Annotated in this window: 55 protein-coding genes and 1 tRNA gene (1 of these 56 running past the window's edge); 37 read left to right on the forward strand and 19 right to left on the reverse strand. The window is 40.5% G+C overall.

The genetic code is table 11. The features are described from left to right. Positions 1-495: transposase (locus AAEZ22_RS10955; protein ID WP_179807471.1), on the forward strand; the 495-nt coding region annotated here is incomplete at its 5' end. Positions 496-565: 70 nt separating this feature from the next. Here AAEZ22_RS10955 and rnk read toward each other — a convergent pair. From rnk to AAEZ22_RS10975, 4 genes are all read right to left on the reverse strand, one after another. Then, on the reverse strand, positions 566-979 hold the full coding sequence (gene rnk, locus AAEZ22_RS10960; protein ID WP_041454318.1) for a nucleoside diphosphate kinase regulator: 414 nt from the start codon (positions 977-979) through the stop codon (positions 566-568). Positions 980-1210: 231 nt separating this feature from the next. Further along, positions 1211-2854 (reverse strand): chaperonin GroEL, encoded by a 1644-nt coding sequence (gene groL / locus AAEZ22_RS10965; protein ID WP_011326972.1) that lies wholly within the window; start codon positions 2852-2854, stop codon positions 1211-1213. Positions 2855-2902: 48 nt separating this feature from the next. Continuing rightward, complete coding sequence (locus tag AAEZ22_RS10970; RefSeq protein WP_011326973.1) at positions 2903-3190, reverse strand: co-chaperone GroES; 288 nt, start codon at positions 3188-3190, stop codon at positions 2903-2905. A gap of 107 nt (positions 3191-3297) precedes the next feature. Further along, positions 3298-3774 (reverse strand): FxsA family protein, encoded by a 477-nt coding sequence (locus tag AAEZ22_RS10975; RefSeq protein WP_011326974.1) that lies wholly within the window; start codon positions 3772-3774, stop codon positions 3298-3300. 179 nt (positions 3775-3953) lie between these two features. On the opposite strand from AAEZ22_RS10975, the gene cutA reads away from it, so the two are divergent. From cutA to AAEZ22_RS11050, 15 genes are all read left to right on the forward strand, one after another. After that, positions 3954-4274 carry a divalent-cation tolerance protein CutA gene (cutA, locus tag AAEZ22_RS10980; RefSeq protein ID WP_011326975.1) on the forward strand — a complete coding sequence of 107 codons (321 nt, stop codon included), beginning with the start codon at positions 3954-3956 and terminating at the stop codon, positions 4272-4274. Continuing rightward, positions 4274-6085 (forward strand): protein-disulfide reductase DsbD, encoded by a 1812-nt coding sequence (locus AAEZ22_RS10985; protein WP_339685711.1) that lies wholly within the window; start codon positions 4274-4276, stop codon positions 6083-6085. The genes cutA and AAEZ22_RS10985 overlap by 1 nt, the downstream gene beginning before the upstream one ends. Before the next feature lie 226 nt (positions 6086-6311). After that, complete coding sequence (gene aroQ / locus AAEZ22_RS10990; RefSeq protein ID WP_011326977.1) at positions 6312-6764, forward strand: type II 3-dehydroquinate dehydratase; 453 nt, start codon at positions 6312-6314, stop codon at positions 6762-6764. Between the two features lie 33 nt (positions 6765-6797). Beyond that, positions 6798-7262, forward strand: a complete 465-nt coding sequence (accB, locus tag AAEZ22_RS10995; RefSeq protein ID WP_011326978.1) for an acetyl-CoA carboxylase biotin carboxyl carrier protein — start codon at positions 6798-6800, stop codon at positions 7260-7262. A 26-nt stretch (positions 7263-7288) separates the two neighbouring features. Then, on the forward strand, positions 7289-8629 hold the full coding sequence (gene accC / locus AAEZ22_RS11000) for an acetyl-CoA carboxylase biotin carboxylase subunit (RefSeq protein WP_011326979.1): 1341 nt from the start codon (positions 7289-7291) through the stop codon (positions 8627-8629). Between the two features lie 130 nt (positions 8630-8759). Beyond that, complete coding sequence (gene tsaE / locus AAEZ22_RS11005) at positions 8760-9236, forward strand: tRNA (adenosine(37)-N6)-threonylcarbamoyltransferase complex ATPase subunit type 1 TsaE (RefSeq protein ID WP_011326980.1); 477 nt, start codon at positions 8760-8762, stop codon at positions 9234-9236. A gap of 52 nt (positions 9237-9288) precedes the next feature. Further along, positions 9289-10632, forward strand: a complete 1344-nt coding sequence (locus AAEZ22_RS11010) for an N-acetylmuramoyl-L-alanine amidase (protein WP_352297238.1) — start codon at positions 9289-9291, stop codon at positions 10630-10632. Between the two features lie 37 nt (positions 10633-10669). Further along, positions 10670-12526, forward strand: a complete 1857-nt coding sequence (mutL, locus tag AAEZ22_RS11015) for a DNA mismatch repair endonuclease MutL (protein ID WP_339685703.1) — start codon at positions 10670-10672, stop codon at positions 12524-12526. 10 nt (positions 12527-12536) lie between these two features. Further along, complete coding sequence (gene miaA, locus AAEZ22_RS11020; protein ID WP_041454320.1) at positions 12537-13454, forward strand: tRNA (adenosine(37)-N6)-dimethylallyltransferase MiaA; 918 nt, start codon at positions 12537-12539, stop codon at positions 13452-13454. A gap of 81 nt (positions 13455-13535) precedes the next feature. After that, the gene (hfq, locus tag AAEZ22_RS11025) at positions 13536-13799 is read left to right on the forward strand and encodes an RNA chaperone Hfq (protein WP_011326984.1); all 264 of its coding nucleotides are present in this window, start codon (positions 13536-13538) and stop codon (positions 13797-13799) included. 16 nt (positions 13800-13815) lie between these two features. Continuing rightward, positions 13816-15105 carry a ribosome rescue GTPase HflX gene (gene hflX, locus AAEZ22_RS11030; protein WP_011326985.1) on the forward strand — a complete coding sequence of 430 codons (1290 nt, stop codon included), beginning with the start codon at positions 13816-13818 and terminating at the stop codon, positions 15103-15105. Positions 15106-15206: 101 nt separating this feature from the next. Further along, positions 15207-16376 carry an FtsH protease activity modulator HflK gene (gene hflK, locus AAEZ22_RS11035; RefSeq protein WP_179807603.1) on the forward strand — a complete coding sequence of 390 codons (1170 nt, stop codon included), beginning with the start codon at positions 15207-15209 and terminating at the stop codon, positions 16374-16376. Positions 16377-16381: 5 nt separating this feature from the next. Next, positions 16382-17260, forward strand: coding sequence for a protease modulator HflC (hflC, locus tag AAEZ22_RS11040; RefSeq protein ID WP_011326987.1), 879 nt, complete (start codon positions 16382-16384; stop codon positions 17258-17260). Between the two features lie 211 nt (positions 17261-17471). Next, the gene (locus AAEZ22_RS11045; protein ID WP_011326988.1) at positions 17472-18785 is read left to right on the forward strand and encodes an adenylosuccinate synthase; all 1314 of its coding nucleotides are present in this window, start codon (positions 17472-17474) and stop codon (positions 18783-18785) included. 331 nt (positions 18786-19116) lie between these two features. Beyond that, a complete protein-coding gene (locus tag AAEZ22_RS11050; protein ID WP_086994853.1) occupies positions 19117-19755 on the forward strand; it encodes a tetratricopeptide repeat protein in 639 nt (212 codons plus the stop codon). 80 nt (positions 19756-19835) lie between these two features. Here the strand turns inward: AAEZ22_RS11050 and AAEZ22_RS11055 are convergent, their stop codons facing one another. Then, positions 19836-21683 (reverse strand): cation:proton antiporter, encoded by a 1848-nt coding sequence (locus tag AAEZ22_RS11055; protein ID WP_058372400.1) that lies wholly within the window; start codon positions 21681-21683, stop codon positions 19836-19838. A gap of 863 nt (positions 21684-22546) precedes the next feature. Between AAEZ22_RS11055 and proB the strand changes: the two genes are divergently transcribed. After that, positions 22547-23653: a glutamate 5-kinase gene (gene proB, locus AAEZ22_RS11060; RefSeq protein WP_352297242.1), complete on the forward strand. Its 1107-nt coding sequence runs from the start codon at positions 22547-22549 to the stop codon at positions 23651-23653. After that, the gene (locus AAEZ22_RS11065) at positions 23650-24897 is read left to right on the forward strand and encodes a glutamate-5-semialdehyde dehydrogenase (protein WP_086994847.1); all 1248 of its coding nucleotides are present in this window, start codon (positions 23650-23652) and stop codon (positions 24895-24897) included. Before proB ends, AAEZ22_RS11065 begins: the two co-directional genes overlap by 4 nt. 236 nt (positions 24898-25133) lie before the next feature. Here AAEZ22_RS11065 and AAEZ22_RS11070 read toward each other — a convergent pair. Continuing rightward, a tRNA-Ala gene (locus AAEZ22_RS11070) sits at positions 25134-25209 on the reverse strand. A 167-nt stretch (positions 25210-25376) separates the two neighbouring features. Here AAEZ22_RS11070 and AAEZ22_RS11075 point away from each other — a divergent pair. Then, a complete protein-coding gene (locus AAEZ22_RS11075) occupies positions 25377-25763 on the forward strand; it encodes a hypothetical protein (RefSeq protein WP_352297245.1) in 387 nt (128 codons plus the stop codon). Position 25764: 1 nt separating this feature from the next. Next, positions 25765-26265, forward strand: coding sequence for a prolyl-tRNA synthetase associated domain-containing protein (locus AAEZ22_RS11080; protein ID WP_011326995.1), 501 nt, complete (start codon positions 25765-25767; stop codon positions 26263-26265). Here AAEZ22_RS11080 and AAEZ22_RS11085 read toward each other — a convergent pair. Further along, on the reverse strand, positions 26232-27380 hold the full coding sequence (locus tag AAEZ22_RS11085; protein ID WP_352297248.1) for an MFS transporter: 1149 nt from the start codon (positions 27378-27380) through the stop codon (positions 26232-26234). The two genes, AAEZ22_RS11080 and AAEZ22_RS11085, sit on opposite strands and share 34 nt — an antisense overlap. Before the next feature lie 265 nt (positions 27381-27645). Between AAEZ22_RS11085 and AAEZ22_RS11090 the strand changes: the two genes are divergently transcribed. The 4 genes from AAEZ22_RS11090 (at position 27646) to AAEZ22_RS11105 (ending at position 30796) form a co-directional block, all read left to right on the forward strand. After that, entirely contained in the window at positions 27646-28185 is a 540-nt protein-coding gene (locus AAEZ22_RS11090; protein WP_011326997.1) for a DUF2058 domain-containing protein, read from the forward strand. Positions 28186-28359: 174 nt separating this feature from the next. Continuing rightward, on the forward strand, positions 28360-28683 hold the full coding sequence (locus AAEZ22_RS11095; protein ID WP_011326998.1) for a c-type cytochrome: 324 nt from the start codon (positions 28360-28362) through the stop codon (positions 28681-28683). Between the two features lie 142 nt (positions 28684-28825). Continuing rightward, positions 28826-29593, forward strand: coding sequence for a class II aldolase/adducin family protein (locus AAEZ22_RS11100; RefSeq protein ID WP_011326999.1), 768 nt, complete (start codon positions 28826-28828; stop codon positions 29591-29593). Positions 29594-29620: 27 nt separating this feature from the next. Further along, positions 29621-30796: a mandelate racemase/muconate lactonizing enzyme family protein gene (locus AAEZ22_RS11105; RefSeq protein WP_011327000.1), complete on the forward strand. Its 1176-nt coding sequence runs from the start codon at positions 29621-29623 to the stop codon at positions 30794-30796. Positions 30797-30866: 70 nt separating this feature from the next. Here the strand turns inward: AAEZ22_RS11105 and AAEZ22_RS11110 are convergent, their stop codons facing one another. The 9 genes from AAEZ22_RS11110 to AAEZ22_RS11150 form a co-directional block, all read right to left on the reverse strand. After that, positions 30867-31250: a hypothetical protein gene (locus tag AAEZ22_RS11110; RefSeq protein WP_011327001.1), complete on the reverse strand. Its 384-nt coding sequence runs from the start codon at positions 31248-31250 to the stop codon at positions 30867-30869. 3 nt (positions 31251-31253) lie between these two features. Beyond that, positions 31254-32819, reverse strand: a complete 1566-nt coding sequence (locus tag AAEZ22_RS11115; protein ID WP_193038832.1) for a S41 family peptidase — start codon at positions 32817-32819, stop codon at positions 31254-31256. Positions 32820-32868: 49 nt separating this feature from the next. Continuing rightward, entirely contained in the window at positions 32869-33708 is an 840-nt protein-coding gene (locus AAEZ22_RS11120) for an amidohydrolase family protein (protein WP_179807607.1), read from the reverse strand. Then, positions 33705-34433 carry an SDR family NAD(P)-dependent oxidoreductase gene (locus AAEZ22_RS11125; protein ID WP_352297251.1) on the reverse strand — a complete coding sequence of 243 codons (729 nt, stop codon included), beginning with the start codon at positions 34431-34433 and terminating at the stop codon, positions 33705-33707. The genes AAEZ22_RS11120 and AAEZ22_RS11125 overlap by 4 nt, the downstream gene beginning before the upstream one ends. A gap of 31 nt (positions 34434-34464) precedes the next feature. Next, positions 34465-34959: an FKBP-type peptidyl-prolyl cis-trans isomerase gene (locus tag AAEZ22_RS11130; protein ID WP_011327005.1), complete on the reverse strand. Its 495-nt coding sequence runs from the start codon at positions 34957-34959 to the stop codon at positions 34465-34467. A gap of 70 nt (positions 34960-35029) precedes the next feature. Next, complete coding sequence (locus AAEZ22_RS11135) at positions 35030-36499, reverse strand: transglycosylase SLT domain-containing protein (RefSeq protein ID WP_179807609.1); 1470 nt, start codon at positions 36497-36499, stop codon at positions 35030-35032. Between the two features lie 56 nt (positions 36500-36555). Then, on the reverse strand, positions 36556-37572 hold the full coding sequence (locus AAEZ22_RS11140) for an MBL fold metallo-hydrolase (protein ID WP_011327007.1): 1017 nt from the start codon (positions 37570-37572) through the stop codon (positions 36556-36558). Between the two features lie 59 nt (positions 37573-37631). Beyond that, positions 37632-37937, reverse strand: a complete 306-nt coding sequence (locus tag AAEZ22_RS11145; protein WP_011327008.1) for a cell division protein ZapA — start codon at positions 37935-37937, stop codon at positions 37632-37634. Further along, complete coding sequence (locus AAEZ22_RS11150) at positions 37937-38167, reverse strand: cell division protein ZapB (RefSeq protein WP_352297254.1); 231 nt, start codon at positions 38165-38167, stop codon at positions 37937-37939. The genes AAEZ22_RS11145 and AAEZ22_RS11150 overlap by 1 nt, the downstream gene beginning before the upstream one ends. Before the next feature lie 238 nt (positions 38168-38405). On the opposite strand from AAEZ22_RS11150, the gene AAEZ22_RS11155 reads away from it, so the two are divergent. Next, the gene (locus AAEZ22_RS11155) at positions 38406-39245 is read left to right on the forward strand and encodes a 23S rRNA (adenine(2030)-N(6))-methyltransferase RlmJ (RefSeq protein WP_011327011.1); all 840 of its coding nucleotides are present in this window, start codon (positions 38406-38408) and stop codon (positions 39243-39245) included. A 56-nt stretch (positions 39246-39301) separates the two neighbouring features. Here the strand turns inward: AAEZ22_RS11155 and AAEZ22_RS11160 are convergent, their stop codons facing one another. Beyond that, complete coding sequence (locus AAEZ22_RS11160) at positions 39302-40111, reverse strand: META domain-containing protein (RefSeq protein WP_011327012.1); 810 nt, start codon at positions 40109-40111, stop codon at positions 39302-39304. Between the two features lie 147 nt (positions 40112-40258). After that, positions 40259-40825, reverse strand: a complete 567-nt coding sequence (locus AAEZ22_RS11165) for a PhnA domain-containing protein (RefSeq protein WP_011327013.1) — start codon at positions 40823-40825, stop codon at positions 40259-40261. Positions 40826-41066: 241 nt separating this feature from the next. Between AAEZ22_RS11165 and AAEZ22_RS11170 the strand changes: the two genes are divergently transcribed. The 6 genes from AAEZ22_RS11170 to AAEZ22_RS11195 all read left to right on the forward strand — a co-directional run bounded on the left by AAEZ22_RS11170 (position 41067) and on the right by AAEZ22_RS11195 (position 49054). Beyond that, positions 41067-41675, forward strand: coding sequence for a paraquat-inducible protein A (locus tag AAEZ22_RS11170; protein WP_341255265.1), 609 nt, complete (start codon positions 41067-41069; stop codon positions 41673-41675). A 130-nt stretch (positions 41676-41805) separates the two neighbouring features. Then, positions 41806-42177, forward strand: coding sequence for a hypothetical protein (locus AAEZ22_RS11175; RefSeq protein ID WP_352297258.1), 372 nt, complete (start codon positions 41806-41808; stop codon positions 42175-42177). A gap of 91 nt (positions 42178-42268) precedes the next feature. Beyond that, positions 42269-43594 carry a TolC family protein gene (locus AAEZ22_RS11180; RefSeq protein WP_011327016.1) on the forward strand — a complete coding sequence of 442 codons (1326 nt, stop codon included), beginning with the start codon at positions 42269-42271 and terminating at the stop codon, positions 43592-43594. Further along, positions 43584-45332 (forward strand): efflux RND transporter periplasmic adaptor subunit, encoded by a 1749-nt coding sequence (locus AAEZ22_RS11185; RefSeq protein WP_182677007.1) that lies wholly within the window; start codon positions 43584-43586, stop codon positions 45330-45332. The genes AAEZ22_RS11180 and AAEZ22_RS11185 overlap by 11 nt, the downstream gene beginning before the upstream one ends. Before the next feature lie 8 nt (positions 45333-45340). Continuing rightward, positions 45341-48457 (forward strand): efflux RND transporter permease subunit, encoded by a 3117-nt coding sequence (locus AAEZ22_RS11190; protein ID WP_339686152.1) that lies wholly within the window; start codon positions 45341-45343, stop codon positions 48455-48457. Between the two features lie 141 nt (positions 48458-48598). Continuing rightward, entirely contained in the window at positions 48599-49054 is a 456-nt protein-coding gene (locus AAEZ22_RS11195) for a hypothetical protein (protein ID WP_011327019.1), read from the forward strand. A 266-nt stretch (positions 49055-49320) separates the two neighbouring features. Here AAEZ22_RS11195 and AAEZ22_RS11200 read toward each other — a convergent pair whose 3' ends face one another. After that, on the reverse strand, positions 49321-49827 hold the full coding sequence (locus tag AAEZ22_RS11200) for a glycine cleavage system transcriptional repressor (RefSeq protein WP_011327021.1): 507 nt from the start codon (positions 49825-49827) through the stop codon (positions 49321-49323). A 357-nt stretch (positions 49828-50184) separates the two neighbouring features. Here AAEZ22_RS11200 and AAEZ22_RS11205 point away from each other — a divergent pair, with 357 nt between their 5' ends. The 6 genes from AAEZ22_RS11205 to AAEZ22_RS11230 form a co-directional block, all read left to right on the forward strand. Then, positions 50185-52419 carry an ABC transporter permease subunit gene (locus AAEZ22_RS11205; RefSeq protein WP_182684415.1) on the forward strand — a complete coding sequence of 745 codons (2235 nt, stop codon included), beginning with the start codon at positions 50185-50187 and terminating at the stop codon, positions 52417-52419. 14 nt (positions 52420-52433) lie between these two features. After that, positions 52434-54083 (forward strand): phosphate ABC transporter permease PstA, encoded by a 1650-nt coding sequence (pstA, locus tag AAEZ22_RS11210; protein ID WP_011327023.1) that lies wholly within the window; start codon positions 52434-52436, stop codon positions 54081-54083. A gap of 22 nt (positions 54084-54105) precedes the next feature. Further along, positions 54106-54933: a phosphate ABC transporter ATP-binding protein PstB gene (gene pstB, locus AAEZ22_RS11215; protein WP_339686147.1), complete on the forward strand. Its 828-nt coding sequence runs from the start codon at positions 54106-54108 to the stop codon at positions 54931-54933. A gap of 42 nt (positions 54934-54975) precedes the next feature. After that, the gene (gene phoU, locus AAEZ22_RS11220; protein ID WP_011327025.1) at positions 54976-55677 is read left to right on the forward strand and encodes a phosphate signaling complex protein PhoU; all 702 of its coding nucleotides are present in this window, start codon (positions 54976-54978) and stop codon (positions 55675-55677) included. 148 nt (positions 55678-55825) lie between these two features. Further along, positions 55826-56503, forward strand: coding sequence for a TIGR00153 family protein (locus AAEZ22_RS11225; RefSeq protein WP_011327026.1), 678 nt, complete (start codon positions 55826-55828; stop codon positions 56501-56503). Between the two features lie 39 nt (positions 56504-56542). Next, a protein-coding gene (locus AAEZ22_RS11230; RefSeq protein WP_197182591.1) for an inorganic phosphate transporter crosses the window boundary here: on the forward strand, positions 56543-57671 show its 5' portion. The gene runs 140 nt beyond the window's last position; only the first 1129 of its 1269 coding nucleotides appear in the window; it begins with the start codon at positions 56543-56545; the stop codon falls past the right edge of the window.

A 57671-nucleotide genomic window follows, 5' to 3' on the forward strand; every position in this document is an offset into this window, starting at 1 on the left:
ACTTACACGCATAATAATAAGCAGTATCAGATTCTTACATCAATGCTTGATGTAATGCGTTACCCATCAAAAGAAATCGCTGATTTGTACATGCATCGCTGGGAAATAGAAATAGGATATCGAGAAATAAAACAAACAATGTTGCACTCAAACTATATCCTACGCTCAAAAAGGCCGGATATGATAAGGCAAGAATTGTGGGGGTTACTAATTGCCTACAATATTATAAGAATAGCCATGCGTGAGGCAGCAGAGTTACTAGAAGTATGGCCAAATCAACTGAGTTTTTCTCATTGTTCAAGACATATCAATGTATTTCTGTTAACTATCCCACTGACAAGTCCGGGAAATTTACCAAAACACTATGAGCATTTATTAGAAACGCTGACGCTATTTCAGTTACCAACAAGGCGTCATGAGCGCAGCTTTCCACGATGTGTGAAAAAGAAACCATCTAAATATCCCTATAAAAAAAAGCCAGTCAGTGTTAACTGACTGGCATTAAACATGAGCTGGGTTTTTAATTAATTTAATGCGCTAGGAGCTACTTATTAGCTTCGTTAAATTATCTATGTAGTTCGCCGACTCTTTCAGGTTGGTAGGTTACTTCTTTTATTTTTACTTTTATTAAACCTCCACCAGGCTTAGGCCATTCAATTTCATCTCCTTGTGATAGCCCAAGTAAAGCGCCGCCTATAGGGGCTAAAATTGATATTTTTTGGCCGCTAGCGTCAAGATCTTTCGGGTAGACAAGAGTTAAATTAAATTCTTCTTTTGAAGATTCTACAACAAAATTTACCGTCGAATTCATAGTAACTATTGTTGCTGGTACGTCTTTAGGATCAACTATAGTTGCTCGTCCTAATTCTGCTTCAAGTTCTTTTTCACCCGCAAAACTGTTTGCTGGCAATGATTCGATTAAATCATATAGTCTATCTGCATCTAATGATGAGATGATTATTTCAGGTCTTTTATTCAACTCAATATCCTTAATAATGTTTATGTAAATAAAACTTACTCTGAGTATGATTCGGCATAAGCTTAATTGCACTAGAATACGTTGAAGTAATTTTTATTTGCAACTCAATAATCAACTATCTTAAGCAATAGTACTTAAGTGACTAAGAGTATAGTTAGTTTTTTATTTTTTCTATAACATTAAAAACCCAGCCGAGGCTGGGTTTTTTTAACCGGGAGGTTTAGGTGGGGTTTACATCATACCGCCCATTCCACCCATACCGCCCATGCCACCCATATCAGGAGCGCTATCATCTTTAGGGATTTCAGCTACCATAGCTTCGGTAGTGATCATTAGACCCGCAATAGACCCTGCAAATTGTAGTGCAGAGCGTGTTACTTTAGTTGGATCTAGGATACCCATTTCAATCATGTCATTGTATTCGCCAGTAGCAGCATTGTAACCAAAGTTACCTGAACCTGCTTTAACTGCGTTAATTACAACTGAAGCTTCGTCACCTGCGTTTGTTACGATTTGACGAAGTGGCGCTTCCATTGCACGAAGTGCAACTTTAATACCGTGGTTTTGATCTTCGTTGTCGCCAACTAAATCTACAAGCTTACTTGCTGCACGAACTAGTGCAACGCCGCCACCAGGTACTACGCCTTCTTCAACCGCTGCACGAGTTGCATTTAATGCATCTTCAACGCGGTCTTTTTTCTCTTTCATTTCCATTTCAGTCGCAGCACCAACTTTGATTACTGCAACACCGCCAGCTAGTTTAGCCATGCGCTCTTGTAGTTTTTCTTTATCGTAGTCTGATGTTGCTTCTTCGATTTGTGCTTTAATTTGTGAAACACGGCCGTTAATACCTGCTTCTTCGCCAGCACCATCAATGATAGTTGTATCATCTTTAGTGATAATTACGCGCTTAGCTGTACCTAGGTCTTCAACTGTTGCTTTTTCAAGCTCAAGGCCGATTTCTTCTGAAATCACAGTACCGCCAGTTAATACAGCGATATCTTGTAGCATTGCTTTACGACGGTCGCCAAAACCAGGAGCTTTCACTGCTGATACTTTAACAATACCGCGCATGTTATTAACTACTAATGTAGCTAATGCTTCGCCTTCAAGGTCTTCTGCGATGATTAGTAGTGGCTTGCTTGCTTTAGCAACTGCTTCTAATGTTGGTAATAATTCGCGAATGTTAGATATTTTTTTATCTACAAGTAGAATAAATGGGTTATCTAGTTCAACAGTACCTTTTTCTGGGCTGTTAATAAAGTAAGGAGATAGGTAACCACGGTCAAACTGCATGCCTTCAACAACATCGAGTTCATTTTCTAGTGATTGACCTTCTTCTACAGTAATAACACCACTGTTACGGCCTACTTTTTCCATTGCTTGTGCAATGATGTCGCCAATCTCTTTATCAGAGTTAGCTGAAATAGTACCTACTTGTGCAATTGCTTTAGTGTCAGAGCATGGAACAGATAACGCTTTAAGCTCTGCAACAGCAGCAATTACTGCTTTGTCGATGCCGCGCTTAAGGTCCATTGGGTTCATGCCTGCTGCAACAGCTTTAAGGCCTTCGTTTACAATAGACTGTGCAAGTACTGTAGCGGTAGTTGTACCATCGCCGGCTGCATCGTTAGCTTTAGATGCAACTTCTTTAACCATTTGTGCGCCCATGTTTTCAAACTTGTCTTCAAGTTCGATTTCTTTTGCTACAGATACACCATCTTTAGTGATAACTGGAGAGCCAAATGATTTATCTAGTACAACGTTACGGCCTTTAGGACCTAATGTAACTTTTACTGCGTTTGCCAGGATGTTTACGCCAGTTAGCATTTTAGCGCGTGCGTCACCTGCAAAAAGTACTTCTTTTGCTGCCATGTTTTAAATTCCTCTAAATTCTTAAATGTTTATAAACGAAAAGTAGGTTTAGCCTACAATGCCTAAAATATTATCTTCACGCATGATCAGGTACTCTTGACCTTCGATCTTTTCAACTTTCTCAACATATGAGCCAAATAACACAGTGTCACCGGCTTTAACTTCTAATGCTCTAACATCACCGCTTTCTAAAATGCGACCATTACCAACGGCAACAACTTCTCCGCGGGTTGATTTTTCAGCTGCAGAGCCAGTTAATACAATACCGCCAGCAGATTTTGTTTCTTCTTCTAGACGCTTAACGATCACGCGATCATGTAAAGGACGAATATTCATTTATTTAGTTCTCCTAACAGTTTCTGCGAAGGGCAGAAAAAAGCTTATATTGGTTGCATTCAATAATGGGGGTGTTACGCCAAAATCCAAGCGTAAAATTAAAAAAATTAATCTTTTCGTTCAAACTCACCATCTATGATGGTCGGTTTGTTCACTTGATGAGGATCTGCCTCAGTTTGACTGTGCTGGGTAAATGGTGAACCACCTTGTTGCATACCTGCACTCATACGTACAGTAGCTTGGCTAGCAAGGCCGGCTGCCAGTTTGTTGCGAATTACTGGCGTTAATAATAGTAGCCCAAAAACGTCGGTCATAATGCCAGGCGTTAACAATAATACGCCAGCTATAATAACGCATATACCAGTAAATAATTCTTTCGCAGGCATTTGCCCTTCGGCCATTTGAGTTTGTGCTTTTTGTAGCGCGCTCATACCTTGTTGTTTTACCATTTTTGCGCCTAAAATCGCGGTAATAATTACTAGCGCAATTGTCGAAAAACCACCTATTACCTCGCTTACTTGTATAAGTAAGGCGATTTCAATAATAGGAATAATGATAAACAACACAAATAAAAATCTAAACATAAAGCTCTCTAAATAATGAAACTCAAAAGAGTTGATGAAATATAAGTGAGGGTGGAGCGGTCTAATTTCAAGGATACAGTAAGCGCTATTACTATTTTTTTGCAGTTATAGCACCTACACATTACATACGCTATCAGATACTATGCTTACAGACATTATTAAACACATAAAGGTTCATTATGGCGGCGCAATTTAAACTTATTTTTACTACCTGCAAAGATGAAAATGAAGCAAGAGAGCTGGCAAAAGCATTAGTTGAGAGAAAACTGGCTGCATGTGTGAATATTCTACCAAAGGTAGCTTCTATTTATATATGGGAAGGTGAAGTAGTTGAGGCAACCGAAGCTAAACTATTGATCAAAACAAAGTTAGATAAAATGAACGATGTATTTTTAACTATTAAAGCATTACACAGCTACGAAGTGCCAGAGATCCAGGTTGTTGATGTGGCAACGGGTAACCTAGCTTATTTTAATTGGATGGATGAGGTACTTAATTAATGCGTTTTTTCTTTTTGTTACTGGTTGCATTATTAGCGGCTCCAGCTAAGGCTAATAATATACTTGGTGATTTACTTGCACCTCCACAACAAACCTTTTTACAAGTAGACCAAGCATTTGTATTTGATTTTGATCAGCAAGATAATACTTTATTTATAGGCTGGGATATTGCACCTGAATACTACTTATATAAAAATAAAATAGAGATTATTGCCAAAGGCGCGAATATAGAAGTAGGCGACTTAGGTAATGGAGAAGTTATCGAAGATGAGTTCTTTGGTAAAACAGAAGTTTTTTTTAATGCACTTAGTATTGTTAGTAAGCTCAGTAATGTAACTGAGGGAGCAGTAGTAAAAGTGCGTTACCAAGGTTGTGCTGAAGCTGGGTTATGTTACCCACCTGAAGTTATTAGTATTCCGCTAAACAAAATTGCCGGTGAACAGCTGCAAAATGCTGATGATGCTACGCACAGTGCAACCTCTGCAAACGCATTTACAGCATTAAGTCAGGCTAATACGCCGACAAGCAATGCGCCTAAAAAAGATCAGACCTTTACCGAGCAGTTAGCAAGCCAAGGGCTAATTACTAATTTACTGATATTTTTTGTTGTTGGTGTTGGCCTGGCTTTTACACCGTGTGTATTTCCAATGTTTCCAATTTTGTCGAGCTTAATTGCTGGGCAAAAAAATCTCTCAACTAAAAAAGCCTTCGCGTTATCATTTGTATATATTCAAGGTATGGCAGTGACCTACGCGGCATTAGGTTTGGTTGTGGCCGCACTTGGCGGGCAAGTTCAAGGTTATTTGCAGCATCCTTATGTACTTATTAGCTTTAGTTTATTGTTTGTATTATTAGCAATGTCGATGTTTGGTTGGTACGAAATAAAGCTACCAAGTGGCATGATGAACAAGTTAACCCAAGTAAGTAATAACCAAAAAGGTGGCAACTACGTTGGTGTGTTTTTAATGGGCGTATTATCGGGCTTGATTGCCTCGCCTTGCACCACCGCACCTTTGTCAGCGGCGCTATTGTTTGTAGCACAAAGTGGCGACTATTTAGTGGGGGGGCTAACGCTTTATGTACTGAGTTTAGGGATGGGACTGCCATTATTGCTACTCGGTACATCGGGCGGAAAACTATTGCCTAAAGCCGGTGGCTGGATGGAACAAGTTAAAACCCTATTTGGCTTTATTATGCTAGTTGTGCCACTTATATTACTTGAGCGCCTTTTAGATGCCGATGTTATTTTATTAATGGCGGGAGTATTGGCCTTGGCAACCGCGCTTTACTTGCATCACTGGCAAAGTAGCCAAACACAAGGAAAATTAAAAACAGCACTGTGGTTTGCTGCAACGTTACTCGTTGTTAGTGGCTTTAACTTAACTAAAAATTATTTTTGGCCAGTACACATGCAAACAATGCAAGTAAGTGCGCAAAGTAATGAGTTTAAGCAAGTAGCCAATTTAACTGAGTTAAAAGCAGCCGTTGCTCACGCTAATGAGCAAGGCCGACTGGTTATGGTCGACTTATATGCTGATTGGTGTATTGCGTGTAAAGAATTTGAGCATTACACCTTTCCCGATGCAAAAGTGCAAAATGAGTTTAGTCACTTTGAGCTTATTCAAGTCGATTTAACCGACAGCGATAACAAAACAATCGAACTAATGGAAGAATATACGGTGTTTGGTTTACCGAGTATTTTGTTTTTTAATACCCAAGGAGAGGAGCTAAGTGCACAACGTGTTACCGGCTTTTTGAATGCTGAAGATTTTGCTCAGCACCTATCTACAGTACGCGCCAGCGTAAAGTAGCAATATAATAGCCCCCCATAATTTAAAGGTGGGGCTATTACTACTGCCTCAACATTTGTACCCAATACAGAGATAAGACCAGTATTTTGCTGTTATTTACGTCGAAATCACTATAATAGTTGGTTAACGTGAGAAATTGTTGTTATCTTATTTTTTATACTCACATTTTTGTAAAAAATTAGCTAACGACTGCTTAACTCATTACTTATAGGATATATCGCGTATTATGGCTGCAAAATTCAAGCTTTTAGTTATAAATGGCCCAAATTTAAATATGCTAGGTAAACGTGAGCCAGATAAATACGGTTCACGTACGCTAAGCGAAATTATGAGCGAACTAACATGTGCCGCTGATAGTTTAAATGTTGAGTTAACGCACTTCCAAAGTAATAGTGAGCAAGCACTGATAGAGCGTATTCACGATACTTGGCAAGCGATTGATTACATAATTATTAATCCTGCTGCATTTACGCATACGAGCGTCGCATTACGTGATGCATTGTTAAGTGTTGATATTCCGTTTTTTGAAGTGCATTTAAGCAACGTGCACGCACGTGAAGCGTTTCGCCATCATTCGTATTTTTCTGATGTGGCGCAAGGCGTAATATGTGGATTAGGTGCAATGGGTTATCACGCAGCGCTTGAAGCTGCAGTAAACCAATTGCAAAACTCAAATTAATTTTAAACACACAAACTAATAGGCGGGCCGTTTATGGATATTCGCAAGATCAAAAAACTTATTGAATTAGTAGAAGAGTCAGGTATTGCTGAGCTAGAAATCACTGAAGGTGAAGAGTCAGTACGTATAAATCGTAATAACATGAGTGCAGGCCCAGGCTATGCTCAGTTTGCGCCACAGCAATATGCACCAGCACCAGTTGCCGCTCCAGTTGCTGCAGCTCCTGCAGCAGCAGTTGAAGCCGCTGCTCCAGCAGCCTCTACAGGTCATCAAGTTAAATCACCTATGGTTGGCTCATTCTACGCTGCAGCTTCACCAGAAGCGCCAGCATACGTAGAAGTTGGTTCTCAAGTTAAAGTTGGCGATACATTATGTATCATCGAAGCAATGAAAATGATGAACCAAATTGAGTCAGACAAAGCTGGTACAGTAAAAGCTATTTTAGCTGAAAATGGCGAGCCAATAGAATTTGATCAACCTTTATTCATCATTGAATAATAGCGCAACCTAAAAGGCCAACTCTAATGTTAGATAAAGTAGTCATTGCAAACCGAGGTGAAATTGCACTTCGTATATTGCGCGCCTGCAAAGAGCTTGGGATCAAAACGGTTGCTGTGCATTCAACGGCGGATCGCGATCTTAAGCATGTATTGCTTGCAGATGAAACCATCTGTATTGGTAAACCAGCAGCAACAGAAAGTTATTTAGATATTCCGCGTATTATTGCCGCGGCTGAAATAACTGACGCTGTAGCGATTCATCCTGGTTATGGTTTTCTTGCAGAAAATGCTGATTTTGCCGATCAAGTTGAGCAAAGTGGTTTTGTATTTATTGGTCCTACTGGCGATACAATTCGTCTTATGGGCGATAAAGTATCTGCAATCGCAGCAATGCGTAAAGCAGGTGTTCCGTGTGTACCAGGCTCAGATGGTCCAGTATCAGATGACAAAGAGCGCAATATGCAAATTGCTAAGCGCATTGGTTACCCGGTAATCATTAAAGCCGCTGGTGGCGGTGGTGGTCGTGGTATGCGTGTTGTGCGCAGCGAAGCTGAACTGATTGATTCAATTGCATTAACCCAGCAAGAAGCGAAGCAGTTCTTTGGTAATGGCATGGTTTACATGGAGAAATACCTTGAAAACCCACGTCATATCGAAGTACAAATTTTAGCTGATGGCCAAGGTAATGCTGTGCATTTAGGTGAACGTGATTGTTCTATGCAGCGTCGTCACCAAAAAGTAGTTGAAGAAGCACCCGCTCCAGGAATTACAGCAGAAACACGTAAATTTATTGGTGAGCGCTGTACGCGTGCCTGTATTGAAATTGGTTATCGTGGAGCTGGTACGTTTGAGTTTTTATACGAAAACGGCGAGTTTTATTTTATCGAAATGAATACCCGTATTCAGGTTGAGCATACAATCACTGAAATGGTTACAGGTATTGATTTAGTTAAAGAACAGCTAAAAATTGCGGCTGGTCAGCCATTGTCGTTCACTCAAGATGATGTTGTTATTCGCGGCCATGCAATTGAATGTCGTATTAACGCAGAAGACCCAGAAACCTTTATTCCGTCACCGGGTAAAATTACACGTTTTCATCCTGCGGGTGGTTTAGGTATTCGTTGGGACAGCCATATTTATGCTGACTACACGGTTCCACCACATTACGATTCAATGATTGGTAAGCTAATTACTTACGGTGAAAACCGTGACGTAGCAATTGCTCGTGCACGTAACGCACTAAATGAATTAGTAATCGACGGTATTAAAACCAATACTCCGCTGCATAAAAGAATTCTTGCAGACGAAAACTTCCAAAATGGTGGGACTAATATCCACTATCTTGAGAAAAAATTGGGACTATAATTCCTCGTTAATAGAAACCGGCGCTTAGCCGGTTTTTTTATCTTTAAAAATTGGCTGTATCACCTTAAATAAATAATCTGGTATGATTAACAAATATGCGCTTTAATAAATTTTTGAGGTAAAGGTAATAATGTCACGTAGTTTTAAGTCTCACTTGAGTGATGATATTGCCACGGTAACAATGGGCAATCGAATTGCGGCTATTATAGAGCAAGGTGCGGTAATTTATTTACATGGCGATTTAGGCGCGGGTAAAACCACCTTTACACGTGGCATAGTGCAAGGTTTTGGCCATACAGGTAAGGTTAAAAGTCCAACGTATACCTTAGTAGAGCCATATGAGCTGGAGCGCGCTAATGTTTACCACTTTGATTTGTATCGTTTAGGCGATCCAGAAGAACTTGAATATATGGGAATACGCGATTACTTTTCAGCGCAAGCAATTTGTGTGGTTGAATGGCCAGAAAAAGGCGGAGAGTTTATTCCTGTGCCAGATTTAAATATTACCTTAAGCTATGTAGGCGATGAGCGAAATATCGTTATTAATAGTGCCAGTGAGCGTGGTAGCGTAATTATTGAAAAACTAAATAACTTAACCTCAGAGTAATAATATTGGTTATATAACAAATAATAAAATAGTTAAGGCAGTCACTATCAACATGAGTCGCGGTGTAATTAAACTCTTTATTTATCTTGTAGCTATCACTACGAGTTCGTCGCTATGGGCACAAAATACCATTAATAGTGTGCGCGTTTGGCCATCTCCCGATAGCACTCGGGTGGTATTTGATTTAACTGAAAAGCCTGACTTTAGTTATTTTATGCTTAAAAATCCTAGCCGTTTAGTGGTTGATTTAGAGCAAACACGGGAGCTTAAAGTGTTACCCGGTATTCCGCCTGAGCATCAAATTGTTAGTAAGCTTCGTTATTCTAAACCAAAAAATAAACACAGCGTGCGCTTTGTCTTTGAATTGAGTGCCCCGGTAAAGCCTGTGGTTTTTGCATTAGCACCAACGGGCCCCTATAAAAACAGGTTGGTTGTTGATCTATATGATAAAAGTGAATCATCCACAGCAGTATCACCAGCGCAGACAGCGGCTAAAAACCGTCAATTAAGCCAAGAGCGCGATATTGTTATTGCGATTGACGCTGGTCACGGTGGCGAAGACCCTGGCTCAATTGGCCCATCGGGTACCTATGAAAAAACGATTACATTACAAATAGCTAAACGCTTAGAGAGGATGATTGACTCTGAGCGCGGGATGATTTCGCGTATGGTGCGCAGCGGCGATTACTTTGTAAAGCTCAATACCCGCACCAATCGTGCTCGTGAGAAAAAAGCTGATTTTTTTGTCTCTATTCATGCTGATGCATTTACGATCCCAGGTCCAAATGGTGCCTCAGTGTGGGTGTTATCACTGCGCCGTGCTAACTCAGAAATAGGTAAATGGATTGAAGATAAAGAAAAACACTCTGAGCTTTTAGGTGGCGCGGCAGATGTAATAAAAGATGCCGCCAATGAAAAGTACTTAGCGCAAGCACTGCTTGATATGTCGATGGATCATTCGATGAAAACCGGTTTGAGCGTTGCTGATGAAGTAGTAAAAGAGCTGCGTAAGGTGGCAAAGTTACATAAAAAAGATCCTCAACATGCGAGTCTTGCAGTATTAAAGTCACCAGACATTCCTTCTATTTTAATCGAAACAGGGTTTATTTCTAATCCCCGTGAAGAAAAATTGCTAAAAAGTGCTAATCACCAAGAGCGTTTAGCCAAAGCTATATTTACCTCAATTAAAAATTATTACTTAAAAAATCCACCTGACGATTCTTTATTTGCCAAGTTAAAGTCGCAATATCCAACCAAGCATAAAGTTCGCCCGGGGGAGTCGTTAAGCATGTTAGCGAGTCGCTACGGCATAACTATAAACAAGTTAAAGCAGGCGAATAAATTAAGCTCTAATACCTTATTTATTGGCCAAGAACTCGATATACCGCAAAGTTAATTGCTTATCATTAGAGCCATGTTTGTTAGGAAGTTGAATGAGTATTGAAATACTACCCGCACGTTTAGCGAACCAAATTGCTGCAGGTGAAGTGGTCGAGCGCCCCGCGTCGGTGGTAAAAGAATTAGTAGAAAACAGCCTAGATGCTGGTGCTACACGCATTCAAATAGATATTGAGCGAGGTGGGCACAAACTAATTCGTATTCGTGACAATGGTGCGGGTATTGCTCAAGACGAGCTTACATTGGCGCTTTCTCGCCATGCAACCAGTAAATTGAAATCCCTCGATGATTTAGAAAATATTTGCTCACTAGGATTTAGAGGTGAAGCACTGGCGTCAATTAGTTCCGTTTCGCGCTTAACGCTAAGCTCAAAAACTAAACATCAAGAAGCCGCTTGGCAAGCATTTGCACAAGGCCGCGATATGGCTGTGCAAGTAAAACCAGTAGCGCACCCAGATGGCACCACCATAGAAGTAAAAGATTTATTTTTTAATACGCCAGCACGGCGCAAATTTTTACGTACCGAAAAAACAGAGTTTAGCCATATTGATGAGCTTATAAAGCGCATTGCGCTGAGTCGATTTGATGTATCTATTACCCTTACTCATAATGAAAAAGTAGTCAGGCAGTACCGTGCTAAAACTGATCCTAGCCAAGCAATTGCCCGTGTAGCGCAAGTGGCGGGTAAAGCATTTGCTGAGCAAGGCTTGCATATTCAATCGGGCGAGGGGGGCTTGCAGCTCCATGGCTGGGTATTGCCGGTTGGTTCTGCTAACACCGTGCAGTATACCTATGTAAATAATCGTATGATGCGCGACAAGCTTATACTGCACGCTATTCGCCAAGCATTTGAAGAAGTAAGTGGTGCCCAAGAGTTACCCGGTTTTGTTATTTATATTGATATTGACCCTCGTCAAGTTGATGTAAATGTTCATCCGGCAAAACACGAAGTACGTTTTCATCAAGGGCGTTTAGTACACGACTTTATACTACAAGCAATTAAACAAGTTGTTGTGCCACTGCAAGGTGAGTTTACTAATGAGCCTTTAAATAACCTAGCCGATACGGCATTTAGTCAGACAGACACTGCGCGTTCTCCCACTGGGAATTTTGAGTCGGGTGAGGTATTTGATTATCCTAAATCGCAATTGCAACCATCTCATAGTGTCAGTTCTGGCGGCGCATCGCTAAGTTCGCGTGGTGCGGGAGGGAGTGGCGGCGCCTACAGAGCTGCACCTAGTACTAATCATCATGATATTAATGCTTTTTATCAGGGCGTGAGTGAGCAGCATGCCGCGCATTTTGACCAAGTTGCTCACGTATCTGTTGGGGTTAACCAGTCACACGCTGTGGAGCAGGCAGTTGCTTTAAAAACGGTTGCTATTATCAGCATCAACGAAGGCGTGTGTGTGTTTAGCAGCGAGCAGCAATTGTATTGCTCACATTTTAAATATGCATTAGTTGATGATTGGCATGAGCAAATAAAAGAGCAGGGCAGCTTAGAGGGCAAAGCGCTGTTGTTGCCAGTACGGGTTAATTTATCCAAGCAAGACTGTGAGCTAATAGCAGCGCAACAGTCTTGGTTTACGCTATTAGGTTTTGAGCTAATTATTGAAAAACAGTTTGTGATGGTTAAAAAACTTCCTGCGTGCTTATATTTATTAGACGTTACTAGCGCGGTTGAAAGCCTGCTGGAAGCGTGTAAAGCACCACTTGAAAACATAGAAAGCTGGTTGGCGTGGCAGATGCAGCACACACCAGCGCGTTTTTATTCCAGCAATATCTTTTTAGCGCAGCAAGCCCGCATGCAAAATAATCCGCAAACAATTGAACGTTTGCGTGTAAAAGCAGTTAAAATAGATATAGAGCACTATTTAACGCAATTAGATTAAGGTATTCGTGTTGAGTAATTTACCAGTCATATTTTTAATGGGTCCAACTGCAGCGGGTAAAACGGCGTTGGCAATTTCATTGTGTGAGCATTTAAATACCGAAATAATTAGTGTTGATTCAGCGTTAGTATATAAGGGTATGGATATTGGCACGGCTAAACCCGATGCATCAGAGTTAGCACGTGCTCCGCATCACTTAATTGATTTACTTGACCCAAGTGAAACTTATTCAGTTGCTGATTTTAGACGTGATGCGATAATAAAAATAGATGAATTTCATCAGCAAGGTAAGGTGCCGGTATTAGTTGGCGGCACCATGTTGTACTTCAAGGCTCTGATTGATGGTTTATCACCACTGCCAGAAGCTAACGTGGAAATAAGAGCCGAACTTGAAGCGCAAGCAGCGCAATATGGCTGGCCACATTTGTATCAAGAACTGGTAAAAATAGACCCGCAAGCAGCGCAAAAAATGAGTGAAAACGATTCACAAAGAATTAATCGTGCTTTAGAGGTATATAAATTAACAGGTAAAACCATGACCGAGCTGCAAAAGCAAAAACAGCCGGTTTTACCTTATACTTTTCATCAATTTGCTATTGCGCCAACGCAGCGCAGTGAATTACATCAGCGAATTGAAAAAAGGTTTAAAATAATGCTCGAACAGGGGTTTGAAAATGAAGTTTCGACCCTATATCTACGTAAGGATTTACACCCCAATATGCCTTCTATTCGTTGTGTAGGTTATAGACAAATGTGGGATTACCTTGCGGGTGAAATTGACCATGATGAAATGGTATTTCGCGGCATTGCGGCTACACGTCAATTGGCTAAACGCCAATTAACTTGGTTAAGAAGCTGGCCTGATGTTACATGGTTAACAACGGGTGATGAAGAAAACTTGCATCGTGTAGTAAGTTCGCTAAGCTAGTAGTAGTTGAATAAAATTTAGCTTTGTTAAATAAGTTCAGCCACTTAATTATAATAACACCTAGAACGAAGGAATAATAACATGGCAAAAGGCCAATCGTTACAAGACCCATTTTTGAATGCACTACGCCGTGAGCGCATCCCAGTATCAATCTTTTTGGTTAATGGCATAAAATTACAAGGTAAAATTCAGTCATTTGATCAATTTGTTATTTTACTAGAAAACACCGTAAATCAAATGGTGTATAAACATGCAATTTCAACAGTTGTTCCTGCTCGTGCAGTTAATTTCCAAGGTGTTCAAGAAAATGACGACACTGAAGAACCTGAAGCTGGAAACATTTAAATTAGGAGCGTGATGCTTGTTTGACCGCTATAAATCTGGCGAACAGGCAGTTTTAGTTCATATTGACTTTCCTAAAGAGGGGGATCGCGAAGATCTTCACGAATTAGAATTGTTGGTATCTTCTGCTGGTGTTAGTAGTTTGGCGGTTGTGCAAGGCAGCCGTCAAGCACCACATCCGAAACTATTTGTCGGAACTGGTAAAGCAGAAGAAATAGCTGAGACTGTTAAAATCCACAATGCCGATGTCGTTATTTTTAATCATCAACTCAGACCGTCCCAAGAGCGTAACTTAGAACGCATTTTGCAATGTCGTGTGCTTGATAGAACCACCCTTATTCTTGATATATTTGCGCAACGTGCACGTACCCACGAAGGTAAGTTGCAAGTTGAACTGGCGCAATTGCGTCATATGTCCACGCGACTAATTCGTGGTTGGACGCATTTAGAGCGTCAAAAAGGGGGCGTGGGTTTACGTGGGCCAGGTGAAACACAGCTCGAAACCGATAGACGCTTATTGCGCGCCCGCCTGCAAAATATTCGTGCACGCCTAGATAAAGTTGCTGTACAGCGCGAGCAAGGTAGACGAGCTCGTAGCCGTAACGAAATACCAACTGTATCGTTAGTAGGGTATACTAACGCGGGTAAATCAACATTATTTAATCGTATTACAAACTCAGATGTTTATGCTGCAGATCAATTGTTTGCGACGCTTGACCCAACGTTACGAAAACTTGAGTTAGGCGATGTTGGTCCGGTTATTTTAGCCGATACTGTTGGCTTTATTCGCCATTTGCCGCATGACTTAGTGGCGGCATTTAAAGCGACGCTAACAGAAACGCGAGAAGCCGACTTACAGCTGCATGTTATTGATGTGGCAGATGCACGACTAAAAGAAAATATTGAACAAGTACAATCAGTACTCAAAGAAATTGAAGCTGATGAAGTACCGCAATTATTGGTTTATAACAAAATTGATGCGCTGGATGATATTACTGCGCGTATTGATCGCGATGATGAAGGCCAACCTATAAGGGTATGGCTTTCTGCTCAAACCGGCGAAGGTTGCGAGTTACTTAGCGAAGCTATTAGTGAATTACTTGCTAAACAAATGCTTAGCGAAACATTATTGCTTGCACCACAATATGGACGGTTAAGATCGTCGTTATTTAGTTTAAGTGCGGTAAGCGACGAGCGCTTTGATGAACAAGGTAACTGGCTGTTAGATGTTAGGTTACCTGTAGTTGAGTGGAATCGTTTAATTAAAGAATTTGGTCCTGAAATTGCTGGTTTTATCGTCTGTGATTAAAAATTGATGTAATTAATGTCGGTTTTTGTATAAGAAACGCAGTAGATTTGTTAGATTTAACTCAATTTCCTTATTTATTTAGATAACAATGGAGTATAGCTATGGCCTGGAATGAACCGGGTAATAATGGCAATGATAAAGATCCGTGGAATAACAAAGGCGGACGAGATCAAGGCCCACCTGATTTAGACGAGGTGCTGCGTAAATTCAGTAACAAGTTTAGTGGCTTATTTGGCGGCAAAAAACCGGGCAATGGTAGCGGCGGTGGACTTGGTGGAGCCGGTATTTCATTTATACTTATAATTGCTGTAATTGTATGGGCACTCAGTGGTATTTATACCGTGAAAGAAGCTGAGCGTGGTGTGGTTCTTCAATTTGGTAAGTATGATCGTATTGCTGATCCTGGTCTGCGTTGGAAAATGACCTTTATTGAAACCATAATACCAGTAGATATTGAAGCTGTTCGTTCATTATCAACGTCTGGTTTTATGTTAACTGAAGACGAAAACGTAGTAAGCGTTGAGTTCCAAGTTCAATATCGTGTTATTGACCCATACTTGTATAAATTTAGTGTAACTAATGCTGATAGTAGCTTAGAAGAAGCACTAGAAAGTGCACTACGTTATGTAGTTGGCCATGCAAAAATGGACCAAGTACTAACAAACGGCCGTGAGGTTGTGCGCCAAAATACATGGGATGAGCTGAACAAGGTTATTGAACCTTATAACTTAGGTTTAATTGTGACTGACGTGAACTTTAAAGATTCTCGTCCACCGGCTGAAGTTAAAGATGCGTTTGATGATGCAATTGCTGCACAAGAAGATGAAGAGCGCTTTATCCGTGAAGCTGAAGCATATGCGCGTGAAATTGAACCTCGTGCTCGTGGTCAAGTTACACGTATGACTCAAGAAGCCGAAGGTTATCAAGAGCGTATTACACTTGAGGCACAAGGTGAAGTTGCTCGTTTTGAAAAGCTATTACCAGAATATCAAGCGGCTAAAACAGTAACTCGTGAACGTTTATACATTGATGCAATGCAAGAAGTATTAGGCAATAGCTCTAAAGTACTTGTTGATGTAAAAGGTGGCAACAACATGATGTACTTACCACTTGATAAAATTATGGAAAAGCAAGGCACAGCAACCCGTGTTGCACTTCCTAGCTCAAGTGATATTCAAGATTTACGTAACAAAGTAAATACGTCACGTAACAGCTCTGTTAATAGTGGTAATGACCGCTTTAACAACGATCGTTTTAATGATGGGAGATAACAATAATGAAAAACTTTAGTTTAGTCATACTATTAGCTGCCATTGTAATGTCTTTCTCGTCAGTTTTTGTTGTACCTGAAGGGCAAAAAGCAATTGTTTTGTTATTCAGTAAAGTACAAAAAGACAGTGATGATCAAGCCATAGTGTACAGCCCCGGCTTACAATTTAAAGTACCATTTTTTAGCCAAGTACGTCGTATTGATGCACGTATTCAAACGCTTGATGGTACACCAGACCGCTTTGTAACGAGCGAGAAAAAAGACTTAATTGTTGACTCGTTTGTAAAATGGCGTGTTAACGACTTTAGTGCTTTTTACTTGCGTGCTCGTGGCGATAAGCAATATGCTGAAACGCTGCTAGAACAAAAAGTAAATAACGGTCTACGTACTAACTTTGGTACGCGTACTATTCGTGAAATAGTGTCGGGTGAGCGTAGCGAGTTAATGGAAGAGGCGTTAGTACAAGCTTCTGAAAGTGCCCGCGAGCTAGGTATTGAAGTACTTGACGTGCGTGTTAAGCAAATAAACCTACCACAAGAAGTAAGTAGCTCGATTTATCAGCGTATGCGTGCAGAGCGTACTGCGGTTGCTAAAGAGCATCGTTCAGAGGGTCAAGAAAAAGCCGAAACTATTCGTGCTGGCGTTGATCGTCGTGTAACGGTAATGCTTGCCGATGCTGAGCGTAATTCACGTACAGTACGTGGTCAAGGTGATGCAGATGCAGCAGCTATTTATGCTAATGCGTACAATAAAGATCCTGAGTTTTTTAGTTTTGTTCGTTCGTTAGAGGCGTATAAACAAACCTTTAAAAACAAGCAAGACGTAATGGTTCTTTCACCAGATAGCGACTTCTTTAAATATATGAAAGGTGCTACTGCACAATAAAGCTAACCAATATATTTAAATCTTAAAAGCCTCGCGTTAGTGGGGCTTTTTATTGAAACAGATTTAATGCATTAAACCACTGTTATCTATGTGGTTATTAGTTAATATTTATACATATAAATATACGAGCGGAAAATATAAGCTAAACGGGGTGAACTTTGGCTTTGTTTTCTGGTAAAATCTTGTCCTAATTTTTTTAAGTGAAGTTACAATGGGTAAAAACGTTGTTGTATTAGGCACCCAATGGGGTGACGAAGGTAAGGGTAAGGTAGTTGACCTCCTTACAGATAAAGCATCTTTAGTAGTTCGTTATCAAGGTGGGCACAATGCTGGCCATACCTTAGTGATCGACGGTGAAAAGACAGTTCTGCACCTTATTCCATCGGGTGTATTACGTGACAATGTTAAATGTGTGATTGGTAATGGTGTTGTATTATCACCAGAAGCGCTAATGAGAGAGATTGGCATGTTAGAAGCACGTGGCGTACCTGTACGCGAGCGTCTTTTAATCAGTGCTGCATGTCCATTAATTTTGCCTTTCCATGTTGCATTAGATGTAGCCCGTGAAACTGCACGTGGTGATAAGCCAATTGGTACAACTGGCCGTGGTATCGGTCCTGCGTACGAAGATAAAGTGGCACGTCGTGGTTTGCGCGTAGGGGATTTATTTAATCCTGAACTATTCGCAGCAAAACTAGAAGAAGTTCTTGAATACCATAACTTTACTTTAGTTAATTACTATAAAGTAGATGCTGTTGATTTTCAGAAAACCTTTGATGACGCAATGGCCGTTGCTGATATTTTAAAAGCGATGATTGTTGATGTTACTGAGCTTTTAGATCAAACGCGTTTAGCTGGCGACAACATTTTGTTTGAAGGCGCACAAGGTACGTTACTTGATATCGATCATGGTACTTACCCTTATGTAACGTCTTCTAACACTACAGCTGGTGGCGTTGCTACTGGTGCTGGTTTTGGCCCACTACACCTTGATTATGTGCTTGGTATTATTAAAGCATATACTACACGTGTTGGTTCAGGCCCTTTTCCTACAGAGCTTTACGACGGCCTTGATAAGCAAGACCCAGTTGGTAAGCACTTAGGCGATAAAGGCCATGAGTTTGGCGCAACCACTGGTCGACTTCGTCGTACTGGTTGGTTAGATGCCGTAGCAATGCGTCGTGCAGTGCAAATCAATAGTATTTCTGGTTTTTGTTTAACTAAGCTTGATGTTTTAGATGGCTTAGAAACACTTAAAATCTGTACTGGTTATAAGCTTGAAGATGGCACAGTTACTAACGTAACGCCATTAGCAGCTGAAGGTTACGAAAAAGTAACGCCAATATACGAAGAAATGCCTGGTTGGTCAGAAAATACTGTTGGTGTAACTAGCCTTGATGGTTTACCAAAAGCAGCGATTGATTACGTTAAGCGTATTGAGGAGCTCACTGGTGTTCCTGTTGATATTATTTCTACTGGTCCTGATCGTGTAGAAACTATGATACTTCGCAATCCGTTTGCGTAATATCAACTAGACATAAAAAAAGCTGCTTAATGCAGCTTTTTTTATGTCTAAAAATAACAATAGAGTATAAATAACCTGAGATCCGGATAATAAACTTATCTCAAGCAGCTATTTTCAGCGCTAACTGCGTTGAATTTACTTGCAATAGGCCAGCTATTGACGCATAAATTCGCCTTGTTTTCACTGAAAACCTCTGGCTAGAGAAAATAAAATTAAATATAACTATGATTCAATACGTTAGTAAATCTCTTAACCAGAGTTCAGGTTAAATATTAATCTTGGAACGATCTTTGTATAGTATTTAATAGGTTTATTTTTATAAGTGATAAAGATGCAGTTACTTTTTAGTCATTCAGTTTTGTTATTACCATTAATGACACTCTCTTTATTGATGAGCAGCAATAGCTTAGCAGAAGAAACGGCAGCAGCAGTGCCACTGTATACTGAGACTGAGTTAATTTCGCTAATTAATAAAAACACCCATTTAGCCCGGGTTAAGGCAGATGATTGCCAGTTAGTACAAGATATAGAAGCGCGAGCCAATAAAATGGCATTACCATCGTATCAGTTTTTATATGGCGATATGCTAGCCTATAACGTATGTGTTGATCGCGATGTAGAGTTAGGTGTGTACTATATGCAAAAAGCGGCTGAGCAGGGCTTAGCAGCGGCTTTAGAGCAGTTAGGGCGTTACTACGACATTGGGCGTTTGGTACAACAAGATAAAGCAATGGCAATCACTTATTTGCGTGAAGCGTCATCGCAGGGAAATTTAAAAGCGCAGTTTCGCTTAGTTAAGTTATTTAACCAAGGCTACGGCAGTCCACGCGACTTTGAAGATATGTATCGTTGGTTATTTAATGCCAAGGTTGCAGATGCCAATACACATAAAAAAATTGCGCGTTTATTAGCTCAGTTAGCCGAAAAAATGCCAGCCAGCGTTGTGGCTCGTGCTCGCCTACCTATGTAAGCATATTGATATACCAAAAATACACTAAAAAGGCCTAACTCTTGCGAGTTAGGCCTTTTTATTAGTTTTTAATAAAAGTGTTAACTTTCTTCTTTAGCTTTTGCTTGTGAATCTTTTAGTAGTGATATTTTAGCCGGTTGCAAAGCAACAATGCGCTCACCTTCTTGCGGTGGTTTTTCCATATCACTGGTAAAGGGTCTAAGTTTAACTGGCGCATCGTCATCGCCATCTTTATCCCCTTTGAGAATAAACAGTGGAATTGCCTCTGGGTTCATTTCTTGATATTGCTCCCAGCTAAACTCATCAGAAATACGGGTAGCACTTACTTTACCGCCTTTCGCTATCACACTGCTTAAGCGTGCATAAGAGCCGTTTTCACCAAATAAAATTTGGCGCGATAAGAAAGTCGCGCTGTCTTTATTCGCTTTAGCATGCGATGAAGATGAGCGTAGCGAAAACACATTTTTATCATTAAGTAAGTGAGAAAAATACTGTACACCTAGCGCATTGTGATGGCGATTTGGTGACAGTGCCAACACACTACGAATAGTTGTTAAAGGCAAGTAACGCTCAGCATGTTCAGATTGCGGATTACCGTAGTAACAAGGCAAGCCATCCATACGGGCCATTTTACAGTTTTCCCATGCAGGGTCAGATAAATGCACAGGAATATTTTGATCTTTTAAGCCACGCGCAATAGCACGCGATACATGGTTTGCACCAATAATTAAAATGGTACTTGGTGATGGTTGACGTACACCAAGCAGTTTAGCTAAAGGGATGGCAGTTAGGCTTTGCAGCACTACGGTAATAATAATAACGGTAAATATGAGCGGTACCATTTTTTCTGCATCAGCAACACCAGCTTCCATCATGCTCAGCGCAAATACAGAACCAACAGCTGCGGCAACAATACCGCGTGGCGCAATCCAAGCGAGTACTAAGCGTGACTTCATTGGTAGGTCAGTACCAAAAGTCGATATTGCAATACACACAGGGCGAGCTATAAATAGCACGATAGCTAAAAATATAAAAACGTCACTATCTAGCATCATTAAATCAGAGAGTTCTAATCTTGCTGCAAGTAAAATAAACAGTGTTGAGATTAAAATCATCGATAGATCTTCTTTAAACTCAAGCACCGAATCAATTTCTAAATCATCTTGGTTTGCAAGCCAAATACCAAATACAGTCACCGCTAATAAACCTGATTCATGGCTTAAGTGATTAGACACTGAAAAACTTATAAGCACTAGGGCTAAAATGCCAAACTTATGCAACTCAAATGGTAGCCACTCTCGGCGCATAAGTTGTGTAGTAAGCCAGCCTGCAACAACACCAATTGTTAAGCCTACACCTAAGGTTTTAACTAGCGCGATAATGGTATGGCTAAATATTTGACCTTCGCCAACTAACATCACGGCTTCGAAAACTAATACGGCAAAAAGAGCACCAATAGGGTCTATAACAATGCCTTCCCAGCGTAGTATTCGGTCGATGTCTTGAGTTGGTCGCATAGAGTTTAGCAAAGGGGCAATAACAGTAGGACCCGTTACAACAAGTACAGCGCCGAGCACAGCAGCTACCCGCCAGTTAAGCTCTAATAGCCAATAGGCACTAAAGCTAATAATTATACACGTAGTGAGCATACCAATAGAGCACAGGTTTCTGACTACTTTACTGATGCCTTTTAATTCTCTGAAGTGCAGGGTGAGAGAGCCTTCAAATAAAATAATAGCAACGCTGAGTGACACAACAGGAAAGAGTAAATCGCCTAAAAGCGCGTCAGGATCTAGTACGCCAGTAAATGGCCCTAATAATAGTCCTGTAAGCAATAAAAACAGAATAGCAGGGACTCTAAACGCCCATGCGACCCACTGGGCAAGCACGGAGCAAAGTGCGATACCGGCTATATAAATTGCTGACATAGAATAAGAATTCCTTGTGAATATGATAGATAAAAGTATAACTTATGTTAATTATAATACAGGGGTATACACGGATAAGTTAAATTTTGCTAATAGAATTTTAGCTGTTTATCAGATATTACGGGTTTTAAAGTCTGTTATTTTATCAGTAATTTTAATAAATACCCTACAAAAAGGATTTAACTTTTTGATAATTAATATAAAAACAGTTCGAAAAACAAGCTGCATTTTACTTAGTTTGAATTTTAACCTTGATTTTACCTGCAGTTTTAGCGTATTATGCTTCGTGTTCAAACAATTAGTTGTCTAATTAAGTGGTTATTTTAAAATAATAACTTATTAATATTAGAGTCACATTAAAGCGGTATAATACTGTTTTGTAGTGATTTAAGGGTTTGAGCAGTATAAATATCATTTACCGAACTCTTTGGTATGATTTTGCTAAACAAGTTTATTTAACTATTTAAATAAATAAAGGTTTGAGTTGAATTATTACCTTTCAATATTTAGCCCCCATCGTGGCGGTTAAATCTCGGTCCTTAAGTCATCACCCTATCTGTTGGTGTATCTGACTTAAGAGGCTCTATGTATGTTGTTAATAAAAAAGCCACACACAGCTTTTACAGCGATACATAAACAACACTTTTTAAATTTTTTGTTAGTACTATTCAACACCGTTGAGTTGTTGCTATTTAGTACTTGCGCTTAAATCTATAACAACAGTTTTAGATAGAGTCGCTTTGCGTGTGTAAAAAAGTGTTTTTAAATGATAAACCAAATTCGAAGCTATGTTTTAAACCTAGCTAACTAGTTTTAGCTCATCACATTGCATGAGCGCAAATAAAATGGAAAGTTGAACATTTATGAATAAGTTAAATTGGCGACGTATAGTACTTAAAGTAGGTAGTGCTTTAATTGCACCGGATCAAGATGGCTGCCGTTCACGTTACATATTAACTATTGCACAGTTTATTGTTCGCTGTCGTGCTCGTGGTATTGAAGTTATTTTAGTTTCGTCAGGCTCAGTTGCTGCGGGGGCACATTTGTTCCCATCAGATACAGCACGTTCAGTCGTGATGAAAAAAGCGATGGCTGCCGCAGGTCAAACAGAAATGATAGCAATGTGGGATAGGTTTTTTGACTTTCCATCAGCTCAATTATTATTAACCCACGGTGACTTACGTGATCATGAGCGCTATCAAAGTATTCGCGAAACTGTATTTACTTTGCTTGAGCACGGCGTGCTACCTATTATTAATGAAAATGATGCAGTAACAACCGATGATCTAAAAGTAGGTGATAACGATAACTTATCTGCTATGGTTGCAGCAGCAGCAGATGCAGACGCGCTGCTTATATTTTCAGATGTGGATGGGTTATATGATAAAAACCCTAACTTGCATGACGATGCTATTTTACTGCCTGAAATAAAATCAATTGATGACTCTATTTATGCTATGGCAGGATGTGCAACTAGCGCAGTTGGTACAGGCGGTATGAAAACCAAAATTGAAGCGGCCGAAAAAGCAACCTCACATGGGATTTCAACTTATATTATTAACGGCTTTAAAGAAGAGACATTTACGCGTTTACTTGCAGGTGAAAACCCGGGGACTATTTTCTTACCATACGAAAAACCAATGCAAGATTCTGTACATTGGATGACGCACACTGCAAATGAGCAGGGTGAAGTTGTTGTAGATGGCTCGTTTGATAAGTCACTCGAAGGCGAAACAGGCTGTATTCGTGGCGATGAAATAATGGCCGTGCATGGCGAGTTCGCAATTGGTGACACCATTTTGGTACGTAGTGAAGATGGTACGCGTTTAGCCAAAGCAACCGCAAATTATAGTAGCTGTTTGTTGAGCTTTATTGCTGACAACGAACAGAGTGAATTCAGCGAAAAAATGCAGGAATCAATAGGACCTGTTATATCTGAAAAACATATCGCATTATTGGAGAAGTCATGAGTTTAATTACGGATATTTCACGCCAGGCAGCAAAAGCTGCTCATCAGTTAGCGTTACTCGATACCGAGACAAAAAATAAAGTGCTATTGGACATGGCTGCAGCACTACGTGCAGAAAAAGCATTTATTATTAAAGAAAACGAAAGCGATTTAGCCGCGGCACGCGACAATAACTTAGCAGCAGCAATGGTTGACCGTTTAACGCTTAACGATGAACGTGTTGAAGCAATGGCTGAAGGCATCGAAGTGATAGTAAGCTTAGATGATCCGGTTGGTCAGCTACGCGATATTACCGAGCGTCCAAATGGCATTAAAATTCGTAAAATGCGCGTACCACTAGGCGTAGTTTGTATGATTTACGAAGCGCGCCCAAATGTAACCGCAGATGCGGGTGCATTGTGTTTTAAATCGGGTAATAGCGTTATTTTACGCGGCGGTAAAGAAGCACTAAAAAGCTCACAAGCAATTGCTAGCGTAATGCACAGCGTGCTAGCAAAGCATAATTTACCAGAGGCACTTATTTCGGTAATTCCTGACCCCGATCGTGGCTTATTAATGGAATTAATGCAGCAACGTGACAGCATTGATTTAATTATACCGCGTGGTGGTGAAGGGTTAATAAACTTTGTAACCGAAAACAGCACAATTCCAGTGATCCAACACTTTAAAGGTGTATGTCATTTATATGTTGATAAAGACGCCGACCTTGAAGTGGCAATTAACCTACTGCTTAATGGTAAAACGCAACGCACCGGCGTGTGTAATGCTTTAGAAGGCTTAGTTGTACATCAAGATATTGCCGATGAGTTTTTAAACTTGTGTGCGGTAGTGTTACGTCAAGAAGGCGTTAAAATTAATGCCGATAGCCAAGCAGCTACGTATTTTGACAATGCAACAGTATTGGGCGACGATGAATTTGGTGAAGAGTATTTAGATTTAGAAATAGCTATTCGCGTGGTTCCAAGTTTTGCGGCAGCTGTAGAGCACATAGCGCAATTTGGTTCGCACCATACAGAAGTAATTTGTACTAAAAACGCTGCTACGGCAGAGTTATTCCAACGTAGTGTTGATGCTTCGGTAGTAACTGTTAACGCTTCATCGCGTTTTTCAGACGGTTCACAACTGGGCTTAGGTGCCGAGATTGGTATTGCAACGTCTAAGCTACATGCCTACGGACCTATGGGCCTTGAGTCACTAACTACTGAAAAGTATTTAGTTAATGGCGACGGTCAGATCCGCGAATAAACTTAGTTTATTTCAGGACAAAACATATTATGAATTTCAAAAGCCGAGCTGCAGCTCGGCTTTTTTGTGCAATAAACTAACTTAGGCTCTACTTCGCTAGCCAGTAAAATTAAAAAGCGTGCAATAGCGTTAGCTATATGGCGTATATTTTGGGGTTTAAATACAGAGTGAAACTTAAGATAAAATAGCGATTAAATTGATGGCTTTGAGACAATACTAAAGAGGGAGTAGGAAAGTGGTGGAGCTAAGCAGGATCGAACTGCTGACCTCCTGCGTGCAAGGCAGGCGCTCTCCCAGCTGAGCTATAGCCCCACATTCCTAAATTTTACATATTACGTAAAAGCTTGATTGCTGATTCTCAAGCGGGACGAACTTTAAGATTTTTTATAAAATAGGTCAAGTATTTTTTCACTAATTTTACCGTTTAGATGAAATTTTGGTAGACTCAACAACAATATTCAGTAAAAAGACAATTAAAAATGAAAAAGTATGCCTTAGTACTGATGGTTTTGCTTGTTGGCTGTGCTAACTCAAGTGACGAGCAACCTTATGAAATAAATAATAAACAGTTTCATGAAAAACAAGATGAACAAGGAAATAAGCTATTTGCCTACGTAGTATCGGTAAAGGCTAAAAGCCGCCAGAACATTAATTTAGATAAAAAGTTTACCCGCAGTGACTTTGAGCGTTTTGCAGCGCAAGAGCATTTTGAAGAGTCGAGTATTTTAAAATTGCAGTTAGAAGATCAAGCTGTTGAATTGTTAAATACAGAGCTTGAAACACGCAATTATTGCCCCGCTAAGCATGAAATTAATGAGGTACTGTGGCGTGATTTAAGTGTGCAATTAAGAGGACGTTGTTTGTAGTATGTTAGCTGATAAAACAAAGTTAGCAGCGCTATTAGCGCAGTTAAATATTAATTATGAGGTGATAGAGCACCCACCATTACATGGCAGTTTAGATGCCGATGCCTTTATGGTGGAGCGCCCAGGTACACGACTTAAAAATTTATTTTTACGTGATAATGAAGGTAAGCGGCACTTTTTAGTTATAACCGCCCATGACAAGCAACTTGATTTAAAAGTATTGTCAAAACAACAAGGGTTATCGCGGTTAGGGTTTGCCTCAAGCGAGCGTTTAGCGCGCTATTTAAAAGTAGCACCTGGGTGTGTATCTATGCTTAGCCTAATGAACGACAAGCAAAACGAAGTAAGCGTTTGGCTAGATCAAGATATTTGGCAAGGTGAGCTATTTCATTGTCATCCGTTTGAAAACACCCAAACCTGGTTACTTAATAAAGCAGACTTAGAGCAGTTTTTTAACTTTACTGAGCATCAGCCTCGCGTAGTATTTTTACCTTCAAGGTAAGCCCATATAACCAGCATCAAGCCGCATAGGCAAACAGCCAATAAAGCTGCCATAAATGCGGTTTGCCCATGATGCTGGTATATCACCCCTGGTAATAACGACCCAAGTGCACCGCCGCTGTAATAAAACGATACATACCCGCCATTAGTAACACTCGGTGGTGCTTTACTTATTTTATTAACTAAGGGAGCGGCAGTTGAGTGAATCACAAACATAGCCCCGCAAAATAATGTAAATGCGGCTAAAAATACTATTAGCTGGTGGCTCATTAACATGACAATACTAACACTGTAAAACAAAAATATAGCCGTTAATAAATGCCATGGCGAGGGCGCTTTTTTAAGTAACCAAGGTGTTGTAATAGACGCTAAAGCGCCGATTAAATAACCACTGTAAACCAAGCCAATGTCGCGAGTATTAGTGATTAAAAAAGTATTTTGCAAAATAAAAGGTAAATAATTAAGTAAAGCGGCAAAGCAAAAAAACATACAAAATACCGCACCATACACTTTTAGCAGCGGCCCTTCACGCAGTTGTTTAATATAGTCTAGTGGTGAAAGTATTGATTTAACGTTATTACTTTTAAAGCGGGTATGGGGAATACTCCACGCAAGCAAAATGAGCATGGTGGCAATAAAATAATAAAAACTTTGCCAGTGCCATATATCGCTAAAAATAGCTGCCAGAACACGCCCAAAATAGCCGCCTACTATGGTGCTGCCAATGTAGATTGTCATATTTTTTTGCAGTGTATCGGCACTAAAACTCATGCCAATATAACTGGTCATGGCTGTTAATGCCGCTGGTAATATTAGGCCTTGTAAAAAGCGTACCAATAACAGCAGCTCAAAGGTGGGGGCGTAAACAAATAATAAACAGCATCCTCCCAATAACAACATAGCAATGCGTAATATAAATAAAGGATTACGTTTAGTTAAAAACAACCCATACACTAAAGGCGCAATAGCCAGTGGTAGCATAGCCGCAGTCATTAAGCTGCCAGCAACGGCGGGGGCAACACCAAACTCAACTGCAAATAGGCCAAGCAGTGGTTGTGGAGCGTAAAGTACAAAAAAAATAAATACAGAGCAAAGCAACAAGTGAGGTAGGCGCATTATTATAGCTTGGCGAGTAACTAATAGTTAAGTGGCAGTATATTAAAAATCCCTTGTGTTTGATAATCTAAAAACGAATACTTTAAGCGACTATTTGGTATGCCCATAAACAGTAATAAGTAATTGTTTACTAAAAAAGTCGCTATCTTTGCGCTAAATCATGGTGTTTTTATCGTCGTTTGTTAGATTAATGATGATAGCGCTGTTATTTGCCGGCATTGGTGATTAAAATAGTCTTAATATTAGTTTTTAGTGGAATAGAGCCATGGGGTCACTTCAAGAGCAATTGCTCCAAGCAGGATTAACAACATCGCATAAAGCTAAAGTTGCTAAATCAGAAAAGCGTAAGCAGCAAAAAAAGCAAAAAAAGGGTGCAACCAGTAACCCTAGCGATTTACAAAAGCATATTCAACAAACAAAACTTGAGCAGCAACAAAAAGCAGAAGAGCTTAACCAGGCACGCCAAGGTAGTTTAAAGCAGCGCGAGCAAAGTGCCCGTGTTAAACAAATTTTAGAACACCATAACCAAGAAGCAATACGTGGTGAGCGTACTTTTAACTTTACTTACGAAAACAAAGTAAAGAGCATTGAAGTAAACGAAAGAACGCAAAAAGCGTTATCGGGTGGTCGCTTAGCTATTTGTGTGCTCGAAGGCCGATTTTACGTATTAGAAGACGAACCGGCACGTAAAGTAGCTGAAGTAGATGAACATTATATTGTTTTTCATGTTGAGCCAGAAAGCAAAGTAAAAGATGAAGACGATCCATACGCCGATTTTGAAATACCAGATGATTTAACGTGGTAAATTTTAGTTAAGTGTAGACTCATTTAATTTTTGCTAAAGTTAACTTAAATGAGCTGTACATGTATTTGTTCTGATTGATCGTCAAATGCTATTAGTTACGTATGCTTTTTATAGTGTTGTTGACTACAATCACCAGAACAGTTTTTTAACCGTCAAAAAAGAAGAGTAAATACAATGAGCAAAATTAAAACACTTTTATTAGGCGCGGGTATTAGTTTAGCCGCAAGCTTGTCATTTAATGCAGCTGCTGCAGATGGTGCTGCACTTTACACTGCTAAAAACTGCCAAACGTGTCACGGCGCAGAAGGTAAGGCACCTATTATGGGCATGTACCCTAAATTAAATGGTCAAAATAAAGACTATTTAGTTGCACAAATGAAAGACATTAAATCAGGTGCGCGCAGTAATGGTATGTCTATGGCTATGAAAGCTATGGTAGCAACCGTAACAGATGAAGAGTTTGCTGCAATTGCTGATTACCTTGCAAACGTAAAATAATAAACGCAGTTAATTATTTTTATTAAAAAACAGCCACACCTAGTGTGGCTGTTTTATTTCCTGATTGCTATAACCTAAATACTAATTTAGACTTCTAAACATCTATTGCGCAATTGATCTTATGTGTATTTAAAGGCTTATTATGTTTGATTTACCCCAGCTCGATTTAAAAAATAAAGTATCAGCACAAGAATGGCAGCTACGAGTTGATCTAGCAGCCTGTTATAGGTTGGTGGATCATTTTCGTTGGGGCGATTTAATTTACACGCATTTATCGGCGCGGATACCGGGCAGTGATCATTACTTAGTGAACGCCTTTGGTTTAACCTTTGATGAAATCAGCGCTTCTAACTTAGTTAAAGTAGATTTAAGCGGCAATATTATTGACGACACGCCATTTAATATTAATCCAGCTGGCTTTACTATTCATAGCGCAATTCACGAAGTACGCGACGATGCGCATTGTGTGATTCATTTACACACGAAAGAAACCATAGCTGTTGCTACACAAAAAAATGGCTTATTGCCACTAAGTCAGTATTCCATGTTCTCTTTGCCGTCGCTTTCGTATCATGGTTACGAAGGGTTAGCGGTTAACGATGATGAACGAAAACGCTTACAAGATGATTTAGGCAATACTAACCATATGTTGTTAGTTAACCACGGTGGCTTAACAGTGGGGCCAACGGTGGGCGATGCTTTTATGCGCTTTTATGATTTACAGCGCGCCTGTGAAATACAGCTCGCTATTCAAGCCAGTTCGCAGCAGGCTATTAGCGTCCCGCAGCCTATAATCGACAATATTTATAATCAAGCAAATGTAGTGCACAGTGGTAGTACTGGCGGGCAGTTAGCGTGGCCAGCTATGCTGCGCAAAGCGTACCGACTTGATCCTAGTTTTGCAAAATAACCATTTAAAGGTTAATAAGGAATATTCATGAAAGTAAATCGCGTTGAAGTGTTTGATATTCATTGCCCAGATCGTCCTGCTTGGACTCCAGTATTTGTACGTATTCATACTGATGAAGGCATTAGTGGTGTGGGTGAAGCGGGCCTTGCATACGATTTAGGCCACAGCGCTGCTGCCGCTATGATCAAAGAAATGGCCGATGCATTTTTAATTGGCCACGACCCATTTCAAACCGAAAAGCTTTGGTCGCGTATGTTACGTGAAAGCTTTTGGGGTTTAGGTGGTGGGCCTGTTGTATATGCTGCAATGAGTGCGATTGATACTGCTCTGTGGGATATTAAAGGTAAAGCACTGGGTGTACCTGTGTATCAACTACTTGGTGGTAAGGTTAACGATAAATTACGCACTTATGCATCGCAACTACAGTTTGACTGGGATAGCGAGTTTAAAGCATTAGTGCAGCCACAAGAATACGCCGAAGCGGCTTTAAAAGCGGTTGCCGAAGGTTACGATGCAGTAAAAGTAGACCCAATTCAGTACGATAAAGACGGCAATACTTACTACGATCGCACTAATATTATTTCCCGTGCTGAAATGAAGTTGTACCGTGCGCGTATGCAAGCGATTCGTGAAGCGGTAGGCGACGAAGTTGATATTATTTTTGAATGCCATAGCTTACCAGGGGTGACTTCGGCAATTCAATTGGGCGAAATAGCGAAAGAATTCGATTGCATGTTTTTTGAAGAACCCGTTAACTATTTAAACCATTCATTGCATGCCAAAGTGGCTGATAAAGTAGCCGTGCCAATTGCTGGTGGTGAACGCTTGTATAACCGCTGGGGTGTACGCCCATACTTAGAAGATCAAAGTATTAATGTATTGCAACCCGATATTGGTTTATGTGGTGGTTTTACCGAAACGAAAAAAGTGTGTGACTACGCCGATATTTTTGATGTGCGCATTCAAGCGCATGTATGCGGCGGGCCAGTAGCGACTGCAGCTTCACTGCATTTAGAAACAGCCATTCCTAACTTTTTAATTCATGAGCATCATACTTATGCGATTAAAAAATGGAACCGTGAGTTGTGTCTGCAAGATCCTCAACCTAAAAATGGCTTTTTTCAAGTGTCGGAAGAGCCAGGTATTGGTATTGAATTAAACGATGAGATTGTAATGCGCTCGCAGCGTGTAGAAATTAAATAGTTTTAGCATACAGATTAAAAAGCCGCGTAGTGATAGCTCACTACGCGGCTTTTGCTATTTGGCGTTATTGTTATAGCTGATTAATTTTACACTGCACGCCTTTTAACTGCTGCGTTGCTTTGCTATCAAGATGGCGAACAAAGCATTGCTTGCCTTTAATCATTAACTCAAACTGGTCGGGCATATTAAGCTGCTTACCCATAATAGGATTACCCATAGAGTCTTTATGGTTGAGTTTATCGAGCGTCACAGTACTGTTAGTAGTAAATACATCATCGGCTAATTGCACTTGTGAGCTATGCAGTAAGCTGGCAATAGCATTAGCTACTGCTATGCTATTAGGTGTTACTAATAGCGCATGCTGCAGCTTAGGAGTTGGCTCAGCGCTTTGTGCTAAGCAGCCGCTGAGTGCGGTTGTTATAAATGCGATTACTGTAAGTCGGCGTACTTTCATGGTTTATCTCATGTTATCGCTAAGAATAGTATTTTGCTCAAGCAAGGTTTGAATTCGCGTATCTTTTACTTCAGGCGAATCAGTTGTAATAGCAGGTGCAAAACCTTGTTTACTGTTTATGGAGCTTGGCGCAGGGCAACTACCGGTATTTCGATAGTTAAGCGCTGTTTTAAGCAGTGCTTCATTGGCATTACCTAATGGCTGAGAAAAGTCATCGGCAAGCGCACAACCATTTAATAATACGGGTTGAAAAGCGTTATCAATAGTGTTTTTTGGCGCAAAGCCATCAGCATACTCGCCAAAACCTTTATTATTTATACCGCTAAACTGAATGGTAAAATAGGTGGTTGCGCAGTTATCGGTAGGATAAAAGCCATAAGGCTTGCCACAGGTACCAGAGCCTATCTGGATCACTTCAATGTCGGCGCCGCGCAGACCATTAATAATGGCTTCGCTTGCTGAACAGGTGCTGCTAGTCGTGAGAACAAATACGCGGTTTAGGTTTAATGTTGGCAGTGCGCTACCGGGCACAGTTGCAGGGTTATCAGCAAATCCCACAAACTGATTAGTAAACGGCATTGGGCTAAGTGTTTGCCCAGTTACCGGGTTGGTATTTGGATTTTTATCGTTAAAAACAGTACGCTCAAACACTTTTCCTTGGGTGTTCGCGCGGCCCGCAATCATATAGGCTACTTGGCTGGCCATTTGTAAAAAGCCGCCGCCGTTATAGCGTACGTCAATCACTAAGTCTTTAATGTTACTTGCTGCAAATTGGTTAAATGCATTGTAGAGCTGATCTTCAGCAATCGCATTATGGCTATTAAACTGAAAATAACCCACATCGCCATCGGCTAAGTCGGTACGCACATTGACTACCGGTTGCGAGGTAATATTTTGCGAGGTGAGTGTTACGGTACGGTTTTGGTTAGTATTTATGTCTTTAAATACAAACTCGGTCGTTTTACCTGTTTGCTCAGGAAACAAACTTGCACTAATAAGAGCAACTTCACTGCTGGAAGTCGTATTTACAAAATCAATGCCATCTACTGCAACAAGTTCAAAGCCACGAGCAAGGTTTTGATTACTCGCAGGTGTATTTGGCTCGGTATAGCTAATAACGGCTTGGCGTGGCGCGCTGCGAGCAAGTATTTTTATATTAAAGCCATAGCCATAGGTTACCCCTGATTGACTTTGGCGCTGCCACTCATCGGTAGGTAAGTTAAAGTGGTAGTTATCTTTTTTAGCGCCCGAATCGGTCAGTTCATTGGTTTTTAAGGTGTTAAAATAAGCAACTACGCCGCTTGTAAGCGCTGGATCGGTATCTATTATCTCATCGTACCAAAGGTAGGTTTCGTTACTCCACGAACGCAGCCAGTTTTTTTCATTACTTGCTTGGCATTGTCCTTTAAATTGGCTGGCACTGGCAAATACCCCTGCGCTCCAGCTATTGGTATTGCTATTAGGAGTAAGGCCCTCGCTATCGCTACCGCCACCACACCCAGATAAAACGCTAAGCAGTGCTAAGGAAGCGAGTGTTGTTGTTTTTTTGTCACGAATTTTAGAGTGCATATAAGAAGCTCTATTTTTAAACGATTAATTTAAATATAGCGGCTTTTATTTAGAGTTGATAGCAGTGTTTAGCGTTTTTATAGCTTAATTGCTGCCAAAGCGCTTGGTTACTACATAAGTTAAAGTGTGCCTGCCATAAGTCGTTATATTGGGTATTAATTTGGCAAACGGGGAAGTTACTCGCAAACATTATTCTTTGCTCGCCAAAGTGTTGCAAAATAATATTAAAGCACTGTGCTTGCTGCCCGCTATTGAGCTTAAGTAACTCAAATCCCGAAAACTTAATTGCAATGTTATGGTACTTGGCGAGTAATTTAATGCCTTGCTGCCACGCTGGCATATTGTGGGGTAAACCTGCGTGATTAAGTATAATTTGTAACTGTGGAAACTGTTTGGCGTATTGAGCAATTTGCTTAACTATAATATGGTTTTCAAGCTCAAACTGGGCTTCAAAATGTAATTTTAACTGCTGTAACGTTTCAAAGTTATTGTAGCAATTACTGCTGAGCAAACGTTTGGCGTCATCACCTTGGGTAATATCTCTAATGCCCGCTAAGCTTGGATGGGAAAGGTTACTGAGCGCATGGCTAAATAGCTGATTGCTTTGATCAATCTGGGCAAAACTAACGGCTTTGTAAGTAATGCCAGCCAAGTGCTTGGTGAGCCAGTTAAGCTCGTTTATAGGTGCGCTGTTATCAAACCCCGCCTCAATATGCACTAAGCCTGCAAGTTTAAAGTCGCAATCTTGCATTAATTGCGCAGCACTGATCGGCTGCTTTATTTTGTCTAAGTTAGGCCATGGCGGCGGGTTAGCGCCTTGTAACCAAGTATATTGCCCCTCAAGTAGATTAAAAAAATGCACATGGGGGTCAATAATAGCACTACTCATTGCGCTGTATAACCACCGTCAATACTTTGCAAGCTACCGGTGATAAAGCTTGCATCATTGCTGACTAAAAAATTCACTAAAGCGGCTACTTCATCAGCTTGGCCTAAACGGTTAAGTGGCTGCAATGCCGCCTCTTCGGCTACTGTTTGTGCTTTATTGGCACCACTGTTTTTACAGTAAGCGTCTATGGCGTTATGAAATAACGGTGTTTCTATAGTGCCAGGGCACACGGCATTAGCCCTAATATTAAAACTCGCGTAATCAAGCGCGGTGGTTTTTGCCATAGAAGCAAGGGCGTGTTTAGTCAGGTTATAAGCAAATGAATTTTTTTTACCTATAATTGCCTGATCTGAGGCTATAAGCACAATAGCGCCGTTGTTTTGGGTTTTCATTATTGGTAATACACTTTGCACTGCCGCATACGCGCCTTTTACATTAAGCGCAAATAGTGCATCGAGAGTTTGCTCATCGGTACTCTCTATGTTGGCGCTTAAATGTTTTCCTGCATTAGAAACAAGTACATCAATGCGCTGCGTTTGCTCAACTATGGCATTAATACAACGACGTAGAACAGTGACATCGCTTACATCACAATGATGAAACTCACCAAAGTTACTTGGTGTTATATCAAGGTTATGTACTTCATAGCCGCTTGCTAGTAAGCGCTGTACTACCGCTAAACCAATACCTTTGGTGCCGCCGGTAACAATAGCCACTTTTGACATACTTGCTCCTTTATTTGTTATTACTTTTTAATTAGTGAGAGTGACCACATCCGCCTGCTGCATGCACATGGCCGTGCGATACTTCTTCGCTGGTGGCTTCACGTACCGACACTACTTCAACATCAAAAGTCAGTGTTTTACCTGCAAATGGATGATTTAAATCACAATCGGCATTAAAGCGGCCTACTTTAATAATAGTTACCTGATGACGACCTTGATCCGAGCTTACCATTGCGGTCATGCCTGGTTTCCATACTTTAACTTTGCTTTGTGTTTGTAAATGCTTTAACGGAATGCGTTGTACTAAGTTATCAACACGTTCGCCGTATGACTCGCTTGGCGCTAATGTAACGCTAAACTTTTCGCCAGCGGCTTTGCCTTCCAGCGCATTTTCTAAACCAGGAAGCATGCCTTCGCTGCCATGAATATAAGTAAGAGGCGCTTCGTTAGTGCTGGTTTCTATTTGCTCACCGGCTTCGCTAAGGGTGTAATGAAATTCAACGGCTGAATTTTTACTAATTTGCATGCTTATCTCTTTAAATTTTGACTGTATTAGTTAGAGCGTAATTTTACGCGAAATATGTTTTTTTAGAAACTTAACGTGGCTGATTTAATGTTTTTTGTAGATCTAACAATAAATCTTTTTTAATTGTTGTTACTTGAGGCTTTTCGGCTTGAGGAATAAATAACACTAATTGAATACCTGGTTTGAGCATACTCGACGCCGACAGTTTATTCCATTTAGCTAGGTCACTATGCGGCACATTGTAAAGCTGACTAATGCTCCACAAGGTATCGCCTGGTTGCACTTCATAGTCTATTTCGAGTGTTGCAATTACCACTTCTTGATGCTCAAGGTAGGGGCTAATTTTATAATCAATAGTCAATGATTCCGGAAGTGTTTTGGGCTGGCCAACAAGTAATTTTTCACCAATGCCAATTAAGTTGTTTTGTTTATTATTAAGTTGCTTTAAGGTACTTAAAGGCATGCCAAAGCGCCTAGCAATACTGTAAAGCGTATCGTTTTGTTTAACTATGTACTCTCCAGCAAAGTTAGTTTTAAAAAACGAGCTGTTTAATAGTGCCTGTTGCTCAATTGGCAGTAATAACGTATGCGGACCATTGGGTGAACTTTGATTTTTTAAATACCCTTGATTAAGTGCATGTAGCTGCTTAGAGCCTACTCCAGAGAGCTTGGCAATGATTGAAAAATCAAATTGTTGGCCTACATTCATATGGGTGGTCAATGCTTTGTAAGCGAGCTTTGGGCGTTTAAAACCTTGTTGCGGGTGTTTAACTAAGTAGCTTAGTGCCAGTAACTTGGGTACATAATCGGCGGTTTCTTGAGGTAATTTTAGCGACCAGTAATCAGTGCTTTTACCGTGCTTTTTATTTTGTTTAATCGCGCGTTTAACTCGCCCTTCACCGCTATTATAAGCGGCGAGAGCGTGCAGCCAATTGCCATCAAAGCGTTTATATAAGTAACTTAAATACGCCAGTGCTGCGTCGGTGGCGGCAAGTACATCTTGGCGGCCGTCATACCATTGATCTGACTTAACCCCAAAATGATGTGCAGTTGCTCCTACCAGTTGCCATACGCCAACGGCTTGCTGCGATGAGTGTGCAGTGGGTCTAAATCCGCTCTCTACAAAAGGCAGCAGTGCTAACTCTATTGGTAGTTGCTGTTGTTCTACCTTTTTTACAATATGGTATAAATACGGAGCGGCTCGTTTGCTCATAACTTGCAGGTAATCGGGTTGCTGCAAATACCAATTAATACGCTTTTTCAGCGCTTTATTTTGTTCAATAGGAAAATGCAGATTATTAGCGATATGCTGCCATAAGTCAGTTGTTTTGGCCGGTGGCTTTATTATTTTATTTTTTGTATTTTTAGGCGGCGTTATGCGTAAGTTAGTTTTTGTGCTTTGCGGTGTTTTTAATTCACTAGGGGCGCTGTAACTTGGCTTAAAGTGAGTAAATATTTGCGGTGCTTCTATAGGCTCTGGCTTGGTGGTTTCACAGCCAAATAAAAAAACACCTAAACAAGCTAAAACCAAACTGCGCATAACATTCACTTCTATTAAAATCCTTTTACTATTTTAACACAGTCCGTTGTGTTGAGTTATTTTGCGTTTATCGCGCGAATTAATCCTGCTTGTAAAAATAAATTACTCGACTTGGCATTAAGCGACTCTTGCATGTAGGGTTTAATCGCGACATCAGGAAATGACAGCATTAACTGCTCTATTGTTTGCCCACTATTATTAGCTACATGCTCTGTAATGGCGGTTAAAAATGCGTGCGACTGCTGCAGTTGAGACTTATTAGTTAGTTCACCATGACCAGGAATTATAGTTTTTAGCACTGAGTCATTAATATATTGTTGTAGCAGTGCGCGCCAGCTGCTTAGCTCGCCGTGGCCAGGGTAGGGAAGCCAGTCAACAATATCTCCACCAATCAAAGTGCTGCCACTGTTAGTTGTAATGGTTAAATCGCCATTGGTATGTGCTTGGTGGGCGTTTAAAGTAATTTCAAAATTGCCTAAGTCTAATGTTTTATTGGTGTTTATGCTTATTTCAGGTGCATTGAGTTGATATTTTTGCCAGCGGAATAGGCGCTGTTTAGCGCGTTCTAACTTTGTGCGCCACTGGGCTTGCTCATTTTCGGGGAGTGTTGCTAAGCGTTGGTAGCTAAGCTCAATGCTTTTTTCGAATCCCTCTAGCTTATCGTTAAATGCTTGCTGATAAAGGGCAAAGTCAGTTTTTACTTGCTGATGGGTAATTAATTGCGCATCGGGGTAAAAGTGCTGCATTACAGCCATCCCCAGCAAATGATCGTCATGAAAATGAGTGGCCACTAAGTAACACAAAGGTGTTGTTAAGTGCTTTTTTAAATCGCTAGCAAGTTGTTCTACTGCAGCAAAGTTGCCGCTGGTATCTACTAACAGTGCGCATTTACTACCTTCAATTAATACTTGGTTTGAGTCGTAAAAACGTAGTTTATGCTGTTGTTTTAAAAATTGAATATTGGGACTTATTTTCTCCCACGTAACATCGGCGTTAGCATTGGCTGCAAAATAAAAAGAGTTAAGCAGTAGTAGGTACTTACTTAATTTAAATAAACGCAGGGCTGACTTCATATAACGCTCTCTATTATGGTTTAAAAGCTGCGTAATAAATAAAAGCGCTCTAGGCGCTTTTATTTATTATGTTTAGAGTCATTTGATAAGTGCTGACTCAACTTATCAATGAGTTGATCTTGGTGTTGCAGATCAACGGCTTTTATAGTCTTTGCTTCTAGCAATTCGTGGCTTAAATTTAAGGCTGCCATAAGTAGGGCATTTTGCTCATTTTTAACAGTAGAGCGTTGTTTCATTTGCTCAACTAAATCATTGAGATTTTTAGCTGCCGCTTTAAGTGCCTCTTCTTGCCCAGGTGGGCAAGCAAATTGCTGCTCTTTACCAAGCAATTCAACAGTGACTCGCTGGTTTTGCAGCTCAGACATTAGCTAGCCTGTTGTGCGCTTTGTAACTTATCAAGCAGGCCAGTTAAAGTAGTGCTGGCATCTTTTTGCTTTTCTTCGTTTTCAAGGGCTTCTAATTGCAAAAGCTCGTTGTCGTCAGCGAGTTTACTATTTTGTTCTTTTAAATTAGAAACATCAGCTTGTAATTGATTATTACGCTGAATTAATTGGTCGATCAGTTGTTCGAGTTGTTGAAGAGTGTTGTTATTCATAAAGGCGCTCATATAACTGTAATTAAGGTAATGCAAATGTAAAGCAAAGTTTGTTTATTTACCAGCATTTACGCTGGTTTTAGCTGATTTTTATTCTCTGTTAAGGGATAATTCAGTGTATTGGCTTTTTCATTCAGAAATGGTTCATTTTAATGGCCGCTTATCAGGGGATAGGTTGTCAAAGTACAGTGCTTATGGTTCACTGTTTTTATTAAATAGCGTATGGCGAAAATAAATAATGCTTAGTTACAGACACTCATTTCATGCCGGAAACCCTGCCGATGTACTTAAACATTTAGTGTTAGCACAAGTGTTAGGTTACCAAACTTTAAAAGATAAGCCACTGGATTATATAGACACTCATTCGGGTGCGGGCTTTTTCGAATTAGCAGCGGCCGATGCACAAAAAACACAAGAGTATCAAGACGGCATTGAAAAACTGTGGCAACACACTAGTAAACACTCAGCTTTAAACGACTATATTGCACTGATCAAATCGTTTAACCAAACAGCCAATTTAGAGTTTTATCCGGGTTCGCCAAAAATTGCGGAACACTTTTTACGCCGCCAAGATAAAGGCTGGTTTTTTGAGCTGCACCCACGTGATTTGTTATTACTAGAGGAGAACATGCAAGGGAAGCGTTCGATTCGAGTACGTGGCGAAAATGGTTTTGCTGGTTTGGTTGGCTTATTACCCCCTGCATCGCGTAGAGCCTGCGTGTTAATAGACCCACCTTATGAAGTCAAAGACGATTACGACACTGTTATTACTACGTTGATGCAAGCGTACCAGCGCTTTGCTACCGGCACATACATGATTTGGTATCCTGTTGTTGACCGCAGCCGCATTGACAACATGGAGCAAGACCTAATTGACTCTGGCATGCGTAATATTCAATTATTTGAGCTAGCTACCAAAGCCGATACCGACGTGCATGGCATGACTGCCTCGGGGATGATAGTAATTAATCCACCGTGGAAATTAAAACAGGTTATGGATGAGGTGTTGCCAGAGCTGGTGAGTATATTGAGTGAATCAAGTGGTTTTTATCGCAGCGAGCAGTTAGTCGCAGAGTAACCCACATAGCAAAATGCCCAGTTAAACTGGGCATTTTAATTATTACTGCAGTTATTTTAGTTAAAGTAAACGGCTTTAAAGGTAGCTAGTTGCTCACCTTTTTCATCTTTTAAGCTCAACGATTCGCCATTAACTTGCCACTGCGCAGCTTTACTTAGCATGCTAGACATTGCAGCCTCTTGATCCATGTTTTCATGACACATTTTTTGCGTTGCCGCTATGTGATCAAAAGTCACCGTTTGCTCATTAACTTCATAACCACCGTTAAAGTTATTGCAGCCTAAAAACCCATGCACTTTGCCATCATTACTAAATTGAATGAAAGGTTCTTTTGTTGTAACCGTAACATTATCGCCAGCTAAAGTGATTGCTTTCCAATATGTATTTGCTAAATCAACATCTGGTTTTTGATCTACTTTTGTAACCACAATTTTGTACGGGCTGGTTTGTGCATCTGCTGCGAATGGGTTGTTATTGCTTGTGCTGGTGTAGAGTAGCTCACCATTATTTTCAATACGTGCACTAACGCTGTAGCTAAGTGCTTTATTAATTTTGTTAGTGTCGTAGGCAAGCTCTACTGTATAAGGAGGACCACCATTTAAATCAATAACCTGCTGGCTAATAACGGTTGCTTTAATATCCATTTTAGATACATCGGCAAGTGTTACTGTTAGCTGTGAATTAGGCGCCAACATGCTGCGATCAAGGTAACTAACTTCAGTTGTTAGCGTTGCTGTTGACTCTGCCTGTGTTGCCTGTGCAGTGTTCTTAGCATCATCACATCCAGATAATACCAATGCGCCACTGGCTAAGAAGCTGATCCCTGCTACCGATTTTAAAATTGAACTTGGCTTACGTTTAAACATCGTTGTTCCTTTAATACTAAATTAGATGATTTTAAATGATGATAGTGCTTAGTTACTTAATCAAGGCTTAATTGAGGAGTAAAAGTTTGGCTTAGTGATTGTTACAACGCGTAAAAAAGGGCGCTTATGCGCCCTAAATAAATATTTTTACTTTTTAACAAACTTGGTCAGAATTACAATACGTTGACCATCAACACGCCCTTCTATATGTTCAGGATTGCTGGTTAAGCCAATATTACGTACCGCAGTACCGCGCTTAGCGGTTAGGCTGCTGCCTTTTACATCTAAATCTTTAATTAGCGTTACGGTATCACCGGCTTTAAGTACTACGCCATTGCTATCAAGATGTTTTAAGTCGTCATCTTCAGCAAGTACTTGTTGAGCCCATGCTAATGTATCTTCTTCTAGATAAATCATGTCTAGGGCGTCTTGTGCCCAGCCATTGTCGGCAGCTAAGCGGCTCAACATACGATAAGCCACTACCTGAACTGCAGGAGTTTGGCTCCACATGCTGTCGTTTAAACAATGCCAATGGGTAGGGGTTAGCTCAGCGGTGTCTTCAATTTGATCTTTACATACTTGGCAAGTGTAAATGCATTTATCTGAGTGGGCTTCTTTAACTGGCGGAACTTCGTACACAGATAAAGTATCTGTTGCTGCACATAATTCACATTGGTTATTACTACGTTCTACTAAGGCTTGTTCAATGCTCATATAGGAGGCTCTTATGCTGTTTTTACAAAAATATTATGTGGTTATTATACCTCCATCTGGGCTCTTTGTGTACATTTGCACTAAGGATTAGCGCATATCCATATAAAAAGTATGGTTATATCTTGTTTGTAACTGCAAATTACAATAATTAAATACAGCAAACTCGGTTTAGCATTGAGCAAGACGCAGCGTTTAAGTTTGCGTATGATAAGCGCATGATGGTTTATTTTTTTGATATGTTATGCGCTTACTTCTCCCTATAGTTAGTATTTTAATTGCTTTAGCTTTATTGGTTCCCGGTGTTACCCAGCCTGTATTATCCCTAGAGGGGAAAATAGATAAGTCTAAATTAGCGCAAACAGGTATTGAGATGATTGCCGATGAAGGCGACCGCAACACTCGAAACATGCTGATGATGGCATCAAGCATGTTTGGGTTAGATAAGCTTGAAGGTGAGATAAGTGCTTATCAAAAAACACGCAGCATTTGGGGAACGGTTAACGAACTGGCTCATAATAAAAATTATTTAGTAGCGGTGTTGGTGGCTTTTTTCTCAATTGTAATACCGACTATTAAGTTACTAATGCAATTAGTCTTTTGCTTATTGCCAGCGAGTAAGTTTAAGCAAAATCTGGGAGTAACTATTTGCGCTTTGAGTAAGTGGAGTATGGTAGATGTGTTTGTTATTGCACTTATTGTTACTTACCTTGCAGGCAATGCCGAGGGTGAAACCGGTGGGCTAATTAAAATGCACGCCGAACTGGGGAATGGCTTTTGGTATTTTACCGGTTATTGCTTATTTGCCATTGCCGCGAGTAGTTTTATTAAAACCGATGCAAAAAATATATAAAGATTTGTATTAACTATTCAGTTATCATAAACTTCGCTAGAACCTAGAACCTAGAACCTAGAACCTAGAACCTAGAACCTAGAACCTAGAACCTAGAACCTAGAACCTAGAACCTCAATAAGGCAACTTTTTGCAACGCATTTACTCTAGTTTACTGATCATCGCTATGTTACTCACGCTTGTGGGTCAGGCTGTTGCGTCTGTTGCTATGCTATGTGAAATGCCGCACATGGGCCAAACACAGCATGCTGCAACTAATGTTGCAACTGAAAAAGTACATCAGCAAATGTCAGTCAGTATGATGAATATGGACTGTTGCGATGATGCAGCAACCGAACAAGAATGTAATTGCCCAATTAATGCTTGTTCAGCGTATTCAATGTTGAGTGTTGATGGTTTATTTAGCACCCCACTGATTATTTCTGAAAAAATACAGCTCTATCCCTCACAAAACCAACACCATTTAGTCAGCTCGCTATACCGCCCCCCTATGTCTGCTTAATTGCAGGATAGGTGTACCTAAAATTAGGTCAAGTCGTTTAATTCACCTTTTCTGCCTCTAAATTAATCTTTTAATTTTAGTGGAGTAAGTGATGAATCACTTTGCAGTATTTAAAGTCAGTTTTTTAGCGCTAATGCTAGGAACTGCAATCTCAGCACACAGCAATGAACTTAGCCTAGATGAGGCGCTTTCGTATGCGCTAAACCATGAGCCTTGGCTAAAGGCAAGCCAGTACCAACAAGCCTCAGAGCAAGCACAAAGTATAGCCGCAGGTAGTTTGCCTGATCCGGTATTAACTTTGGGTTTAATGGGCGTGCCAACCGATGGTTTTGCTTTAGATCAAGAAGGTATGACGCAGCTAAGTATTGGTGTAAGCCAAATGTTTAGTCGTGGCGACAGCCTAGCATTAAAACAGCAAGCCTTAGCACAATCTGCGCAGCAACATCCTTGGTTGCGAGCCGATCGCCTTGCACAAGTAAAAACAATTGTTATTGAATCATGGCTTAATGCGTACAGAGCTCAGCGCAGCATTGCGCTTATCGAACAAGATAAAGCCTTATTTTCGCAACTGATTGATATAACCGAATCAAGTTATGCCAGCTCGCTAGGCAAAACTCGTCAGCAAGATATTATTCGCGCTCAGTTAGAGCTCACTCGCCTAGAAGATAAATTAGTAATGCTAGCGCAGCAACTTGAAAGTGCTAAAAAACGGCTGTCGCAATGGTTGCCAATGAGCATGCTAACTCAACCAGTAAGTACTAAAAACACAGCTATTGAGCCGTTAATTAGTTTTACCACGCTGGAATTTGAGGCGCTAATGTCGTTACTTATGGCGCATCCCGCGATTGTTGCTATTGATCAAACAGTAACAGCTAAGCAAACAGAAATAGCGCTCGCAAAGCAAAGTTATAAGCCGCAGTTTGGAGTAAATATGGGCTATAGCCATCGAGGTGATACGCCTATGGGAGACTCACGAGCCGATTTACTCTCTGTTGGGGTAAGTATTGATTTGCCGTTATTTACTAGTAACCGCCAAGATCAGCAAGTTAACGCTGCAATAGCGACAGCTGAAGCAGTTAAAACTCAAAAGTTAATAGCGCTACAAAAGTTAAAAGGGATGTATTTCAAAGAGTTTAGCCAATTAATGCAGCTACAAAAACGCGATACGCTTTATCAAACTAAGTTATTACCGCAAATGGCAGAGCAAGCCCAAGCCACACTCAATGCATACACGCGGGACGACGGTGATTTTTCAGAAGTTATGCGTGCTCGTATTAGTGAGCTTAATGCCAAAATTGACGGCTTAAATATTCAAATAGACCAACAAATTATTATTGCTCGTCTAAATTATTATGCCAGTAGCCAAGACGCTGCTGTGATGCTTGAGCAATTAGGAGAGCAAAATCGTGAATACTAATTTAAAACTATTAATAGCTGCTGTAGTGGGTGGTGGAGTAACGGCATTAGTGTTATCGCTTATGCCCGCGAGCAATACTGATATTAAAGCAAGCACAGAAAAACAACCACTGTACTGGGTAGCACCCATGGATAGTAATTATCGACGTGATGAACCCGGGCTTTCGCCAATGGGCATGGATTTAGTGCCTGTTTACGATGAAGCACCAGGCAGTAGTAGCAATTTAGATGGCCCAGGTGCTGTGACTATTTCGCCAGCGGTGGTTAATAATCTCGGGGTAAGAATCGCCAAAGTACAGTACAAAGCGTTACAAAATGAAGTTAAAACGGTTGGCTATGTGCAATATAATCAAGATCAACTTATTCATATTCACCCTCGTGTAGAGGGTTGGTTAGAAACGCTTTATATCAAAGCAGCCGGTGACAGTGTTGAGCAAGGTGAGCCACTTTATACCTTGTACTCACCGCAATTAGTGAATGCCCAAGAAGAGTTTCTATTAGCGCTCAATCGTAACAACCAGGTGCTTATTCGCGCAGCTAAAGCACGCTTAAAGTCACTTAATATATCGGATGATTTTGTAGAGCGGCTGCAAAAAAGTAAACAAGTAATGCAAAACATTACCTTTTATGCCATTCAAAGTGGCGTAGTTGAAGAGCTAAATGTGCGCGAAGGTTTTTATGTTAACCCCGGCACCACTATGATGAGTATTGGTAAGCTTGATGAGGTATGGGTTGAAGCGCAAGTGTTTGAGCGCCAAGCTGAGCTAATTAAGATTGGCCAGCCAGTAAGCATGACGCTTGATTATTTAAGTGGTCAAAGCTGGCAGGGTAAAGTGGATTATATTTACCCAACACTCGATGCTAAAAACCGGACCTTACGAGTGCGCCTGCGCTTTAATAACGAAGGCCATAAACTTAAGCCTAATATGTTTGCCCAAGTAAATATTCATACTCAAGCCAATAAAGCGCAATTAGTAGTCCCTAAAGAAGCGGTGATCCGCACCGGTAACCAAAACCGTGTAGTGGTTGCCTTGGGCGAGGGGCGCTTTAAATCTGTGGCTGTAGAAATGGGCAGAAGTGACAGTAAAAACACCGCAATATTATCAGGAATAATGGCAGATGATGACGTGGTGGTTTCGGCGCAATTTTTATTAGATTCAGAATCAAGTAAAAGCTCAGACTTTAAACGCATGCAAGCCCCTCAAGCTGTTAGCTCTGTATGGAGCGAGGGCATTGTTAATAGCATTATGGCGGAACATCGTATGGTTAATATTAGCCATGAGCCGATAGCTGAACTTGATTGGCCTAGTATGACAATGGACTTTACGGTTGCTGATGATGTTGACTTTACTGCTTTTGAAAATGGCCAAACATTACATTTTGAGCTGACTAAGCAAGCTGATGGCAGTTATGTATTAACGGCTATTCATATAATGAAAAGCACAGTAACAAATAGCGAAAAAAATACAGCAACTGTTTTGGGCACAATTAACAGTATTGATAAAGCACAGCGCATAGCAAATATTAGCCGTGGTGCAATAGAAAAATGGGGACGCGAACCTGCAAGGCTCGATTTTACCTTTGCAGATGATATAGATTTAACCGCACTTGCAGCGCAGCAACAAATAAACTTTACCTTTAGTTTGCAGCAAGGGGAGTTTGTGATTAGCCACATAAATGGTGAGCACTCTACAAGCGCATCAGGTAATCACACTATGCAATTGCATAACGCGCATTAGGAGGCAATATGATAGCTGCAATTATACGTTGGTCCGTTCTTAATCGCTTTTTTGTGTTGTTACTGACCGTTATTTTAATTGGCGGGGGCTTATTTGCTGTTAAAAATACCCCAGTTGATGCCTTGCCCGACTTATCAGATGTGCAAGTAATTATTAAAACCTCGTATCCGGGGCAAGCGCCGCAAGTAGTGCAAGATCAGGTTACTTTTCCACTTACCACTGCAATGTTATCGGTGCCAGGAGCGCAAACAGTAAGGGGCTTTTCATTTTTTGGAGACTCTTACGTATATGTAATATTTGATGAAAAAACCGATTTGTACTGGGCACGTAGCCGAGTACAAGAATATTTAAGCCAAGTAGCCAGCCGCTTGCCAGCTACAGCCAGTGCAGAGCTTGGCCCCGATGCCACCGGTGTTGGTTGGGTATACTTATATGCATTAGTAGATAAAACTAATCAGCACGATATTAGCCAATTACGCAGCTTACAAGATTGGTTTTTAAAATTTGAATTGCAAACCGTACCTGGCGTATCTGAGGTTGCCTCAGTAGGGGGCATGGTTAAACAGTACCAAGTGACGGTTGACCCCGATAAGTTACGAGCTTATGGCATTCCACTGAGCTTAATTCAAACTGCCATTGCCCAAGGTAATCAAGAAATGGGCGCATCGGTAGTCGAAATGGCCGAGGCTGAATACATGGTTACTAGCACCGGCTATATTAAAAGTGTCGCCGATTTAGAAGCCATTCCTTTAGGTGTTAATACTAATGCCACACCACTGCAATTGCGTGATGTGGCCGATATTCGTTTAGGGCCGCAAATGCGCCGTGGTATTGTAGAGCTTAATGGTGAAGGCGAAGTGGCTGGTGGCGTAGTGGTAATGCGCTACGGTGAAAACGCGCAAAAAACCATTGAGCTGGTAAAAGCAAAGCTCGAATCATTAAAAAATGGCCTGCCCGAAGGGGTTGAAATTGTACCGGTTTATGACAGGTCAAATTTGATTAATAATGCGGTTGATAACTTAACCAATAAACTACTCGAAGAGCTGGTTGTGGTTGCTTTGGTTTGCATTGTATTTTTGTTTCATGTGCGCTCATCTTTAGTAGCGATTATTACTCTACCACTGGGTATTTTAACAGCATTTTTAATTATGTACTGGCAAGGTATTAATGCCAATATTATGTCGCTTGGCGGTATTGCCATTGCAATTGGCGCCATGACCGATGGCGCCATAGTGATGATTGAAAATATGCACAAACATATGGAAAAAACCCCACTAACCGATGAAAACCGCTGGCAAGTGGTGATCGATTCGGCCAGTGAAGTCGGCCCCGCATTATTTTTTAGCTTAATGATAATTACGGTAAGTTTTATGCCGGTATTTATTTTAGAGGCGCAAGAAGGGCGCATGTTTGCCCCGCTGGCGTACACTAAAACTTATGCTATGGCCGCCTCTGCTGGGCTTGCAATTACTTTAGTACCGGTGCTTATGGGTTACTTTATTCGCGGCAAAGTAATTTCAGAGCAAAAAAATCCGGTTAACCGTATGCTGGTAAATGCTTATAAACCATTACTAAATGCAGTACTTAAGTTTCCTAAAGCAACCTTGGTATTAGCTATGCTGGTTGCAGTGATTGGCTTTTATCCTGTAAATAAAATAGGGAGCGAATTTATTCCACCCCTTGATGAGGGCGATTTAATGTATATGCCAACTACTTATCCAGGCATTTCGATTGGTAAAGCGCGGGAGCTGTTACAGCAAACCGATAAATTAATTGCCACTGTGCCAGAGGTACAAACTGTATTTGGTAAAGTAGGGCGAGCAGAAACCGCCACAGATCCAGCGCCGCTTACCATGATAGAAACCTTTATTCAGCTCAAGCCTAAAGATCAATGGCGCGAAGGTATGACCCTAGATAAACTCAAAAAAGAGCTAGATAGTTTAGTGAAGTTTCCTGGGGTAACTAACGCATGGGTTATGCCAATAAAAACCCGTATTGATATGTTAGCAACCGGCATTAAAACCCCGGTGGGGATTAAAGTTGCTGGCCCTAAATTGAGTGAAATTCAAAAAATAGGTCAACAAATTGAAAGCATTTTAAAAGATGTACCGGGTACGGCATCCGTTTATTCTGAGCGAGTTGCTGGTGGGCGTTATATTAAGGTAGATATAAACCGTGAAAAAGCGGCGCGCTATAGTTTAAATATTGCCGATATACAGCAAGTTGTAGCTACTGCTATTGGCGGCACAAATGTCACCCAAACCGTAGAAGGGCAAGAGCGCTATCCGGTAAATTTACGATACCCGCAAGGTTACCGCGATTCACCTGAGGAGCTAATGTTACTTCCTATTGTAACTCCAGCCGGGCAGCGTATAGCTTTAGCAGATGTTGCTAAAGTATTAATTGAAGATGGCCCAGCCGGAATAAAAAGTGAAAATGCCCGCTTAAATGGTTGGAGCTTTATTGATATAGAAAATATTGATATTGGTACATATGTAGAAAACGCCCAGCAAATTTTGCATGAGCAATTGATACTACCAGCAGGATATTCAATTACCTGGGCTGGGCAATATGAATATATGCAGCGTGCTAAAGATAAGCTTGCTTACGTATTACCACTAACGTTAGCCATTATTGTAGTGCTGCTGTATCTGAACTTTAGAAGCTTTGCGGAGGTATTGATTATTATCGTTACTTTACCGTTGGCGATGATTGGCGGAATATGGCTAATGTACCTAGAAGGCTTTAACTTTTCGGTGGCTGTTGGGGTGGGCTTTATTGCACTTGCAGGGGTGGCCGTAGAAATTGGGGTGATCATGCTGGTGTATTTAAATCAGGCCTACCAAGAAAAAATTACCCAAGCACAACAAACTGGTGTGCCGCTTAATTATGAGCAGCTTAAGCAAGCAATAACAGAGGGCGCAGGGCTAAGAGTACGCCCCGTAATGATGACAGTAGCTACTATAGTGATAGGTTTATTACCGGTACTTTATGGCACTGGCACGGGCAGTGAAATAATGAGCCGCATAGCAGCGCCTATGGTAGGGGGTATGTTTAGTGCGGTTGTTTTAACCTTATTAGTAATACCGGCAACGTATTTATTGTGGCGCAAACGCGACCTATAATATTTACATTGGTTATGTAACTTATACTGAAAAACAGTATTAAGTTACATAGCCTGCAACTTTGCTATTGATATTGCTCACTTTTTTATATGGCACGATTTACGCATTACTATGTTTACTCAGCTTAAGTAAGGAATGCAGATGCAAGTTAAAACAATTCAACAAATGTATGACTGGACTATTTTGTTTCATACACAAATGGCGGCCAACTTTTTTAGTGTGCGGGAACTATTAGGTGAGCATAATACTCAATTAGTTGATTACTGTACTAAATACGAAAAAAAACTCGCTGAAGATTTAATTGGCTTTAAAGCAATCACCACCATAAATACGTTAGATACCTACTGCTATGAGTATTTTGCAGAAAATCCAGAGCTACTGAATTTTACTGATTTAGATCGAAGTACCCAATTAGATGAGCAAGCTATTCAGGGCTATTTGTCTGATCAGCATCAAAAAGTAATAAATGCTTATGAGTACTTAGAGGGAAAAACACAAACTGCAGACGGCAAAGAAAAACTCGGACAAATACTGCAGCTTGAGTACCAAGGATTAAAACAAATGGTACAAAGCATAAACCGACATATAGATATGTAACCTGATCTCCGGATAATAAACTTATCTTAAGCAGCTATTTTCAGCGCTAACTGCGTTGAATTTTCTTGCAATAGGCCAGCTATTGACGCGTAAACTCGCCTTATTTTCACTGAAAATCTCTAGCTAGAGAAAATACAGTTAAATATAACTATGATTCAATACGTTAGTAAATCTCTTAACCAGAGTTCAGGTTATGTAAATTTATATACAGTTAAAACTAATAAAAATAACGGCGCTACACTATGGTGTGTAGCGCCGTTATTTTGTTAAACCTTTTCTACATCAACAATTAAGTCGCTTGTTATCGACTCTAATGCATTAATTACTTCTTCTTTATTCAACCCATTAGGTAGTGTTACTGTAGCAACAGCACTAAAAATAGGCACGCCCCAATTAGGTGCGCTTTGTTGCCTTGAGTTTAAGTGAGTAATATTGGCTCCTTTATGACGAATTACACTTGCAAGCTCTTGCACAATACCCGGGCGATCGTTACCGGTAATAACAAAGTTAAGTTGCTCACGTGTGGCGGGTTCTATTTCTGTATTGCCTGTTTCAATACGTACATCAAGTTTAGGCAGAGCATTGAGCGCATTTTGCAGTGCCTGAAAATGCTCTTCGCTAACTTCAATCTGAATAATTCCTGCAAAGTGACCGAGCAAATGGCTCAAGTTGCTGCTTAGCCAGTTGCCATGATTTTCTAAAATAACGGATGAAATGCTCTCTACTAAACCAGGACGATCTTGTCCTAAAATGGTTATAACCAACTGCTTCATAAATAGTTCTCTTCTTTAAAGCCCAAATAAGGTAATGCATAGGCATTAAGTGTTGTTTAACTCTATTCAGAGTTCAGGTTAAATATTATGATTTAGCTGCTAAAGTTAGACCTTTAATCCTACAGTGCAGCCCTTGCAACAAACCATAATTATTAACTAAATGCTTCCTGAGTATTGACCTCGATAAATACTTTGTCCAATAAATATAATATTTAGTTCATCAATACTGCATAAACACGGCTGCTATTTGATCTTAAAGATATTTAAATTACACGGTAAATAATTATTACCGCTGTAACATTACTGTCACTTTGATGAAATATAATCACTGCAACGTTAAGATTAAAGGATGTTTTGATGACTTCCAATCCGAATAAGCCGACTTTTAATACGGATCGAAGCCGTCTATTTAAAGACCGACTTGCCCAGTTTGGCATAACCGTAGGTGGAGTAATGGTATTAATAGCGCTGCTATTAATTTTTTTCTACCTTCTTTATATAGTACAGCCAATTTTTGAATCAGCTAAAGTTGAAAAGCGCGACAGTTTTAATCTTACAAACGCAGAGCAAATAGTGGGAGTAGGCGTTGAGGAACAAACTGAAGTTGCTTATTTATTAAGCCAGCAAGGGAGTGTTGACTTTTATAGTGTTGAAAAAGCTAACTTTGGTAAAAAGCTAAAAACGCTAGAGGTAACCCTGCCTAGCGATGTGAGTAGCTTTGCTACCAGTGCACCGTTTCAGGGGCAATATGCTTATGGTTTAGAAAATGGCAGTGTAAAAATTGTTATTCCTAAATTTATGGTGACGTTTCCAAATAACGAACGTAAATTAACTCCGCGTTTAGATTATCCGCTAGGCGAACTTGCTTTAGAGGTAGACGAGCAAGGTGCTGCTATAAAGCGTTTTGCATTTAGCCACTTTGAAGACAAAACAGCCGTTGTTGCGCTAACAGCCGACAAGCGCGTTTTATTTAGTAGCTTTGTTGCTGAAGAAAACATGTTTAGCGGTGAAGTTGAATGGCTTGTGGAACGCACCGAGCTAGATGTTGCTGGGCGAGTAGATGAGTTACTTATGTCGCCAGATACTACCCGAGTATTTGTGCGCTCAGCTAATCAAATTTATGTTTACGATACGCGTGACCCAAGCGAAGTAGAGCAAATTCAATTACTGTCTGCCAATGAAGAAAACGCTAATATTGTTGCGGCGCAATTACTTGCGGGCGCTAACTCTCTTATGTTGGCAAACGATAATGGAAAGGTATCGCAGTGGTTTGAAATAAATACCGATAGTGGCCGTGAATATCAAAAAATCCGCTCATTTGAAACAACAAAGCAAAGTAAGTTAAACGTATTTACTGAGTTTTACCGCCGTACCTTTTTTACTACCAGTAGTAATGGTGAGTTAGGTGTTTATTACACCACAAGCCAAGCAAAATTGTGGCAAGGCAAAGTAAGCGAAGGAGCAATTAAAAACTTTGCTATAGCACCGCGTGCAAATGCAGCGCTAATTGTTGCTGACAACAAACTAACCGTATTAGAAATTCATAACGAACACCCAGAAGTTACTTGGTCTGCACTTTGGCAAGAAGTGTGGTACGAAGGTTACCCAGAGCCAGGTTATATTTGGCAATCAACCTCAGCCAGTGACGACTTTGAGTCTAAGTTTTCGTTAGTGCCTATTTCGTTTGGTACTTTAAAGGCTGCATTTTACGCCATGCTATTTGCCGTACCTATCGCGATTTCTGCTGCTATTTATACCGCTTACTTTATGTCGAGTGAACTGCGTAAAGTGGTTAAGCCAACGGTAGAAATAATGGAAGCACTTCCTACCGTTATTTTGGGGTTTTTAGCGGGCCTATGGTTAGCGCCTTTAATAGAGCAGCACTTACCAGCCATAGTTGGCTTACTGGTGTTATTACCTTTAGGTATTTTGGCCACTGCGCTTGGTTGGACTAAATTACCAGCCAGTATTCGCCATAAAATTCCTGAAGGATCGCATGCCATTATACTTATACCGGTAGTGTTATTTATTGGTTGGTTTTCGTTTGCGATGAGCGAAACTGTTGAGCTGTGGATGTTTGATGGTAACGTGCGCCAATATTTAACTAACGAGCTTGGCATGACCTTCGATCAGCGTAATGCCTTGGTAGTGGGTATTGCGATGGGCTTTGCTGTAATTCCTACTATATTTTCGATTGCGGAAGACGCGGTATTTAGCGTGCCTAAGCATTTGTCTAATGGCTCACTGGCACTGGGTGCAACACAGTGGCAAACACTGATACGCGTGGTATTACTTACCGCCAGCCCTGGAATATTTTCTGCGGTAATGATGGGCCTTGGCCGCGCAGTAGGCGAAACCATGATAGTGCTTATGGCAACCGGTAATACCCCGATTATGGATTGGAGTGTGTTTCAGGGAATGCGTACGCTTGCGGCAAATATTGCGGTTGAAATGCCAGAGTCGGAAGTGGGTAGTTCGCATTACAGAATATTGTTTTTAGCAGCATTTGTATTATTTATATTTACCTTTGTTTTTAACACCATTGCTGAGTTTGTTCGTCAGCAACTGCGTGAAAAATACAGCTCAATGTAAGTGGAGAACACGACATGGTAAAGCAGTGGTTTAGGTCTGGTTCTCCTTGGATTTGGATGACCGGTGGTGCGGTGAGCATCAGCTTAATTTCAGTAATTGGTTTATTAGCTATGATAGCGTGGAAAGGGTTAAGCTTTTTCTGGCCTTCTGAAGTAGTGCAATTTGAGCTGGAAGGCTCAATTGCAAAACAAACTATTATTGGTGAAATTTACGATCGAGAATTAGTACCCAAAGCGCGTTTAGCGGCAACCGGTGTTGATGTTTCGGCATATGATAGGGAAGAATTTGAGCGGTTATTAATTAAAACCGGTAACCGTGAATATGTAGATTTAGATTTTCGTTGGATATTAAACACCGACATAAAAAACCAATCAACGCCTACCACCCTTGCCGTGTTTGAGCGTAGCAAAAATGGTAATTTTTATGGCTACGTAGAAGGCGTAATTGAAGACGGACAACCTGTTACCGGCGATAAGGTAGCCTATTTACATAAGCTGGTTGAACGGGCAGTTGATTTAAACGACGAAGCACTTGATTTACAAAACGGTGATATTGGTCATATTAACTATGAACTGGAACGTCTAAGGCTAAAAGAAAAATCCTACTTACTTGATAATGAACTTACAGACGAACGTGTTGCTGAGCTTGCAGAGGCGCGTGCAGAACTACGTGCCGAGTATGCGGTGCTCGAAAAGCAACTGTTTGCACTGCGTAAACAAGCACAGCGCGACCAAGTTATGGTTAAAGATATGCGCGGCGAAATAGTCACCATTCCATTGTATCAAGTATTAGATGTGTGGTTTCCAAACGACATGAGCTTTTTAACCAAACTGGGCCATTACTTTATCCAATTAGGTAAGTTTGTATCAGATGACCCTCGCGAAGCAAATACCGAAGGTGGCGTATTTCCGGCCATATTTGGTACCGTGTTTATGGTTATGCTAATGGCTGTTATTGTGACGCCATTTGGGGTGGTTGCTGCAATTTACTTGCATGAATACGCGGCTAAAAATGCGGTAACTAAGATGATCCGTATTGCGGTAATTAACCTAGCCGGTGTACCTTCTATTGTATATGGTGTATTTGGCTTAGGCTTTTTTGTTTATATGCTAGGTGGCAGCCTTGACCAATTATTTTATCCTGAGTCATCACCTACTCCGGTATTTGGTACACCAGGTGTTATGTGGTCGGCTTTAACACTGGCAATACTTACCTTGCCTGTGGTTATTGTTTCCACTGAAGAGGGACTATCGCGTATTCCAAGTACGGTACGCCACGGATCATTAGCGCTTGGTGCCACACAAGCAGAAACCTTATGGCGTATTGTTATACCTATGGCAAGCCCAGCAATTATGACAGGTTTAATACTGGCTGTTGCGCGTGCAGCAGGTGAAGTAGCGCCATTAATGCTGGTGGGTGTAGTAAAAATGGCACCTACGTTACCGCTTGATGGTAACTTTCCATACTTTCACTTAGACAGAAAGTTTATGCACTTAGGTTTTCATATTTACGATGTTGGCTTTCAAAGCCCGAATGTTGAAGCGGCGCGACCGCTGGTATATGCAACGGCATTTTTATTAGTGTCGGTAATTATTACCCTCAACATAACCGCTATTGGTATACGTAATCATTTACGTGAAAAATTCAGATCGCTTGAGCTTTAATAAGATTTAATAGGTAACAAACATGATTTCAGTCGCTCCAAAAGTAAATCAAGCCAATACCAGCTTGAAGTTAGACTTAGATAATTTAACCACAGAGCAAACAGCGTTAGAGATTAAAGATCTCGATCTTTACTACGGCGATAAACAAGCGCTGAGTAAAGTAAATATGAATATTCCAAAGGGCCAGGTAACAGCCTTTATTGGCCCGTCGGGGTGTGGTAAATCAACCTTATTACGGTGTATTAACCGCATGAACGACTTAGTTGATATTTGCCGCATAGAAGGTGAAATACTGCTACATGGACAAAACATTTACGATAAAAACGTTGATGTAGCGGCGCTGCGTCGTAACGTAGGCATGGTATTTCAGCGACCTAACCCTTTTCCTAAATCAATTTATGAAAATGTGGTTTATGGTTTGCGCTTACAAGGCATTAAAGACAAACGTAAATTAGATGAAGTAGTTGAGCAATCATTGCGTGGTGCAGCGCTGTGGGATGAAGTAAAAGACAGGCTACACGACAGCGCTTTTGGGTTGTCGGGTGGACAGCAGCAACGTTTAGTTATTGCGCGCTCAATTGCTATTTCGCCAGAAGTATTATTGCTTGATGAACCTACCTCGGCACTAGACCCTATTTCTACTTTAGTAATAGAGGAGCTAATTAACGATTTAAAGAGCAAGTTTACAGTGGTAATTGTTACCCATAATATGCAACAGGCCGCCAGGGTTTCTGACCAAACGGCGTTTATGTATATGGGGGAGCTAATTGAATACTCAGACACCAATACCTTATTTACAACGCCTAATAAGAAAAAAACAGAAGACTATATAACCGGTCGTTACGGCTAATTCAGCCGATATTATGTGTACAATATTGATAGGATAATAACGATGGAACATAACATTAATAAGCATATTTCTGGCCGTTTTAATCAAGAATTAGAAAACGTACGCAACCTTGTGCTTAGTATGGGCGGGCTGGTTGAGCAACAGCTTAACAGTGCATTAGATGCAGTGAGCCAAAATGATGCTATGCTTGCGCAAAAAGTGCGAGAGAATGATTATAAAGTTAATGCAATGGAAGTAAGCATTGACGAAGAATGTACGCGAATTATTGCCAGGCGTCAGCCTGCTGCAAGCGATTTGCGTTTAGTAGTGGCTATTGCAAAAACTATTGCAGATTTAGAGCGTATAGGCGATGAAGCTAAGCGAATTGCTAAAGTTGCACTAGACTCATTTACTAAAGACCAACAGGCTTTGTTAGTAAATATTGAAAATATGGGGCGCCAAGTATCAAAAATGTTGCACGATGTACTCGATGCATTTGCGCGTATGGACGTACAACGTGCATTTGAAGTACACAAAGAGGATGCTAAAGTTGATAGAGAGTACGAAGCCATTATTCGTCAAATTATGACCTATATGATGGAAGACCCGCGCTCAATCCCGAAAATTATGGATTTAGTGTGGTCAGTTCGTTCATTAGAACGCATTGGTGATCGGTGTCAAAATATTGCTGAATATATTATTTATTTTGTTAATGGAAAAGATATTCGCCATACATCTCAAGAAGATATAGAAAAGTCTTTATAATTTTTTTAATTAGTTTTTTTTATTACAACGACGAATTATAATTTTTTTTTAGTTTGCTGGCGGTTGAGCAATAAAAAGCGTTCACAATCGAGCTTAATACTGTAAAATTCATGCCGCACAGCATACTAAATTGATTTAAGGGTCAGTTATGCAAACTAACGCGTTTCTAGGAGTATTTGCAAAATCTCCTATCAAACCAATGGAAGAACATATTCGAAAGGTTCATCAAGCTAGTAAAGCTTTGATTCCTTTTTTTAATCACGTATTTAAAGAAGAATGGCAACAAGCTGAAGAGCTACGTTTAACCATTCGTAATTTAGAACGTGAAGCCGATGAAATGAAAAGAAATATACGTTTACAACTACCGCGTGGATTATTTATGCCGGTAGAGCGTACAGATCTGCTCGAATTAGTAACCCAGCAAGATAAAATTGCCAATAAAGCAAAAGACATTGCAGGGCGTGTAATTGGTCGTGAGATGATCATACCAAAAGTAATTCAAATCGACTTTTTAGCTTATTTAACACGTTGTGTTGATGCTACTAAACAAGCATCTAATGCGATAAATGAGTTAGAAGAGTTATTAGAAACAGGTTTTAAAGGTCGCGAAGTGGCCTTGGTTGAAAAAATGCTCGTTGAATTGGATGCCATAGAACAAGACACGGATGAAATGCAAATTAAAATACGCCGCCAACTACGCGCAGTAGAAGGTGAGTTAAACCCGGTTGATGTGATGTTTTTATATAAGATCATTGAATGGGTTGGCGAGCTTGCAGATATTGCAGAGCGCGTAGGATCACGTCTTGAGCTGATGTTAGCTCGTTAATTTAAAATCAGTTCAAAAACGATAGATTAAGGTTACACAATGGATATCATTGCATCTTACGGCACGGTATTAATTTTAATTGCCGCAGCAGTTGGCTTTTTTATGGCTTATGGTATTGGCGCAAATGATGTTGCCAATGCAATGGGCACATCAGTAGGCTCTAAAGCGCTAACGATTAAACAAGCGATTTTTATCGCGATGATCTTTGAGTTTGCAGGTGCTTACTTGGCCGGCGGCGAAGTTACATCGACAATTCGTAATGGCATTATTGATTCAACGCCATTTATGGATATTCCTGAATTAATGATATTAGGTATGATTTCTGCGCTTTTTGCAGCAGGCGCCTGGCTATTAATGGCATCATTCTTAGGATGGCCAGTATCAACTACTCACTCTATTATTGGCGCTATTATAGGTTTTGCTTTAGTTGCAGTAGGCAGTGAAGCGATTCATTGGAACAAGGTTGCAGGAATTGTTGGTAGTTGGATAGTAACGCCTGCTATATCGGGTTTTATTGCCTACTTAATATTTATGAGCGCACAAAAGCTTATTTTTGATACGGCTACTCCGCTTAAAAATGCTAAACGTTTCGTGCCTATTTATATGGGCTTAGCTGGCTTTATTATGTCACTTGTGACAATTAAAAAAGGCTTAAAACATATTGGTATTAACTTAGGCACCATAGAAGGTTTTGGGCTATCTATTGCGATTGCAGTAGTAGTAGGCTTTATTGGTAAAATTGCAATTTCACGTTTAAAAATCGACCCTCAGGCCGATAAAAAAATGCAATTTAATAACGTTGAAAAAGTCTTTGCTGTGCTTATGGTCTTAACGGCTTGTAGTATGGCATTTGCTCATGGTTCTAACGACGTTGCTAATGCTATTGGTCCTCTTGCGGCTGTGGTAAGTATTGTTGAAAACAACGGTGAAATTGCAAAACAAGCGGCTATTGCTTGGTGGATATTACCACTAGGTGGTTTTGGTATTGTGGCCGGTTTAGCTATTTTAGGTAAAAAAGTAATTAAAACGATTGGCGAAGGGATCACACATTTAACCCCTAGCCGTGGTTTTGCTGCTGAATTAGCTGCTGCTTCAACAGTTGTAATTGCATCTGGCACAGGCTTACCAATTTCAACTACGCAAACCTTAGTGGGTGCGGTGTTGGGTG

This window comes from Pseudoalteromonas sp. 20-MNA-CIBAN-0454, assembly GCF_040308685.1.
GTDB classification, from domain to species: domain Bacteria; phylum Pseudomonadota; class Gammaproteobacteria; order Enterobacterales; family Alteromonadaceae; genus Pseudoalteromonas; species Pseudoalteromonas nigrifaciens.

What these genes read in the sequence shown, in the direction of transcription:
- groL (WP_011326972.1), bottom strand. Translation starts at nt 2,854, where the DNA reads ATGGCAGCAAAAGAAGTACTTTTTGCAGGTGACGCACGCGCTAAAATG.
- AAEZ22_RS10970 (WP_011326973.1), bottom strand. Translation starts at nt 3,190, where the DNA reads ATGAATATTCGTCCTTTACATGATCGCGTGATCGTTAAGCGTCTAGAA.
- AAEZ22_RS10975 (WP_011326974.1), bottom strand. Translation starts at nt 3,774, where the DNA reads ATGTTTAGATTTTTATTTGTGTTGTTTATCATTATTCCTATTATTGAA.
- cutA (WP_011326975.1), top strand. Translation starts at nt 3,954, where the DNA reads ATGGCGGCGCAATTTAAACTTATTTTTACTACCTGCAAAGATGAAAAT.
- AAEZ22_RS10985 (WP_339685711.1), top strand. Translation starts at nt 4,274, where the DNA reads ATGCGTTTTTTCTTTTTGTTACTGGTTGCATTATTAGCGGCTCCAGCT.
- aroQ (WP_011326977.1), top strand. Translation starts at nt 6,312, where the DNA reads ATGGCTGCAAAATTCAAGCTTTTAGTTATAAATGGCCCAAATTTAAAT.
- accB (WP_011326978.1), top strand. Translation starts at nt 6,798, where the DNA reads ATGGATATTCGCAAGATCAAAAAACTTATTGAATTAGTAGAAGAGTCA.
- accC (WP_011326979.1), top strand. Translation starts at nt 7,289, where the DNA reads ATGTTAGATAAAGTAGTCATTGCAAACCGAGGTGAAATTGCACTTCGT.
- tsaE (WP_011326980.1), top strand. Translation starts at nt 8,760, where the DNA reads ATGTCACGTAGTTTTAAGTCTCACTTGAGTGATGATATTGCCACGGTA.
- AAEZ22_RS11010 (WP_352297238.1), top strand. Translation starts at nt 9,289, where the DNA reads ATGAGTCGCGGTGTAATTAAACTCTTTATTTATCTTGTAGCTATCACT.
- mutL (WP_339685703.1), top strand. Translation starts at nt 10,670, where the DNA reads ATGAGTATTGAAATACTACCCGCACGTTTAGCGAACCAAATTGCTGCA.
- hfq (WP_011326984.1), top strand. Translation starts at nt 13,536, where the DNA reads ATGGCAAAAGGCCAATCGTTACAAGACCCATTTTTGAATGCACTACGC.
- hflK (WP_179807603.1), top strand. Translation starts at nt 15,207, where the DNA reads ATGGCCTGGAATGAACCGGGTAATAATGGCAATGATAAAGATCCGTGG.
- hflC (WP_011326987.1), top strand. Translation starts at nt 16,382, where the DNA reads ATGAAAAACTTTAGTTTAGTCATACTATTAGCTGCCATTGTAATGTCT.
- AAEZ22_RS11045 (WP_011326988.1), top strand. Translation starts at nt 17,472, where the DNA reads ATGGGTAAAAACGTTGTTGTATTAGGCACCCAATGGGGTGACGAAGGT.
- AAEZ22_RS11050 (WP_086994853.1), top strand. Translation starts at nt 19,117, where the DNA reads ATGCAGTTACTTTTTAGTCATTCAGTTTTGTTATTACCATTAATGACA.
- AAEZ22_RS11055 (WP_058372400.1), bottom strand. Translation starts at nt 21,683, where the DNA reads ATGTCAGCAATTTATATAGCCGGTATCGCACTTTGCTCCGTGCTTGCC.
- proB (WP_352297242.1), top strand. Translation starts at nt 22,547, where the DNA reads ATGAATAAGTTAAATTGGCGACGTATAGTACTTAAAGTAGGTAGTGCT.
- AAEZ22_RS11065 (WP_086994847.1), top strand. Translation starts at nt 23,650, where the DNA reads ATGAGTTTAATTACGGATATTTCACGCCAGGCAGCAAAAGCTGCTCAT.
- AAEZ22_RS11075 (WP_352297245.1), top strand. Translation starts at nt 25,377, where the DNA reads ATGAAAAAGTATGCCTTAGTACTGATGGTTTTGCTTGTTGGCTGTGCT.
- AAEZ22_RS11080 (WP_011326995.1), top strand. Translation starts at nt 25,765, where the DNA reads ATGTTAGCTGATAAAACAAAGTTAGCAGCGCTATTAGCGCAGTTAAAT.
- AAEZ22_RS11085 (WP_352297248.1), bottom strand. Translation starts at nt 27,380, where the DNA reads ATGCGCCTACCTCACTTGTTGCTTTGCTCTGTATTTATTTTTTTTGTA.
- AAEZ22_RS11090 (WP_011326997.1), top strand. Translation starts at nt 27,646, where the DNA reads ATGGGGTCACTTCAAGAGCAATTGCTCCAAGCAGGATTAACAACATCG.
- AAEZ22_RS11095 (WP_011326998.1), top strand. Translation starts at nt 28,360, where the DNA reads ATGAGCAAAATTAAAACACTTTTATTAGGCGCGGGTATTAGTTTAGCC.
- AAEZ22_RS11100 (WP_011326999.1), top strand. Translation starts at nt 28,826, where the DNA reads ATGTTTGATTTACCCCAGCTCGATTTAAAAAATAAAGTATCAGCACAA.
- AAEZ22_RS11105 (WP_011327000.1), top strand. Translation starts at nt 29,621, where the DNA reads ATGAAAGTAAATCGCGTTGAAGTGTTTGATATTCATTGCCCAGATCGT.
- AAEZ22_RS11110 (WP_011327001.1), bottom strand. Translation starts at nt 31,250, where the DNA reads ATGAAAGTACGCCGACTTACAGTAATCGCATTTATAACAACCGCACTC.
- AAEZ22_RS11115 (WP_193038832.1), bottom strand. Translation starts at nt 32,819, where the DNA reads ATGCACTCTAAAATTCGTGACAAAAAAACAACAACACTCGCTTCCTTA.
- AAEZ22_RS11120 (WP_179807607.1), bottom strand. Translation starts at nt 33,708, where the DNA reads ATGAGTAGTGCTATTATTGACCCCCATGTGCATTTTTTTAATCTACTT.
- AAEZ22_RS11125 (WP_352297251.1), bottom strand. Translation starts at nt 34,433, where the DNA reads ATGTCAAAAGTGGCTATTGTTACCGGCGGCACCAAAGGTATTGGTTTA.
- AAEZ22_RS11130 (WP_011327005.1), bottom strand. Translation starts at nt 34,959, where the DNA reads ATGCAAATTAGTAAAAATTCAGCCGTTGAATTTCATTACACCCTTAGC.
- AAEZ22_RS11135 (WP_179807609.1), bottom strand. Translation starts at nt 36,499, where the DNA reads ATGCGCAGTTTGGTTTTAGCTTGTTTAGGTGTTTTTTTATTTGGCTGT.
- AAEZ22_RS11140 (WP_011327007.1), bottom strand. Translation starts at nt 37,572, where the DNA reads ATGAAGTCAGCCCTGCGTTTATTTAAATTAAGTAAGTACCTACTACTG.
- AAEZ22_RS11145 (WP_011327008.1), bottom strand. Translation starts at nt 37,937, where the DNA reads ATGTCTGAGCTGCAAAACCAGCGAGTCACTGTTGAATTGCTTGGTAAA.
- AAEZ22_RS11150 (WP_352297254.1), bottom strand. Translation starts at nt 38,167, where the DNA reads ATGAATAACAACACTCTTCAACAACTCGAACAACTGATCGACCAATTA.
- AAEZ22_RS11155 (WP_011327011.1), top strand. Translation starts at nt 38,406, where the DNA reads ATGCTTAGTTACAGACACTCATTTCATGCCGGAAACCCTGCCGATGTA.
- AAEZ22_RS11160 (WP_011327012.1), bottom strand. Translation starts at nt 40,111, where the DNA reads ATGTTTAAACGTAAGCCAAGTTCAATTTTAAAATCGGTAGCAGGGATC.
- AAEZ22_RS11165 (WP_011327013.1), bottom strand. Translation starts at nt 40,825, where the DNA reads ATGAGCATTGAACAAGCCTTAGTAGAACGTAGTAATAACCAATGTGAA.
- AAEZ22_RS11170 (WP_341255265.1), top strand. Translation starts at nt 41,067, where the DNA reads ATGCGCTTACTTCTCCCTATAGTTAGTATTTTAATTGCTTTAGCTTTA.
- AAEZ22_RS11180 (WP_011327016.1), top strand. Translation starts at nt 42,269, where the DNA reads ATGAATCACTTTGCAGTATTTAAAGTCAGTTTTTTAGCGCTAATGCTA.
- AAEZ22_RS11190 (WP_339686152.1), top strand. Translation starts at nt 45,341, where the DNA reads ATGATAGCTGCAATTATACGTTGGTCCGTTCTTAATCGCTTTTTTGTG.
- AAEZ22_RS11195 (WP_011327019.1), top strand. Translation starts at nt 48,599, where the DNA reads ATGCAAGTTAAAACAATTCAACAAATGTATGACTGGACTATTTTGTTT.
- AAEZ22_RS11200 (WP_011327021.1), bottom strand. Translation starts at nt 49,827, where the DNA reads ATGAAGCAGTTGGTTATAACCATTTTAGGACAAGATCGTCCTGGTTTA.
- AAEZ22_RS11205 (WP_182684415.1), top strand. Translation starts at nt 50,185, where the DNA reads ATGACTTCCAATCCGAATAAGCCGACTTTTAATACGGATCGAAGCCGT.
- pstA (WP_011327023.1), top strand. Translation starts at nt 52,434, where the DNA reads ATGGTAAAGCAGTGGTTTAGGTCTGGTTCTCCTTGGATTTGGATGACC.
- pstB (WP_339686147.1), top strand. Translation starts at nt 54,106, where the DNA reads ATGATTTCAGTCGCTCCAAAAGTAAATCAAGCCAATACCAGCTTGAAG.
- phoU (WP_011327025.1), top strand. Translation starts at nt 54,976, where the DNA reads ATGGAACATAACATTAATAAGCATATTTCTGGCCGTTTTAATCAAGAA.
- AAEZ22_RS11225 (WP_011327026.1), top strand. Translation starts at nt 55,826, where the DNA reads ATGCAAACTAACGCGTTTCTAGGAGTATTTGCAAAATCTCCTATCAAA.